The following is a 57,000-nucleotide window of genomic DNA, read 5'->3' as shown; positions in this document are numbered from 1 at the left end:
TTGCGGCGTCGCCCGGTCAGCCGGCTGAGTCCTCGTCGACATCGACTTCTTCCAGCGCCTTGAGCACCTGGAAGATCTCGCGATAGGCGCGCGGCGGCTTGTTCGGCGTGTTTTTCTCGATGCGCGCCTGGCGCACCAGCGAGCGCAGGTGCTGGCGGTCGAGTGTCGGATGCCGTTCGGCCAGCTCGGACAGGGCGACATCGCCCTCGTCGCCGAGCAGGCGTTCGCGCAGCGATTCCATCCGATGCATCGCCGCTGTCTCCTGGCGCTGCTTGTCGCGGTTTTCGCCCAGCGCGGCGCGCACCGCGTCGAAGGTGGATTCGTCGTGACGGCGCATCAGCTTGGCGAGGAAGCCGAGCTGGCGCTTGCGTGCGATGTGCGAGGTGATCTTCCGCACGTTGGCGATCTCGTCGCGCACGTCGTCCGGCAGCTCCAGCTTGGCCAGCCTGGACGGGATCATTTCCACCAGTTGCGTGGCCAGCGTGAGCACCGCCAGCGCGTCGCGCCGCTGCTGGGTGCGGCTGGGGCCGTATTCGTTTTCGTCCAGTTCGTACTGGCTGCGGCTTCGGCTGGGACTCACGGGCTGGTTTCCGGTGGGATGGCGAGAAGGAGAGGATCGCTGTCGTCGGCCTGCTCCAGCGCAAAGCGCGGAATCGGCTCGCCCTCCAGCTCCACCGTTTCGCAGAACATGGCTGCCGGGCGCACCCACAGGCCGCGTTCGCCGTACAGCGCCTGGTAGACCACCAGTGGCTCCATCGTCTCGCTGTGGCGGGCGGTGCCCAGCACGCGATAGCGCTGGCCCTTGTAGTGGCGGTAGATACCGGCGGCTGGTTGCATGGGACTCTCCACAGCGGCCAGACTGGCACGCTCTTTTCATGCCGGCCGGCAGGCCCCATGTCTGGGAGCTGGGCGGCGCGGGTCGTCCATTCTACCCGTCCACCCTGCAGGAATCCCACGTGAGCGACATCACTCCCCATCCCGACCACAGCCGCGAGGAACTGGACCGTCTGGCCGATCTGGCGCAGGACGTGATCCGCCGCGCGCGCGCCGCCGGGGCCAGCCAGGCCGAGGTGGCCGCCAGCATCGACACGGGCCTGAGCGTGAACGTGCGGCTGGGTGAGGTGGAAACGGTCGAGCACACCCGCGACCGCGGTTTCGGCCTCACCGTGTACTTCGGCCAGCGCAAGGGCTCGGCCAGTACCGCCGACCTGAATCCGGACTCGATCCAGGCCACCCTGGACCAGGCCTGCGCGATCGCCCGCTACACCGAGGAGGACCCGGCGGCCGGTCTCGCCGATGCGGCGCTGATGGCCACCGAGTTCCCCGACCTGGACCTGTGGCATCCGTGGTCGATCGACACCGCCGGCGCGATCGCGCTGGGCCAGCGGATCGAGGACGCCGGGCGCGCCCACGCCGGCATCAGCAATTCCGACGGCGCAGGCGTGCAGATGGGCGAGAGCCTGTCGGTGTACGCCAACTCGCACGGTTTCGTCGGTCGCGAGCGCGGCACCCGGCACTCGATCTCGTTGTCGCTGATCGCCGGCGACGAGGCCGGCATGCAGCGCGACTACTGGTACGACAGCGTGCGCGACGCGGCGAAGTTCATGGACGCGAAGGCGCTGGGCGACAAGGCCGCCGAGCGCACCCTGGCCCGCCTGGGTGCGCGCAGCCTGTCCACACGGCAGTGCCCGGTACTGTTCGCGTCGGAGCTGGCGCGCGGACTGGTCGGTCACCTGGTCAGCGCGGTCAGCGGCGGGGCGCTCTACCGGCGTTCCAGTTTCCTCGTCGACCACGCCGGCAAGCCGGTGATGCCGGCGTGGATACAGATCGTCGAGCGGCCGCTGCTGCGCGGCGGTCAGGCTTCCGGCGCGTTCGATGCCGAGGGCGTGGCCACCCGCGACAGCGCACTGGTCGAGGATGGCATCCTGGCGCGCTATGTTCTCGGCAGTTACTCCGCCCGCAAGCTTGGCCTGACCACCACCGGCAATGCCGGCGGCATCCACAATCTGGTCGTCACGCCAGGCAGCAGCGACGGCGAGGCCAGCGACTTCGCCGGCATGCTGGCGCGCCTGGGTACCGGTCTGCTGGTCACCGAGCTGATGGGGCAGGGCGTCAACACCACCACCGGCGATTACTCGCGCGGCGCTTCGGGGTTCTGGGTGGAGAACGGTGCGATCGCGTTCCCGGTCGAGGAAATCACCATTGCGGCCAACCTGCGCGACATGTTCGCCGGCATCGTGGCGGTGGGGTCGGATGTGGATCCGCGTTCGCACATCCTGACCGGCTCTATCCTGCTCGATCGCATGACCGTTGCCGGCGAATAGCCGATCGGTCCCCTGCGCAAAAGTCTGCGCTCGCGGTAGCATCGACAGGACATCGCCGCGTCGCGCGATGCTTTGCCACTACCGAGGGTCAGGCCATGAGCATTCCCCCCGAAGACGTCGTACCTCCTCCGCCCCCGCCGGCCGCGCCGCCGCCGAGCGATCCGCCGCCATCCGAACCGCCGGTTGCCGGTGGACCTTCCGCCGAGCAGCGTCAATGGGCGATGTTCGCCCACCTGTCGGCCTTGCTCGGTCTGGTCACCGCAGGTTGGGCCTGCTTCCTGGGGCCGCTGGTCATCTGGCTGGTGAAGAAGGACACCATGCCCTTCGTCGACGACCAGGCGAAGGAGGCGTTGAATTTCAACATCACGGTGATGATCGCCGGCGCGATCTGCTGGATCCTGGTGTTCGTGCTGATCGGCTTCCTGTTGCTGTGGGCACTCGCGATCGTGTGGATCGTGTTCACCATCATCGCGGCGATCAAGGCCAATGAGGGCGTGGCCTACCGCTATCCGTTCGCGCTGCGTCTTATCAAGTAACCCCGCTGCAAAGCAGCGGCATGAGAGAACCTGCCAGAATCGGCGGTGCGGTGTGCGGGGCCATCAGCGAACGGGTCCGCACACCGATCGGGAGCCAGCGCCACCGGGACTGGCAGACAAATCGAAAAAGGGGAGATAGGGATGGGATTTTTCGACTGGTACGTGTCGTGTATCAAGGATCACTACGTCGATTTCGAAGGCCGTGCGCGGCGCCAGGAGTACTGGATGTTCACCCTGGTGAACATCCTTGCCGCCATCGTGGTGGGCGTCATCGGGGCGATCATCCACCTGCGGATGCTGGGTTCGCTGTATTCGCTGGCGGTGCTGTTGCCAGGCATCGCCGTGACGGTGCGCCGTCTGCATGACACCGATCGATCGGGCTGGTGGATCCTGATTGGCCTGATCCCGCTGATCGGCACGATCTGGCTGCTGGTGCTGATGGTGCTCGAGGGTACCCAGGGCTCCAACCAGTACGGCCCTGATCCGAAGCAGGCGGGCTGAGCCGAAGGGTCTCTCGGAGGGATGGAAAGGGCGGCGCAGGCCGCCCTTTTCAGTGCTGGCGACCGGCCGCGTAGCGCGCCAGCTCGATCAGCAGCTCGCCACGCGACTCCAGCACGGAGACGGCGGCCAGCGCTTCGTCGGTGAGCTGCGCCAGCCGGGTGCGCGAGGCATCCAGGCCCAGGATCGACGGAAAGGTGGGCTTGTCGGCGGCAGCGTCCTTGCCGGCGGTCTTGCCGATCACCGCCGATTCGCCCTCGACGTCGAGGATGTCGTCGCGCACCTGGAAAGCCAGGCCGACGGCGTGGGCGTAACGGTCCAGCGCATCCAGGGTGGCGATGTCCGCGCCGGCGGTCATCGCGCCCAGTTGCACCGAGGCGCGGATCAGCGCGCCGGTCTTGCAGGCGTGCATGTGCTCCAGCTCGTCCAGCGACAGCGTGCGGCCAACGGCGGACAGATCCAGCGCCTGGCCCCCGGCCATGCCCTCGGCGCCGCAGGCGCGGCCGAGGGCGCGCTGCATCGCCATGCCGGTGGCAGGATCCACCGGCGCCTTGGCCAGCAGCTCGAAGGCCAGCGCCTGCAGGGCGTCGCCGGCCAGGATCGCCATCGCCTCGCCGAACACGATATGGCAGGTGGGGCGGCCGCGGCGCAGTGCATCGTCGTCCATGGCCGGCAGGTCGTCGTGCACCAGCGAGTAGGCGTGGATCAATTCCACCGCGCAGGCCGGCGCGTCGAGCGCCGGGTCGTCGCAGCCCAGCGCGTGGCCGGCGGCATAGACCAGCAGCGGACGCAGCCGCTTGCCGCCGCCGAGCACGGCGTAGCGCATGGCGCGATGCAGTTCGGCGGGCGGGGCGTCTTCGGCGGGCAGTGCCGCGGCGAGGGCGCGGTCGGCGCGATCGATCAGCGCCTGCAGCGCCGGGCTCAGCTCAGAGTTCGGGTTCAAACGGTTCGGCGCTCTCGGGGGCGTCGGGGTCGAGCAGCAGGCGCACCCGCAGGTCGGCCTTCTCCAGCGCCTGCTGGCAGTGGCGGTACAGACCGATGCCACGCTCGAAGGAGGCCAGCGAATCGTCCAGGCTGAGGTCGCCACCTTCCATCTTCGCCACGAGCTGTTCGAGCTCGTCGAGCGAATGCTCGAAGTCGGCGGCTGGCGCGGTATCGGCAGGGGCGGGAACGGTCTTTGCCATGGCCGGCAACGCTAACGCAGCGGGGCATGGGAATCAATGGAAAAGGCGTCGCGCACGCCCTGGAAACCGCATGGTATCGGGCTTTTGCGCTAGCGGCCCGGAACCCAGCGCAGCGTTTCGCCGAGCAGCACCCGGCCGCGGTCGCTCAACCAGCGGTCGGCGACGGCCACGAGTGCGTCGCCCTCCCAGACCAGCGGGCAGGCCAGGCGTTGCCACGGGGGCAAGGCGCCGGCCTGGAACAGGTCGCGCAGCTCGCGGGTGTGCGGGTCGCCGGCCGGCTTGAGGCGTTCGCCGCCCCGACGCAGGCGGACCGTGAGCGGAGCGTCCAGCGTGCGGTCGAGGTGCAGCGAGCCGCCATCCGGCAGGGCCAGCACGCCGCCGCGCCAGCACGCCTGCCAGTCCGGGGCGAACGGCGGTGCCGGTGGCAGGGCCCACAGGCGCCCGCGCCAAACGTGCAGTTCGGCACCGGGCCAGCGGATGCAGGGGACGCGGCCGTCACGGGCGTCGATCTGGCGAAGGATCTGCGCGCGCTGGCCGCTGGTGGGCGCGGGCAGGCCACGACCGTGCAGCCAGTGATCGAGCAGCGGCTCGCGCAGGCCGGGGGCGAGGTCGCGCCAGCCGGCGGCGTGCAAGCTGCCGGTGGCGTGGTCGTGCAGCCTGTCGAGAGCGACCACCCAGGCGGTGCGCAGGGCGTCGGCGGCATCCCGGCACAGCGTGGCGCTGCGGGTGATCGAGTCGGCGACGTGCGGCCAGTGCCGGGCCAGACGCGGCAGGATCTCGTGGCGAAGCGCATGCCTGGCGAGTCGCGGATCGAGGTTGGCCGGATCGTCGAGGCAGGTCAGAGCGTGGCTCTGCACATAGGTCTGCAAGGCCTGGCGGGGCAGGTCGAGCAGGGGGCGCCACAGTGTGCCGGCACCCAGTGGCCGCCGCTCGCGCATGCCACCCAGGCCTTCCGGGCCGGCGCCTCGCAGCAGTTTCAGCAACACCGTCTCGACCTGGTCGTCGCGATGATGGGCGGTGAGTAGCTGCTCGCCCGGCTGCAGCGCGGCGGCCAGTGCGGCGTAGCGGGCTTCGCGTGCCGCACCTTCCATCCCGAGGCCGGCATCCAGGTCCACCGAGACGCGCAGCACCGTGCAGGCGACATCGAGCGCCGCACAGAACGCCACGGCGTGTTCGGCCCACCGTGCGCTGTCCGGATGCAGCCCGTGGTCGACATGCAGGGCGCGCAGTGGCCGGCCGCGTGGCAGCGAGGCCAGCGCATGCAGCAACGCCGAGGAGTCCGGGCCACCGCTGAAGGCCACGCACAGGCCATCTGCCGGCGCGTCGGCCAGCCGGGCAAGCAGGTGTTCGGTCAGCGAGTGAGACAAGACGATGCGTTGTGGCCGGGGAGGCGCACAGTCTAGGGCGGCCGCCACGGTCACGCCCGCTGCGCGGCGGCGCGGGGCTATTTGCGCCGCTTGTCGCGCACGTAGAGCGTGCGGGTGGCACCGTCGCCGCGCGGGTCGATCTCGAACAGGCCGATCGCGTCGACCAGCTCGCTCAGCTTGCGGTAGCCGTAGTTGCGCGGGTCGAACTCCGGCGCCTGCTTGGCCACCGACGAGCCGATCGCGCCCAGGTGCGCCCAGCCGCTGTCGTCGGACACCGCGTCGATGGCGTTGCGCAGCAGCCCGACCAGCCGCGCGTCGCCCTTGAGCTGGGCCTGCGACAGGCGCTTGGCCGGCGCCTCGTCCTCCGGCTTCTCCACCAGCAGTTCGGTGTAGATGAACTTGTCGCAGGCGGCGACGAAGGGTTCGGGCGTCTTCTTCTCGCCGAAGCCGTACACGGTGAGCCCGGACTCGCGGATGCGCGCGGCCAGCCGGGTGAAGTCGCTGTCGCTGGAGACGATGCAGAAGCCGTCGAAGCGCCCGGTGTAGAGCAGGTCCATCGCATCGATGATCATCGCCGAGTCGGTGGCGTTCTTGCCGCGGGTGTAGCCGAACTGCTGGATCGGCTGGATCGAGTAGGTCAGCAGCGTTTCCTTCCAGCCCTTCAGGTGCGAGCCGGTCCAGTCGCCGTAGATGCGCTTGGCGTGCGCGGTGCCGTACTTGGCGATCTCCGCCAGCAGGCCCTCGACGATGGCCGGCTGGGCGTTGTCGGCGTCGATCAGGACGGCGAGGCGGTCGGATGGGGTGTTGGCCATGGCGAAGATTCCCTGGGCGAGCCAGTCCCCATCATGGCAGAGCGGCGGAGGGTCCGGGTCAGTAGCTGACGCCGGCGCGCTCCAGTTCGTGGCGCAGCGCGCCCAGCCGCGAGCGTTCGATCGGCGTGTCGCGCAGGTAATGGGCCAGCGCCGCGGGCGTGGTGATCGGCGGCGTGCTTGTGGCCAGGGCGACAGGCGCAAGCAGTGCGAGCGTCGTGGAGAGAGCGATGCGGCGCATGGCGGTCCTCGTCGTGCGGCGATTCCGTTCGCGCCCGACGATAGCAGCCACGCAGCTCGGGGATCAGGCCTCGGCGTAGGCGCCGTAACCGCGCAGGCGCTGGTAGCGACGCGCCAGCAGGTCGGGCACGTTCATCGCCTCGAGCCGGTCCAGCTCGTTCAGCAGCACGGCCTTGAGGCGGATCGCCATCGAGTGCGGGTTGCGGTGCGCGCCGCCCAGTGGCTCGCGCACCACCTTGTCGACCAGGCCCAGCTCGAGCAGGCGCGGGGCGGTCACGCCCATCGCATCTGCCGCGTCGCGGACCTTGTCCTGGCTCTTCCACAGGATCGAGGCGCAGCCTTCCGGCGAGATCACCGAATAGATCGAGTACTGCAGCATGATCACCGCGTCGCCCACGCCGATCGCCAGCGCGCCGCCGGAGCCGCCTTCGCCGATCACCGTGCACACCACCGGGACCTTCAGCTCGGCCATTTCCAGCAGGTTGCGGGCGATTGCCTCGCTCTGGCCGCGCTCCTCGGCACCGACGCCGGGGTAGGCGCCCGGGGTGTCGATGAAGGTGAGGATGGGCAGGCCGAAGCGCTCGGCCATCTTCATCAGGCGCAGCGCCTTGCGGTAACCCTCGGGGCGCGGCATGCCGAAGTTGCGGCGCACCTTGCCCTTGGTATCACGTGCCTTCTGGTGGCCGATGATCATCACCGAGCGGCCGTTGATGCGGCCCAGGCCGCCCACGATGGCCGCGTCGTCGGCGAAGGCACGGTCGCCGGCCAGCTCGTGGAACTCCTCGCAGATGGCGCTGATGTAGTCCAGCGTGTACGGCCGCGCCGGGTGGCGCGACAGCTGGGTCACCTGCCACGAATTGAGGTTGCGGAAGATCTCTGCGGTCTTGACCTTGAGCTTCTCGCGCAGGCGGACGACCTCTTCGTCGATGTCCACCGCCTGGCCATGGCTGGCGTGACGAAGCTCTTCGATCTTCGCTTCCAGCTCGGCAATCGGTTGTTCGAAATCGAGGAAGTTCGGGTTCATTCGGCGCGGTTCAGGACAGTAAGCGGGGCAGTATAGCGGGCCGCGGAAAAACGCGAGAACGCCGCCGTATGGGGTTGGGGCGAGGAGTGAGTGGCGAGGAGTGAGGAGTGAGAGGTCAAGCGTCCGCAGCGGGCATGGCTTTCTCTCGCTTCCAAAGCCTTGCCGCACACGACAGGCCTTTCGCTATGCGTAGCCGGGCTGCCTTGCCCCCACGCAAGGCCGCCACGGCGCGCAAAAGGTCCAGGGAGGAGTGTGTGGTGCAGCGGGCGGAGCGAACGATGCTCTTCTCTCATTTCTCACTCCTCTCCTCTCACTCCTGGCTTTTCACGATGCGCAGACGGGCCGCCTCGACCCCGGGCAGGGCGCGCACGGCGCGCAGCAGGTCCGGGATCGCCTCGACCCGCCAGTCTTCTCCCAGCTCCAGGTCGGCCTGGGCGTCGCGGTTGTGGTAGCCGTGCAGCACCACGCTGGCGCGGCCGCCACGGAAACCGGCCAGGGTGCGCTGCAGCTGCGCCGGGAAGTCCGGCGTGATGCCATTGAGCTTCAGCCGCAGCAGGCGCGCATGGCGGCGGCAGGCGTCGGCCAGGGTGATCGCGCTGCGCGCGCGCACCTGGAAGCCGCCGCCGGAAAACTCGTCGATACGCAGGCCGCCCTCGACGATCAGCATCTCGTCGCGGGTCAGCAGTGGGGCCACCTGCTGGAACAGCTCGCCGAAGAAGCTCACCTCGATCGAACCGGTGCCGTCCTCCAGCCGCACGAAGGCGTCGGAGTCGCCACGCTTGCGCACGGCGGTGACCATGCCAGCCACGGTCCAAGGTGTGTCCGGGCCGCGGCGGAAGCGGTTGTTGTCGCCGTCGTCGTTCTTGCGCGGGCGCGGCGGCTGGTAGCGCTCGGCGATCTCGCCCAGCGGGCAACTGGACAGCTGCGCCAGCTCGTCGCGCCAGGGATCGGTGGGATGGCCGGACAGATAATGGCCGAGCGTGTCGCGCTCGCCCTGCAGTTTCCGCTCCAGCGGCCACTCCGGCACGGTGGGCAGGTCGATCTGCACCACCGGCGTCACCGCTCCCATCGCCGCGCCGAACATGTCGTTCTGGCCGGACTGGCGGTCGCGCAGGTGCTGTTCGGCGGCCTTGATCGCGTCCGGCAACTGCTCCATCAGGCTGGCGCGGGTCGGCGCCAGCGCGTCGAGCGAGCCGGCGTGGATCAGCGCTTCGAGCACGCGGCGGTTGAGCTTGGTCGGGTCGACCCGGCGGCAGAAGTCGGCCAGATCCGTGTAGGGACCGTTGCGCTTGCGCTCCTCGACGATCGCCTCGCAGGCGCCCTGGCCGACGCCCTTGATCGCACCCAGGCCGTAGCGGATTTCCTTCGGCTGGGTCGCCACGAACATGTATTCGGAGGCGTTCGCGTCGGGCGGCAGCACGGTCAGGCCGATCGCCTTCGACTCGTTCAGGAAGGTCACCACCTTGTCGGTGTTGTCCATGTCCGAGGAGATCGTCGCGGCCATGAACTCGGCCGGGTAGTGCGTCTTCAGCCACGCGGTCTGGTAGGACACCAGCGCGTAGGCGGCGGCATGCGACTTGTTGAAGCCGTAGCCGGCGAACTTCTCCATCAGGTCGAAGATCTGGTCGGCCTTTTCCCCGGAGAGCCCGTCCTTGGCCGCACCTTCGCGGAACATGGCGCGGTGCTTGACCATCTCCTCGGGCTTCTTCTTGCCCATCGCGCGGCGCAGCAGGTCGGCGCCGCCGAGCGAGTAGCCGCCGACGATCTGCGCCATCTGCATTACCTGCTCCTGGTAGACCATGATGCCGTAGGTCTCTTTCAGGATCGGCTCGACGCGCGGGTCCGGATATTCCACCTCTTCCTTGCCGTGCTTGCGCGCGACGAAGCTGGGGATCAGGTCCATCGGGCCGGGGCGGTACAGCGCCACCAGCGCGACGATGTCGCCAAAGCGGTCGGGCCGGGCGTCCTTGAGCATGCGCTGCATGCCGGAGGATTCGAGCTGGAACACCGCCACCGTCTGCGCGCGCTTGAGCAGCTCGTAGGTGGGCGCGTCGTCGATCGGCAGCTGGCTGATATCCAGCGGCGCCTCGCCGCTCTGGGCGCGGCGCGCGTTGATCGCCTTCACCGCCCAGTCGATGATCGTGAGCGTGCGCAGGCCGAGGAAGTCGAACTTCACCAGGCCGACCGCTTCGACGTCGTCCTTGTCGTATTGCGTGACTACGCCGCCACCGCCCGGTTCGCAGTACAGCGGGGCGAATTCGGTCAGCGGCCTGGGGCCGATCACCACGCCGCCGGCGTGCTTGCCGGCGTTGCGGGTGAGGTTCTCCAGGCTCAGCGCCAGGTCGATCAGCGGGCGCGCCTCGTCCTCGTCCTGCTCGTAGAGGTCGCAGAATTCCCTGACGACGCGATCCGGCTCCTTCTTCGACTTCTCGCTGCGGCCCAGCGCATCGGACAGGGTCAGGTCGAGTGGACGGGCGGGAATCAGCTTGGCGATGCGGTCGACCGCGTTGTAGCCCATGCCGAGGACGCGGCCGGAGTCGCGCAGCACCGCCTTCGCCGCCATCGAGCCGTAGGTGATGATCTGGCTGACGTGGTCGCGGCCGTACTTGCGTGAGACGTAGTCGATCACCTCGTCGCGGCGATCCATGCAGAAGTCGATGTCGAAGTCGGGCATCGACACGCGTTCGGGGTTGAGGAATCGCTCGAACAGCAGATCGAACTGCAGCGGGTCAAGGTCGGTGATCTTCAGCACCCAGGCGACCAGCGAGCCGGCGCCCGAGCCGCGGCCCGGGCCGACCGGGATGCCGTTCTGCTTACCCCAGTTGATGAAGTCGGCCACGATCAGGAAGTAGCCGGGGAAGCCCATCTCGATGATGACGTCCAGCTCGCGTTCGAGCCGTGTCTCGTAGTCGGCCAGGGTCTTGCCCTCGGCCAGCGGCGCGGCGGCCAGGCGCTCGGCCAGTCCCGCGCGCGCCAGTTCGCGGATATAGCTGGCCAGGTCGTGGCCTTCCGGCACCGGAAAGTCGGGCAGGTAGTAGGTGCCGAAACTGAGCTCGAGGTTGCAGCGCTTGGCCAGCTCGACGGTATTTTCCAGCGCCTCGGGCAGGTCGGCGAACAGCGCCTCCATCTCCTCGGGCGACTTCAGGTACTGCTGGTCGCTGTAGTCGCGCGGGCGCTTGGGATCGGCCAGCACGCGGCCCTGATGGATGCAGACGCGCGCTTCGTGCGATTCGAAGTCGCCCTGCCTGAGGAAGCGCACGTCGTTGCTGGCGATCACCGGCAGGTCCAGCTCGGTCGCCAGCGCCAGCGCGGCGGTATTCCAGGTTTCCTCGCCCTCGCGGCCGCAGCGGGTCAGCTCCAGGTACAGCCGGTCGGGGAACAGCCGCGTGAGCGGGCGCAGCTTCGCCAGCGCGGCTTCGACGCCCTGGTTCACCGCGATGCGGGCGACCTCGCTCTCGCGCCCGAGCAGGGCGATCAGCCCGTGCGACGCGGCCGGGCTCAGCCAGCCGGCGTCGACCGTGGCCTTGCCGCCGGCCTGGCCGTCGCGCCAGGCGCGCGACACCAGCCGCGACAGGTTGAGGTAGCCCTCGCGGTCCTGGCACAGCACGGTGAGGCGCCAGGGACGCGGGTCGTCCGGCGAGCTGATCCACAGGTCGCTGCCACCGATCGGCTTGATGCCGGCCGCGCTGCAGGCCTTGTAGAACTTCACCAGCGCGAACATGTTGCTTTCGTCGGTCAGCGCGACCGCCGGCATGCCCGCGCGCACGCAGCCGTCGACCAGCGCCTTGATGCGGATGGTCGAATCGACCAGCGAGTACTCGCTGTGCAGGTGCAGGTGGACGAAACGGGAGGGCATGGCGACTCGGCGGCTGACCCGGAAAGGTAACCGTGGGTCGGATGGGCCACAAGCTTGACAGTCGCGGCAACGCGTTCACCGCCCGTCGCCCGGTGCCGGCAGTGGCGCGTCGGCCGACCGTCCACGCTGGCGGACAGCCTGCCCGGGCGGGGCGCCACTGCTCAGCGGATCGTGAAGCGCTGGCAGTCCTCCTTGCCGTCGAGGTGGTCCAGCGGCTCGATCAGCAGGCCGCGGCCGTCGTAGTCGCGGTGCACGGCGTGCACCGTCCCGCCTTGGGGCAGCGCCCGGCCGATCGCCTCCTGCAGCGGGGTCGGGGCGGGAACGTCGGGTTGGGTCGAGGGATGGGCGGTGGTCGATGTCATGACACGGCTCCTCGCGGGTTCTCCGCGATCGGGGATGATCCGCCGGAGCGGATCCGGGGCGTCCCTGCGATGGGCGTACGTAAATGCTGGTCGCCGCCTTGTCCTGCCCCCATGGGATGCGCAAGGCGCGGTCCGCGTTGCACGGCCGGAACGATCCGGGGCGGATCGGCGTCTCGGGCGCCATGTGGGGCTACGCGCAACATCCTACGCCGACTGTGCCGGGACGTACCTGCCAGAGGTCAGGTTCTGGCCGGCATGCCGCTTGCGTTGCGACGGCTCAGAACAGCGCCATCTGCTCCAGCGCGCGGCCGACCGGGGCGAAGCTGCGCCGGTGCTGCGCGCACGGACCCAGCCGCTGCAGCGCATCCAGGTGCGCGGGCGTCGGGTAGCCCTTGTGTACGGCGAAGCCGTAGCCCGGATGGACCGCGTCGAGCTGCACCATCAGCCGGTCGCGGGTGACCTTGGCCAGGATCGAAGCGGCGCTGATCGCCGGCTCCAGCGCGTCGCCGCCGACGATGGCACGTCCCGGGCAGGGCAGGTCGCGCGGCAGCTTGTTGCCGTCGACCAGGGCCTCGTCAGCCCGGGGCGAGAGGCCGGCCACCGCGCGGCTCATGCCGGCCATGGTGGCCTGGAAGATGTTCAGCCGGTCGATCTCCTCCGCCTCGACCACCACCACGCAGTGGGCGAGCGCGTGCGCGATCACCTGCGGGTAAAGCGCGTCGCGCTTCTTTTCGCTGAGTCTTTTCGAATCGTCGAGACCGGCGATCGGTCGCGCCGGGTCGAGGATCACCGCGGCAACCACCACCGGGCCGGCCAGCGGTCCGCGGCCGGCCTCGTCCACCCCCGCGATCCTGCGCGACGTCCGGTCAGCCACGCGCGGCCCCCGGTTCGATCAGCTCGGCCACTGCGGCGGCCGCGGCGTCGCCGGCGTGACCGGTCAGGTCGACCTGCAGGGCGCGGTGCAGCTGCTCGAACGTGGCGACGATCGCACCGCGTCGCTCACTGTCGTCGAGCAGTGCCAGCGTGTCGTCGGCCAGGTGCGCCGCGGTGCAGTCGTCCTGCATGCGTTCGGACACCGGCAACGGATCGCCCAGGCCGCTGGCGCGTGCCAGCACGTTGGGCAGGGAATAGATGTCGGTCTTGAGCATGCGCAGCAGCCGGGCGATGCGATAGCTGAGCGGCGACACGCGATAACCGACCACCATCGGCCGCTTCGCGAGCATCGCCTCCAGCGTGGCGGTGCCGGAAGCCAGCAGTACCACGTCGGCGGCCAGCATTGCCTCATGTGCCTGCCCGTCGAGCAGGCGGGGTGGTTCGGGCCAGCGCAGGCCCGGCTGGTTGAGCAGCGTCCGCAGGCGCTCGTGCATGCGGGCGTTGGCCGAGGGAATCACTACCTGCAGCCCCGGCACGGCGGCCGCGACCCGGGCGGCGGCGTCGAGGAAGATCGACCCCAGCCGCTCGATCTCCGAGCCGCGGCTGCCGGGCAGCACCGCGAGCACGGGCCGTTCCTGCGCGAGGTTCAGCGCCTCCCGCGCGCCATGGCGGTCGCCGACCATCGGAAAGCGGTCGGCCAGCGGATGGCCGACGAACCGTGCATCGACGCCATGGCGGGCGTAGATCGGCGGCTCCATGGGGAACAGGCACAGCACGCGGTCCGCGCTGCGGCCGATCTTCTCGGCGCGCTTCTCGCGCCAGGCCCAGACCGAGGGACTGACGTAGTGCACGGTGCGCAACCCGGCTTCGCGCAGGCGCCGTTCCAGGCCGAGGTTGAAGTCCGGCGCATCGATGCCGATCACCACGGCCGGCCGTGCCGCGATCAGGCGCTCCAGTAGTTCCCGGCGCAGCCTGAGCAGGCGCGGCAGATGACCGAGCACCTCGGCCAGGCCGAACAGGGACAGTTCGGCCATGTCGTACCAGGACTGGAAGCCCAGCGCCTGCATGCGCTTGCCGCCGATGCCAGCGAAGCGCGCCTGTGGGTAGCGGCGGCGCAGGGCGGCGATCAGGTCGGCGCCGAGCTGGTCGCCGGAGTCCTCGCCGGCGACGATGGCGATGAGCAGGGCGTCGGAATCGGGGATGCGCGAGTCGGCAGAGGCTGGCGGCTGGTTCATGCGCGCCATTGTAGTGTGTGGCGTCCGGCCGGACGGGGCGCGGCCACGGGCCGGCCCCGATCGTCGTGGTTTCAGCGTGCCAGCGAGCGCTCGCTGCGCTCCAGGAACTCCAGCATCGCTCGGACGTCCTCGCTGTCCTGCGCCTGCGTGGCCAGCTGCTCGCGCGCCTCGGACAGGCTCAGGCCGGCCATGTACAGCGTGCGGTAGGCACGCTTGATCGCCGAGATCCGCGTGCTGTCGAAGCCGCGGCGCTTGAGGCCCTCGCTGTTTATGCCACGCGGGCGACCGCGGGTTTCGTTGGCCATCATGACGAACGGCGGAACGTCGCTGCCGACCAGACAGCCCATGCCGATGAAGGCGTGCGCGCCAACCTTGCAGAACTGGTGCACGCCGGCGTAGCCGGACACGATCACCCAGTCGCCGATCTCCGCGTGCCCGGCCAGCGCCGAGTAGTTGGAGAACACCACGTGGTTTCCGACCTGGCAGTCATGCGCCACGTGCACGTAAGCGAGCAGCCAGTTGTCATTGCCGATGCGCGTGATGCCGCCACCGTCGCCGGTACCTCGATTGACGGTGACGAATTCGCGGATCAGGTTGCGGTCGCCGATCACCAGTTCGGTGCGCTCGCCCTGGAATTTCTTGTCCTGCGGCGCGCCGCCGAGCGAGGCGAACTGGCTGATGCGGTTGTCCCGGCCGATGCGGGTGGGGCCCTCGATCACCACATGCGGGCCGACCACGGTGCCGGCGGCGATCTCCACGTCCGGCCCGATCACCGTGTAAGCGCCGATACTGACGTTGTCGCCCAGCACGACCGACGGATCGATCTGGGCGGTGGGATGGATCGACGCGGCGTGGATCATTTGTCGGACCTCGCTGCGCACATCAGTTCGCAGCTGGCCACTTCCTTGCCGTCGACCAGGGTGCGCGCGATGAACAGGCCCATGCCGCGCATCAGGCGCTTGAGCGAGACTTCCATGCGCAGCTGGTCGCCCGGCACCACCGGGCAGGCGAAACGGGCGTTGTCGATCTTCGCCAGATAGAACAGCGGGCTGCCCTGGTCACCCTTCAGGCGGCTGGATATCTGGGTGAGCAGTCCGGCGCTCTGCGCCATCGCCTCGACGATCAGCACGCCCGGCATCACCGGGTGGCCGGGGAAGTGGCCCTGGAAGAACGGCTCGTTCATCGTGACGTTCTTCAGCGTCACCACGCTGGTGTCCGGAACCAGTTCGATCACCCGGTCCACCAGCAGGAACGGGTAGCGGTGGGGCAGCAACTGCTGGATCTGTTCGACACCGACCGGCAGGCTGAAATCCGCTGCGTAATCACTCATTGTTGCTGTCCTTCTCCAGCGCCGCGAGGCGGCGCGCATAGTCGTCGAGATGCTTGAAACGGGCGGCATTCTTCCGCCACTGCCGGTTTTCCTGGAGCGGCGTCCCCGAGGAGTATTCGCCGGGTTCGCGGATCGAGTGGGTCACCAGGCTCTTGGCGGTGATGGTAACCCGGTCGGCCAGCTCCAGATGGCCGAGTACCCCGGCGTTGCCGCCGATCATGCAATAGCGGCCGATTTTCGCGCTGCCCGCCACGGCGGCGCATCCGGCAAGCGCCGAATGCGCGCCGATGGTCACGTTGTGGGCGATCTGGATCTGGTTGTCCAGGCGCACGTCTTCCTCCAGCACGGTGTCGTCCAGCGCGCCGCGGTCGATGGTGGTGTTGGCCCCGATCTCGCAGTCGTCGCCGATGCGCACGCCGCCAAGCTGGGGCAGCTTGATCCAGTGGTCGGTGTCGAAGGCCAGGCCGAAGCCGTCCGAGCCGATCACCGCACCGGGATGCACCAGCACCCGCTTGCCGAGAGTGACCCGGGTGACCAGGGTCACGCGGGCGACCAGCCGCGACTGTGCACCGACCACGCACCCCTCGCCGATCACGCAGTGCGGGCCCAGCACCACGCCGTCCTCGACCACCGCGCCGGCCTCAACCACGCAGCAGGGGCCGATGCTGGCGCTTGGGCTGACCCGCGCCGTTGGCGCCACCACGGCACTGGGATGGACGCCCGCCGGCGCGGCCGGCAGGTGCTCGAACAGTGCGGCGATCTTCGCGTAGGCGACGTAGGGATCGCGTGCGACCAGGGCGGCACTCGGGCACTGCGACAGATCGGCTTCGCGCAGCACGACCACGCCGGCACGGGTGCCGGTCAGCTGCCCTGCGTACTTGCTGTTGGACAGGAAGGTGAGCTGGCTCGGGCCCGCGCCGGCCAGCGTGCCCACGCCGTCGATTACGCGTGCAGCATCGCCGTGGGCGACGAGGCCGAAGCGATCGGCCAGCTCTGCGACCGAGTAGGAATTCGCGCTCATGGATGCTCCGGGAAAGCGCGCCATTGTAGGCGACCCGGGGACAGGTGTCCGTGCGCCGGCGAAGGGAGTGGGCCTGAAACGCACAAGCGCGGCCGGAGCCGCGCTTGTGCAGGGACGATCCCGCGTACGGGAACGGTCAGAACTGACTGCCGAAGGTGAACTGGATGCGCTCCTCGTACGGACGGTCGGAGGGCTTGGAGCGGATCGGCGTGGCGAAGTTGATGATCAGCGGGCCGATCGGCGCCTGCCAGTGCAGCGAGATGCCTGCCGAGGCACGCAGATCGCCGGCGTTGAAGCTCTGGTAGTTCTTGTATGCGTTGCCGACGTCCATGAACAGCGACACGCGGGCGGTGTTGATGTCCTTCAGGAACGGCAGCGGCAGATACAGCTCGGACGTGCCGAGCACCTTGAAGGCGCCGCCGATCGGCTGGGCGTACTGGTAGTAGCTGCCGGTGCAGTAGCCGTTGGCGCTCGGCTGGACCGCGTGGCCGCTGGCGTCCGTACCGGAGCACACGCGCGGGCCCAGGGTGTTGTCCTGGAAACCGCGCACGTCGCGTACGCCGCCGGAGTAGAAGTTCTGCCAGAACGGGTAGTCCAGCGGCTGCCCGGCCAGGTACTGGCCGAACGAGTTCTTGTACGTCTGGCTGCCGTAGGTGGCGCCGTACTGGGCCTGGCCGTCCAGGTAAAGCACGAAGCCGCCGCCGATCGGCCAGTAGTGGTTGGCTTCCGCGCTGACGCGGAAGTGCTGCACGGTGGAGCCCGGCAGCGCCACGTCCGTGGACACCGACATCAGGCCGCCGCGGGTCGGAGCCCAGTAGCCGTTGCGGGTGTCGTGGTTCCAGCCCAGCGTGCCGGTCCACTCGTGGATGGTCTGGTGGCCGAGCGCGTTCTGGTAGTCCAGCAGCACCTGCGGGCTGTAGCCCGGGTAGAGGTTGATCTTGTTGCTGCTGAGACCGAGCCCGACGCGCAGGCTGTCGAACTCGGTGATCGGAATGCCGAGGAAGGTGGAGAACGACTTGGCGCTGGTAGCGTAGTTGGCGAAATCGGTGTTGCCGTAGTCGGTCTTGGAGTAGCCGACCGTATAGCCGATGCCGATGCCGCTGTCGGTCAGGAACGGGTTGTAGTAGCTGGCATTGACGCGCTTGTAGTAGGTGCTGGTCTCGGCGCCCACGCTGAAGCTGTCGCCGGTGCCGAGGAAGTTGTTCTGCGACACCGAGGCGGACAGGATGACGCCGGAGTACTGCGAGTAGCCCACGCCGAACTGCAGGCTGCCTGCGGACTGCTCCTCAACCTTGACGGTGACGTCGACCTGATCCTGGGTACCCGGGACACGCTGCTTGTCGATGTCCACCTTCTTGAAGTAGCCCAACTGCTGCAGGCGGACCTTCGAGCGGTCGATCATCGTCTGCGAATACCAAGAGCCCTCCAGCTGACGCATCTGGCGACGGAGCACGTCGTCCTCGGTGCGGGTGTTGCCCTGGAAGATCACCCGGCGCACGTACACGCGCTGGCCCGGTTCGATGTAGAAGGTTAGGTCGACGGTGCGCTTTTCCTTGTCCAGCTTCGGTACCGGCGTCACCTTGGCGTAGGCGAAGCCGAGGTTGGCCAGGATGCCCTTGATCGCGTTGGAGGTGCCTTCGACGGCGGCGCGGTTGAACTTGTCGCCAGTCTTCACGAACACCAGCTGGCGCAGGGTTTTCTCCGGCAGGATCAGCTTGCCCAGCAGGTGCACGTCGGAGACGGTGTAGACCTCGCCCTCCTTGATGCTCGCGGCGATGTACATCTCGCGCTTGTCGGGCGAGATGGTGACCTGGGTGGAGTCCACGCCGAAGTCGGCGTAGCCGCGGTTCATGTAGTAGGACTGCAGCTTCTCCAGGTCGCCGGAGAGCTTCTCGCGCGAGTACTGGTCGTTCTTCGAGTACCAGGACATCCAGTTGGTGGTGCCGGACTCGAAATTGTCCTCGATCTGCTTGTCGGTGAACGTGGTGTTGCCGACGACGTTGATCTCCTTGATCTTGGCGACCTTGCCCTCGCGGATCTCGATGTCCAGCGCCACGCGGTTGCGGTCCAGCCGGGTCACGTGCGGGTCGATCGACACGTTGTACTTGCCGCGGTTGTAGTACTGGGTGATCAGTTCCTGCTTCACGCGGTCCAGCGAGAGGCGGTCGAAAGTCTCGCCCTCGGACAGGCCGATTTCCTTCAGGCCCTTGCGCAGGTCCTCTTCCTTGATGTCCTTGTTGCCGCGGATGGTCAGCTTGGCGATGGACGGGCGCTCGATCACCTTGATCACCAGGATGTTGCCCTCCCGGCTCATCTCCACGTCGCTGAAGAAGTGCGTGTCGTAGAGGGCGCGGATGGCGCGCTGGGCCTCGTCCTCGGTGAACTGGTCACCCTTGTTCACCGGCAGGTAGTTGTAGACCGTGCCCGCCGAGATGCGGCTCAGGCCGTCGATGCGGATGTCGGACACGACGAACGGTTCGAAGGCCACCGCGTTGGCGGAGAGAGAGGCAAGCAGGAGCAGGGCGGCGATACGCTTCATCGTCGATTCCGTTGGGTTATTTCGACGGGCCGATCATGGTGATCGTCCCGGGCAAGGCGTGGCGAAGGAGCAAGGCCGATGTGCGATCACGTCCACCAGCTCCGGCGGCGGGTGACGCCGCGTTCAGGAGCGGGCCGTACGAACCGGCATCATGGGCAGGGCGAAGATCCGTCACGACAGCAGGATGCGATGGAGGTCGTTGTAGAACGCCAGACCCATCATCGTGAACAGCAGGGCGAGCCCGACATACTGGCCGGCGATCATGGTTCGCTCGCTGACCGGGCTGCCCTTGACCAACTCGATAAGGTAATACAGCAGATGACCCCCATCCAAGAGCGGGATGGGTAGCAGGTTGAGGATGCACAGGCTGAGCGAGACCATGCCGAGGAAGTTGAGGAACCAGCCCGGGCCCATGCTGGCGGACTGGTTGGCCACCTGGGCGATGCCGATCACGCCGGAGAGATTCTTGGTCGAGGCTTCGCCCACCAGCATCTTGCCGATCATGCGGAAGGTCTGGGCGGCGCTGTCCCGGGTCGTCGCGATCGACTCGCTCAGGGCACGCAACGGCCCGTAGCGCTGGATCGCTGTCTCGGTTTCCGGGGCCAGCACGCCGATCACCCAGTTCGAGGGCTGGCCCTCGAGGGATTCCTGGCGAGCGATGACGGTGAGTGGAACCTGCCGGCCGTCGCGCTTCACCACAAAGGCCAGCGAGGGTGACTTCGGAGCCTGCTCGCGGATGGCTTTCTGCAGGTCGGCATAGTTCGCCACCGGCTGGCCGTCGACGCTGAGAACGAGGTCCCCGGCCTGCATTCCACCCAGTGCGGCGGGCTTGCCGGGCATGACCGAGCCGATCACCGGCGGTGCCGGTGCCAGCGAGAGCCCCAGCCGGTCGAGATACTGACCAACATCCTGGCCGGCGGGCAGGCGGTCGAGCGGCAAGGTCAGGTCACGTTCCCGGCCATCGGTCCCGCGGACGTGCAGGGTGAGCGGATCGCGACCCAGCAGTGCATCGACCAGATCGTCGGTGACACCAGACCAGGTGGTCGTCTTGTGACCATCGATGGACAGGATGCGGTCGCCGTTACGCACACCGGCTTCGGCAGCCATGCTCTGGGGGGCGGCGGCAACGACCGGCACCGCGTCAGGACGGCCGATCATGAACATCACCCAGAACGCAGCCACCGCGAAGATCAGGTTGAAAGCCGGTCCGGCGGCGACGATCGCGATGCGCTTCCACACCGGCTTGCCGGTGAACTCCTCGCCCTGCAGTTGCGGTTCCACGTCGCCCTCGCGGGCGTCGAGCATCTTCACGTAGCCGCCGAGCGGGATCATCGCGACCTGGTACTCGGTGCCGTCCCGGCCGACACGCTTCCAGATCGCCTTGCCGAAGCCGACGGAGAAGCGCAGCACCTTCACGCCACAGCGGCGCGCGACCCAGAAATGGCCGAACTCATGAAAGGTCACCAGCACGCCGAGCGTGACCAGCAGCCAGAACACCGAGCCGAAAAAAGGATTCATCGATAAGAGCTTATCAGCATGCGTGACGGAGGACGCGGCGTGCGGCAGCGCGCGCCACGCGGTCCCGATCCACCAGGGTCTGGACATCGACCACGGCTTCGGCCGGCAGTTCCGCCAGCACGCTCTCCACCACGTTGGCGATGTCGAGGAAACCCAGCGCCCCGCCCAGAAAAGCCTCCACCGCGACCTCGTTGGCTGCGTTGAGAATGGCCGGGGCGTCGCCGCCGGCGCGCAGCGCCTGGAAGGCCAGCGCCAGGCAGCGGAACGTGTCGGTATCCGGCCGTTCGAACTGCAGCGGCGCCAGCGCGGCGAGGTCCAGCGGGGCGACGGCGGTGTCGATCCGTTCCGGCCAGGCCAGCGCGTGGCCGATCGCCGTGCGCATGTCCGGGTTGCCGAGCTGGGCCAGCACCGAGCCGTCCAGGTAGTCCACCATCGAGTGGACCAGGCTCTGCGGGTGCACCAGCACCTCGATGGCGTCGGCCGGGGCGCCGAACAGGTGGTGCGCCTCGATGACCTCCAGCCCCTTGTTCATCAGGGTGGCCGAGTCGACCGAGATCTTGCGGCCCATCACCCAGTTCGGGTGGGCGCAGGCCTGGTTGGGCGTGATCTGGGCCAGTTCGGCGCGGCTGCGGCCGCGAAACGGGCCGCCGGAGGCAGTGAGGATCAGCCGGCGGACACCGCTCGTGGCCAGGTCCGGGCGTCCGCCCGGCAGGCACTGGAAGATCGCGTTGTGCTCGGAGTCGACCGGGATCAGCTCGCCGCCGCCCTCGTCCAGCGCGGCCAGCAGCAGCGGGCCGGCCATCACGATGGATTCCTTGTTGGCCAGCAGCAGGCGCTTGCCGGCCCGCGCGGCAGCGAGGGTGGACTCCAGTCCGGCGGCGCCGACGATGGCGGCCACCACGGTGTCGCAGAGTGGGCCTGCCGCGGCTTCCGCGACGGCTTGCGAACCGCTGGCCACCGCGCAGTGCACGCCGGCGGCGGCGAGACCCTTGGCCAGGGCCGGCTCCAGCGCGGGATCGGCAATCACCGCCAGGTCGGGCCGGTGCGTCACGCACAGCGCCACCAGTGCGTCGACCTGCCGGTGCGCCACCAGCACGCTGGCCCGGAAGCGCTCCGGGTGGCGCGCGATGACGTCGAGGGTGCTGCCGCCGATCGAACCGGTAGCGCCAAGGACTCCGACCTGTCTCATGACAGCTGCACGACGCCGAGCAGCCACAGCCCCAGCGCGAACACCGGCATCGCGGCGAACACGCTGTCCAGCCGGTCGAGCAGGCCGCCGTGGCCGGGGAACAGGTGGCCGGAATCCTTCACCTGGGCGTGGCGCTTCATCAGGCTCTCGACCAGGTCGCCGACGATCGAGACCGCCACCGTGACCGCCGCGAGCACCACCAGTCCGACCAGCCGCGCGTCATGCACGCCCAGCAGCCAGCCGCCGATCGCCACGACCAGACCGGCAGCGACGAAGGCGCCGTAGACGCCGGCCCAGGTCTTGCCGGGGCTGATCTGCGGCGCCAGCTTGCGCTTGCCGAGGAAGCGGCCGGCGAAGTAGGCGCCGATGTCGGCGGCCCAGACGATCGCCAGGCCGAGGAAGGTCCACCAGTGGCCGTGCGGCACGGTGCGGTGGATCAGCACCAGGCCGGCCCAGGCCGGCACCATCACGAACACGCCAGCCAGCAGCTTCAGGCGCCGGTTCTCCGGTGTCGGTGCGGCGCCGAAGGAGAAGTGGCGCAACCAGGCCGATGCGACGCCCCACCAGACCACGCCCAGCAGCGCCATGACCGCCCACAGCCACGGTGCACGGCTCCAGCCGGCGGCGGCGTATACCAGCGCCAGCACCACCAGCATCGCGACGCGGGCGGCCATGTTGTCCAGCCCGCTCAGGCGCATCCACTCCCAGGCGCTGGCGAGGAACGCGATCGCCACGATCACCGCGAACACCGGCGTCTGCGGCCCGAGGATGATGAACAGGGCCAGCGGGAGCAGCAGCAGGGCGGTGAGGATGCGCTGGAGCAGCATGGGAATCCTTGCAGGGGTCAGGGCGGGGGCGCGGCGGCGAGTTGTTCGCTGGTGCGCCCGTAGCGGCGCTCGCGGCGGGCGAAGTCGTCGATGGCCTCGGCCAGGCTGGCCTGGTCGAAGTCCGGCCACAGGGTATCGGTGAAGTACAGCTCGGCGTAGGCCGCCTGCCACAGCAGGAAGTTGCTGATACGTCGCTCGCCGCCGGTGCGGATGAACAGGTCCAGCGGGGGCTGGTCGGCCAGGCAGATCCATCGGCCCAGCGCCGCTTCGTCGAGGGCGTCGGCGGCCAGCTCGCCGCGGGCCACGGCCCGGGCGGCTTGGCGCGCCGCCTGCACGATGTCCCAGCGGCCGCCGTAGTTGACCGCGATGTTCAGGTTCAGCCGGGTGTTGCCGGCGGTGCGCTCCATCGCGCCGCGCATGCGTTGCTGCAGTTCCGCGCCGAAGCCCGACAGTTCGCCGATGAAGCGCACGCGCACGCCCTGGGCATGCAGTTCGTCCACTTCCTTGTCCAGGGCGCGCAGGAACAGCGACATCAGTGCGCTGACCTCATCCTCCGGACGCTGCCAGTTCTCGCTGGAAAAGGCGAACAGCGTCAGCGCCTCCACGCCCTGCCGGACGCAGCCCTCGATCACTTCGCGCACCGCCTTGCGCCCGGCGTTGTGGCCGAAGCTGCGCGGCTGGAAGCGGGCCCTGGCCCAGCGGCCGTTGCCGTCCATCACGATGGCGATATGGCGGGGTACCCGCGCCGGCGCGTTCATGCGCGGCGACGCCGGCCGGGCGGGGCGGGCGAGCGCGGCATCGTCAGACGCTCAGCAGCTCTTCTTCCTTGTGCTTGACCACCGCATCGACTTCCTTGACGAATCGATCGGTGATCTTCTGGATCTCCTCGTCCGCCTTGCGCTCGTCGTCCTCGGTGATCTGCTTGTCCTTGCCGAGGTCCTTGATCTGCTGCAGGGCGTCGCGGCGGATGTTGCGGATGGCGATCTTGGCGTTCTCGCCCTCGTGGCCCACGTGCTTGGCCAGCTCGCGGCGGCGCTCCTCGGTGAGCGGCGGCATGTTGAGGCGGATCACGGTGCCGGCGGTGGTCGGCGTGATGCCGATGTCCGAGGCCATCAGTGCCTTCTCGATGGTCGCCACCAGGCTCTTTTCGAACGGGGTGATGATGATCGAGCGCGAGTCGCCCAGGGCGACCGAGGCGACCTGGTTCAGCGGCATGTCCGAGCCGTAGTAGGACACCTTGATGTTGTCCACCAGTGCGGTGCTGGCGCGGCCCGTGCGCAGGCGCGTCAGGTCGTGCTTGAGCGCGTCGATGGTCTTGCCCATGCGGGTCTGGGCATCGGTCTTGATGTCGTTGATCATGGGACGTCTTCCGGTGGATCAGGCGAGCCGGCAAGTATACCAGCGAGGCGGAGCCGCCCTTGGGGCGGCGCAGCAAGCCCGGGTCAGTGGGTGCCGACGGTGGTGCCGATCGATTCGCCTTGCATCACCCGCATCAGGTTGCCCGGCACGGTCATGTCGTAGATCACCATCGGCAGGCGGTGGTCGCGACACAGCGCGATCGCGGCGGTATCCATCACCGCCAGCTTGCGCTCGATCACCTGGTCGTAGGTGAGGTGGTCGTAGCGGGTGGCGTCGGCGTGCTTGGCCGGGTCGGCGGTGTAGATGCCGTCCACCTTGGTCGCCTTCAGCAGCAGGTCCGCACCCACTTCCACGGCGCGCAGCGCGGCGGCCGAGTCGGTGGTGAAGAACGGATTGCCGATGCCGGCGGCGAACAGCACGATGCGGCCCTTCTCGATGTGGCGGATGGCGCGGCGGCGGATGAAGTCCTCGGCCACGTCGTGGATCGGCAGAGCGCTCATCACGCGTGCGAAGCCGCCACGCTTCTCGATCGCGTCCTGCATCGCCAGCGCGTTCATCACGGTCGCAAGCATGCCCATGTGGTCGCCGGTGACCCGGTCCATCCCGGCCGCGGCCAGGCCGGCACCGCGGAAGATGTTGCCGCCGCCGATCACCACGCCGATCTCGACGCCGGCCTTGCGTACTTCGAGGATTTCGTCGGCGAGGCGGCCGATCACCTTCGGATCGATGCCGTAGTCCTCGTCGCCCATCAGGGCTTCACCGGAGAGTTTGAGCAGGATGCGGCGGTACTTAAGCGGTTCGCTCATGGGGTCTCCGGATTGTGTGGGGCAAACCGCCATATTGTAGCGGGCGGCGGGCCGGCGGTTAAGCTGGAATGCGCCTTGTCGGCCTGATTCAGGCGAAAAAGCGCATCTTGCCGGAGGCTTGGGGCGACAAGGGCATCCATCTCCCCTCGAGTGACGCTGCGCGGGCTTCGCCGGCACGCCCGGGAGTGGCGCCGAATGGGTGTCCGGAAAAGAAAAAGCCGCGGTTTCCCGCGGCTTTTCCGGATCAACGGGCGGGCAGGATCAGACCTGCATCGCCTTCGCCACTTCGGCGGCGTAGTCTTCCTGCACCTTCTCGATGCCTTCGCCGACGGCCAGGCGGGCCACCGCCACCACTTCGGCGCCTTCCTTCTTCAGGGCGTCGCCGACGGTCACGTTGGTGTCCAGCACGTAGGCCTGGCCGAGCAGGGTCACCTCGGACACGATCTTGTTGATCTTGCCGGAGATGATCTTCTCGAGGATCTCGGCCGGCTTGGCCTTGTCCTTGTCGGACATCTGGCTCAGCGCGATGTCCTTTTCCTTCTGCACGAAGTCGGCCGGGACGTCCTCGGCCTTCACGTACTGCGGGTTCATCGCGGCCACGTGCATGGCCACGCCCTTGGCCAGCTCCTCGGAGCCGCCCTTCAGGGCCACCAGCACGCCGATGCGGCCGCCGTGGATGTAGCTGCCGATCACGCCGTCGGTTTCGACGCGGGCGATGCGGCGCACCTCGATCTTCTCGCCGATGGTGGCGATCAGCGCCTTGGCGCCTTCCTCGACGTTGCTCGCACCCGGGAAGGCGGCCGCCTTCAGGGCGTCGATGTCGGCCGCGCCGGATTCCAGCGCCACCGTGGCGACGGTATCGCTGAACTTCACGAAGTCGGGGTTCTTGGTGACGAAGTCGGTCTCGCAGTTGACCTCGACCAGCACCGCCTTGCCGGCGGCCTGGGCGGCCACGATGCGGCCTTCGGCGGCGACGCGGTCGGCCTTCTTGTCGGCCTTGGCCAGGCCGTTCTTGCGCAGCCACTCGATGGCGACTTCGATGTCGCCGTTGTTCTCGACCAGGGCCTTCTTGCATTCCATCATGCCGGCGCCGGACCGCTCGCGCAGTTCCTTCACCAGCTGGGCGGAGATGTTGCTCATGTCAATTCCTCGAATGCTTTGAAGCCCGACGGCCGTCGTGGCCGTCGGGCGGATGGAGCGGCAGGCTTACTCGGCGTCGCCCGATTCGCGGCGGCCACGGCCACCGTCACGGCGCGGCGCACCCTTCTTGGCCGGGGCGCGGCGCGGAGCGGCCTTGCGCTCCTCGTCCTTGGCGACCGGATTGCCTTCCTCGTCCAGCTCGACGAACTCGTCGGCGTCGCCCTGGGCGGCGTTCGGCGCGGCGGCCTTGCCTTCCAGGATCGCGTCGGCGGCGGCGCGGGCGTACAGCTGGATCGCGCGGATCGCGTCGTCGTTGCCCGGGATGGCGTAGTCGACCAGCTCCGGGTTGTAGTTGGTGTCGACCACGGCGATCACCGGGATGCCGAGCTTCTTGGCTTCCTGCACGGCGATGTCTTCGTGGCCGATGTCGATGATGAACAGCGCGTCGGGCAGGCGGTTCATGTTCTTGATGCCGCCCAGCGAGTTCTCCAGCTTCTCGCGCTCGCGGCGCAGCGACAGCACCTCGTGCTTGACCAGCTTGTCGAACGAGCCGTCGGTCTCGGCCGCTTCCAGCTCCTTCAGGCGGGCGACCGACTGCTTCACGGTGCGGAAGTTGGTCAGCATGCCGCCGAGCCAGCGGGCGGTCACGAAGGGCATGCCGGCGCGGGCGGCCTCTTCGGCCAGCGGCTCACGGGCGGAGCGTTTGGTGCCGACGAAGAGGATGGTGCCGCGCTTCTGCGCCAGACCCGACAGGAAGTTCATCGCGTCGGTGAACAGCGGCAGGGTCTTCTCGAGGTTGATGATGTGGATCTTGCCGCGCGCGCCGAAGATGTACGGCGCCATCTTGGGGTTCCAGTAACGGGTCTGGTGACCGAAATGGACGCCCGCTTCGAGCATCTGGCGCATGGTGACTTGGGCCATGGGTGTAACTCCGAATTGTCGGTTCCGCGAACGGAACCTGGGGGTTGGGACCTCCACGCATCCCCGGCTTCGACCGCGGCGTTTCCTGGGATTGGCGGAAACGGACGCAGCACCCCGAAGACGGTGCCGATGCGTGTGTGGCGTTGGTTTGGGCTTGTTCCGCTGGATGGTTACAATGCCCGCTCGCATTGCAGGGGAGTGGGCTGAAAACGCCTGTTGCGCCCCGCAAAACTCACGAATTATAGCCGGTGAGCCGGCAAGGCGGCAAGTTGGGCCCGGGTGTTGATCCACGGGCATGCCGCCGCCATCTGGGTGGAACCATGGCCATTACCCTCAAGACCCCCGAAGACCTGGCCGCGATGCGCGTGGCCGGCCAGCTCGCCGCCGAAGTGCTTGCCCTGCTCAAGGAGCACGTCAAGCCCGGCGTGACCACCGAGGACCTGGACCGCATCGCCTACGAGCACATCGTCAACGTGCAGAAGGCGATCCCGGCCAACGTCGGCTACCACGGCTTCCCCAAGACGTTGTGCACTTCGGTCAACCACGTGATCTGCCACGGCATCCCGAACGAGAGCAAGGTGCTCAAGGACGGCGACATCATCAATCTCGACGTCACCGTCATCAAGGACGGCTGGCACGGCGACACCAGCCGCATGTACTTCGTCGGCACCCCGTCGGTGCTGGCGAAACGCCTGGTGGACACCACCCACGAGGCGATGATGCGCGGCATCCAGGCGGTGCGCCCGGGCGCCACGCTGGGCGACGTCGGTGCCGCCATCCAGAAGCACGCCGAGGCGGCCGGTTTCAGCGTGGTGCGCGAGTACTGCGGCCACGGCATCGGCAAGGTCTACCACGACGAGCCGCAGGTCCTGCATTACGGCAAGCCCGGCACCGGCATCGAGCTCAAGAAGGGCATGACCTTCACCGTCGAGCCGATGATCAACGCCGGCAAGCCGCACACCAAGCAGCTGCCCGACGGCTGGACCGTGGTCACCAAGGACCACTCGCTCTCGGCCCAGTGGGAGCACACCATCGCCGTGACCGACGACGGCTTCGAGATCCTCACGCCCTGGCCTGACGCGGTGTGAGCCGATCAGTCCCCCGCAGAACGCGCCTCACTGAGACCGGGGTGCGGTGCTGTCGGGGGTAGTAGCGCCATCAATCTTGCTGCAGCTTCCTGCGGCCATTGTTGGCGTCGCGAACGGATCGATGCTGCGATGGCCGGCGCAGGGCGGTTGTTCCAGCGGGTTGCCGTCGGCACTCACCAGCAGGCGCACGGCGGTGGATTTGCCCGGCGCCGTCCGCTGCATCTGCAGGCGTGGATCCAGCGCCAGCGCAAAGCCGTTCACGCCGGCATAACCCCAGGTCACGTTCTGGGTGGCCGTGCCGGTGGCGCCGCCCAGACTGGGCGGTGCCGCGCTGGCGGTGATGCTGCCCAGGCCGCTGGCCGAGCTCGGCAGCAGGTAGTTGCTGAGCAGGGTGCCGGCGTTGGCGCTGAAGTCGCCCGCGCCCAGCGCAGCGCTGACGGCGATGCCGCTGCCGATGGCCGAACTGGCGTACTCGCCCTTCGTCTGCGTGACGCTGGCGCCCTGACCGGCGACGAAGCCGCTGAGCTGGAAGTTGCCCGCGCCCAGCGTGGTCGTGGCGGTGCCGTCGTACGGCTTGCTGATCATGCCGATCAGGCTCGCCGTGAGCGGACGCGAGGTGATGTCGGCGCGGGTGGTCTGCGTGCCGAGCAGGGTGTAGTTGCCTGCCGCGCTCCCGCTCAGGGCGAGACCGCCGACGGTGACGGTCTTGCCGGTCCCCGCATTGGCGTCGGCGAAGTTGGCTGTGGTGGTGCTGGTCGCGAGGCTTACCGCGTCGCTGCCGACCACGCCGGTGAGGCTGCCCCAGTGGATGATGCTGGCGGTGGTGCTGCCGTCGTAGACCTTGTTGCTGGCGCTGAGGCCGCTCAGGGTCAGCGCCTTGGGCGTGATGTTGGCGCGGGTGGTCTGCGCGCCGAGCAGGGTGTAGTTGCCTGCCGCGCTGCCACCCAGGGCGAGGCCGCCGACGGTGACGGTCTTGCCGGTACCCGCGTTGGCGTCGCTGAAGTTGGCCGTGGTGCTGCTGGCAACGAGGCTGACCGCATCGCTGCCGACGATGCCGGTGAGGCTGCCCCAACTGGTCACGCTGGTGGCGGTCGTGCCGTCGTAGACCTTGCTGGCAGCAGTCAGCCCGCTCAAGGTCAGCGCCTTGGGCGTGATGTCGGCGGTGGTGGTCTGCGCGCCGAGCAGGGTGTAGTTGCCTGCCGCGCTGCCGCCCAGGGCGAGGCCGCCGACGGTGACGGTCTTGCCGGTGCCCGCGTTGGCGTCGGCGAAGGCCGCGCTGGCGCCGCTGTCGACCAAACTGACCGCGTCGCTGCCGACGATGCCGGTGAGGCTGCCCCAAGTGGTCACGCTGGTGGTGGTCGTGCCGTCATACACCTTGCTGGCCGCGGTCAGCCCGCTCAGGGTCAGCGCCTTGGGCGTGATGTCGGCGCGGGTGGTCTGCGTGCCGAGCAGGGTGTAGTTACCTGCCGCGCTCCCGCTCAGAGAGAGGCCGCCGACGGTGACGGTCTTGCCGGTACCCGCGTTGGCGTCGCCGAAGTTGGCCGTGGTGCTGCTGGCAACGAGGCTGACCGCATCGCTGCCGACGATGCCGATGAGGTTGCCCCAACTGGTCACGCTGGTGGCGGTCGTGCCGTCGTAGACCTTGCTGGCAGCAGTCAGCCCGCTCAAGGTCAGTGCCTTGGGGGCGATGGTCAGCGTTCCACCGATATCGGTGATGCGGTAGCCCTGCTGGTCGGACCACAGATCGGGGCTGTAGGTGCCGACGTTGATCGCGCCATCGTACGAATTGCCAAGGCCGAACAGATGACCGGAGGTATCCGCGCCACTCACCGAGTAGGTCGGGTTGAGCAGGCCGAAGCCGCCGCCGTTGTAGGTCTGGGTCTGATCGGTCGCGGTGACCGTCAGCGGGGTCAGGAAGGCGTTGAGCAGCGGCGCGGTGTGGCCGTTGTAGATCACCCACACCGGCGAGCTGAAGTCGAAGCCGGTGAAATTGGCCTGCTGCATCATCTGCGCGCTGGTCAGGCCGGTGGTGCCACCGGTGGTGGCGCCCGAATAGGCGGCGCCGATGCCGGCGGTAGTGCCGGAGGTGTCGGTGTTCCAGTAGCTGGTGCTGACCGTGCCGGAATTCTGTCCCACCAGCGCGCCGACGTCGCCCGCTCCGCTGACGCTGCCGGTGGCATAGCTGTTGCTGATGGTGCTGCCGGTCAGCATCGAGCCGACCAGCCCACCGATGGCGGTGGAGGCGACGCCGCTGTTCAGCCCGGCCACGCTGTCGGTGGCGTAGCTGTTCTTGATACTGCCGCTGCTTTGTCCAACCAGTCCGCCAGCGCCGTGTTGGGCCACGGTCACGCTGCCGCCAATGGCATAGTCATATTCCACGGTGCCGTCACTGCGCCCGACCAGTGCACCGGCCAGACCCTGCCCGCTGATGCTGCTGTTCAGCAGACCGACATCCCGCAGGGTGCCGCTGGAGTAGCCGAACAGACCCACGTAGTAGGTGCCTGGCCGGTTGACAGTGAGGCTGGAGATGGAGTGCCCCAACCCGTCGAACACGCCTGTGAATTGGTTCGCGTTGCTACCGATAGGGTTGAAGCCCGCACCACCATTCCAGATGGACGTGGCAGAGGCATCGATGTCGTTGCCCAGCACATAGTTGCCGGCAAGCTTGCCATCCATCGCCTGCAACTGATCGACGTTGGTCACGACGTCAAAGTAGGTCGGTGTCGCCGAACTATTGCTGCCCAGGATCACATGTCCACCAACCGGCGCCCAGCCGAAGCTGGTGAGATAGGGCGTGGTCTGGTTATCGCCATTGGCCCATGCGGCAGCATCGAACCCGGTGGGGAGTCCGCCCGCCAGCTGCGCCGTGGTCAGGCCGGAAACGCCAGTGCCTGCGTAGCTGCCCGCCCCGGTGCTCAAACCGGAAATCTGGGTATCCCAGTAGGAATCGGTGATCGTCGCTGAACCGGCATAGCCGACCAGCCCACCCACATTGCTGCCAGTACCCGTCACCTTGCCGGTGGCATAGGTTCGCTCGATCGTGGCGAAGAAGCCATCCCCGACCAAGCCGCCGATTCTGTCGCTCGTGCCCGATATATCGCCGGTGGCGTAGGAATCGCTGATCGTCGATCCAAAACCATAGCCCATCAGGCCGCCCACACCCTGCACCCCGGTGACAGATTCGGTCGCGTAGGATTTCTCGATTGTCGTGAAATACCCGCCACCGATCAGCCCGCCAGCATATTGGTCATTGCCTGTTACATCGCCGGTCGCGAAGACATTGCTGATTGCTGCAGAGTTTGCGGCTCCCGCCAGCCCGCCGACCGCGTAAGAGCCGGTTATGGAATTATCGATCAGGCCGAGGTTGCGCACGGTATTACCGACCCCGGCAAAAAGACCGACGTAATCTTCCGTTGGACGATTGATCGTCAGTCCGGTGATGGTGTGATACAGCCCATCGAAGACGCCCTTGTAACTGCCACTTGCGTCGCTCGAAGCAAATCCAACCGGATTGAAGCCCGCGCCGCCGTTCCAGCCAGCCGTGGTGCTGGCATCAATGTCGTTGCCCAGCACAAAATTGGTGGTCAGATTGCCATCCATCGCCTGCAATTGATCGATATTGGTGGCGACTTCGAAATAGGTCGGCGTTGCCGAACTGTCGCTGCCCAGGACCACGTGTCCACTGACCGACGCCCAACCGAAGCTGGTGAGATAGGGCGTGGTCTGGTTATCGCCATTGGCCCACGTGCCGCTGCTAAAGCCTGCAGGCAGGGCCGCGGCCAGCTGCGCGGTGGTCAGTCCACCGCCGCCCGTCACCGTGCCATAGAGGTATCCAAAGCCGGCATTGGTGCCCTTGCCGGTGGTGGTGGTGTCCCAGTAGCCGTTGGTGATGGTGCCGGCAAGAGCGTCCTTTCCTCCGACCAGCCCGCCGACGTCGCTGCTGCCGCTGACCTTGCCGGTAGCGTAGACATTGCTCACCGTGCTGGCATACATGTATCCCAGCAGCCCGCCGACGATGGATCCGCCGCTGACGTCGCCCGTGGCGTAGGCGTTGCTGATCGACCCATTGCTGCTGTATCCGATCAGGCCACCGATTCGGATGCCGTTGCCGCTGACGTTGCCGCTGGCGTAGACGTTGCTGATCTTGGCGCTGGATCCAAGGTTGAGTCCGATCAGGCCGCCGACTTCAGAGTCGCCAACGACGTTGCCGGTGGCATAGGCATTGCTGATCGTGCCGGTGTTCTGGCCGACCAGCCCGCCGGTGTTGGTCGTGCCGTTGACGTTGCCGGTGGCGTAAGCGTTGCTGATGGTGCCGCTGTTGACGCCGACCAGTCCGCCGGCGCTGTCGTTGGTGGACGTTGTGCTCACCGTGCCGGTGGCGTAGGCGTTGTCGATGGTGCCGCCGATGGCGTACCCGACCAGTCCGCCGGCATAACGGATGCCGGTGACGCTGCCGCCGACCATGCCGATGTTGCGGATCGAGCTGTTGCTCGTGTAGCCGAACAGGCTCGCCGCGAACGCCAGATGGGCACGGGTGGTCAGGTTGCTGATGGTGTGGCCCAGGCCATCGAACCTGCCGGTGAAGGTGGCGCCGCCACTACCGTCGCCGATGGGGTCGAAGCCGTAGTAGCCGCCAAAGCCATCGGGATTCCAGGTGGCCGTGGCCGAGGCATCGATATTGGCACCCAGCACATAGTTGCCGCTGAGGCTGCTGGCCGCCACGCCTTGCAGCGTCAGCGTGCTGGGCGCGCTGCTGGCATCGCCCGCCGAGCCCAGGCTGGTGATGATCGTGTAGTTGATGACACTGCCACTGCTGCCCAGCTGGGTGCTGAAGCTGACGGTGCTGGCGAGGTTGACCGGCGCGTTGACGGTGTAGTCGGAGGTGACGCCGCCAATGACGCCGTTGGTCGAGCCCTGACCGTACTGCAGCGCCAGCCCGGCCGTGCCCGAGCCATTCATGGCCGTGTTGATGATGATGTTGCGGTAGGCGTTCAGCGTGAGCGTGTTGGTGCTCCAGCTGACCGTGTCGTTGACGAAGATGTCGCCGTTGCCGGCAGTGCCGCCGCTGCTGGACTGGATGGTGACATTGCCGCTGCCCAGTTGCGTGGACAGGGTGGCGCCGCTGATGTCGCCGCCACTGGCGGCGATGGTGAAGTCCTGCGGGTCGATCAGCCAGTTGCCGTTTGCGCCGCTGGCGGACTTGGTGGTGATCGTGGCGCCGTCGGCCACCTTCAGATGCGCGCCGGAGGTCTCGATGTGTCCGCCGTCGCCGCCGTTCGGCGCGCTGGCATCCAGCGTCCCGGCGACCTTCACCGTGCCGCTGTCGCCGCCCAGCAGTTCAATGGTGCCGTGATGGTTGGCGACGGTCTGTGCCTGGATCTGTCCGCTGTTGTTCACCACCGTCTGCAGCAGCGCATCCCTGGCCTGCGCCGACAGGATCACCGCGCCGCCATCGGTGGTGATCACACCGCCGTTCTGCGCCAGCGCGCCCAGCGCACTGCTGCTGACCCTGAAGTTCAGCAGCGAATTTCCGGCCAGGGTCAGGTCGACGCTGCCGCCCGCACCCAGCGCGGTGGTGCCAACGGGTGTAGCGATGCTGCCGCCGTTGCTGACGTCGGCAGCGACAAAGGCGACGTAGCCACCCTTGGTCGCGTTGATGCTGCCATCGTTGCGTACACCCGCCGCGCTGTTGCCAGCGAAGTGGTAGCTACCCGAGAGGAAGTCCCGGTCGCTGATGTCGAGCGTGGAGGCGACAATGCCGCCCACATCCACCTGCGCACCGCGTGCGAAATAGATGCCGTTGGGATTGACCAGGAACACCTGGCCGTTGGCATCGAGGTGTCCGTAGATCGCCGAGGGGTCCGAACCCAGCACCCGGTTCAGCGCCACGCTGGCGCTGTTGGGCTGGTTGAAGGTGACGGTCTGGTCCGCACCGATGTCGAAGGACTGCCAGTTGAGGATCGCGTTCTGGCTGCCTTGGTTGATCGTCAGCGTATTGCCGCTCTGGCCGATCGTGGCCTGGCCGCTGATCACCTGACCACCCGTGGGCAGCGGATGTACCGGAGGCGCGAGCGCGACCTGCGTCGCGCCCTGCTCCAGCGTGCTGCCGCCCTGCACCGTACTCAGGGCGGCTGCCGCCAGCGCAGAGCCTGGAGCCGCCAGTCCCAACGCCAGCAGCATCGCACCGCTCAGCGGCGCGAGGCGATAGCGGGGCCGGCTGCGCCGGGCGGGGCCGGCCCCGCCTTTGGCGCGGGTGATCTCGGCGACGGGCACGAGTGCGCCAAGCGCTTGGTTCCAGATGAGTCGGTAGATGTGATTCATGACGGCCCTTTCCCGTAGGCGCTTACAGATCGATGGCGAGTCGGGCCCACCATTCGCCGCTGTGGCCGGAATTTCCCGCGGTCTGCGAACTGCCGACCGGATGCACATACGCGAGGGCGGCGTTGACGCGCTGCGCGTATTGGTAATCCAGGCCCAGGCCGGCGCCGCCCAGGTGCAGGCTGCTTGGGCCACTGGCCACGGTGCGGCGTTGCCACACCTTGCCTTGCTGCAGCAACAACGCACCCTGCAATTGACCGGTGTGGATCCAGGGCAGGGCATGCATCAGACGCGCGTCTAGCAGGCCCCCGGCCTCGCCGCCGGCCTCGTTGACCGGGCCGCTCATCACGCCATAGGGGCCGCCCAGGTAGAACTTTTCGCTGCCATCGAGGGTGTGCGAGGCGAGCTGGCCGTTGAAGGTCAGTCGCAACAGCCACTGACGTGGCAGCGGTTGGTCGCGCTGCACGCGCAACTGGCCCACCCAGAACGTTCCGGCGGCTTGCGGACCGGCGATGTCGGCGGCGCGTGCAGCGGTGCTGTCCGTGCCCAGCACGCCGCGGCTGATGCTGATGCCGCCGGACGTGAATCCGCCGAGCGCATCGGCCCAAGCGCCGTCGAGACTCAGCCGGGCCAGGCGGACGTGCGAGCGGCTGTCGCTTCCCACCGTGGTGCTGCGCTGGACGAAGCCGTTGCGCAGGGCATCGAGGCGGATGTCGAGCAGGCGGCCGGGTTCCAGCACCAGCGGGTAGCTCAGATCCACGCCGCCCTGGTTGACGTGGCCACGTTGCTCCAGTGCGGCAAACGCACCGCCCAGCCGGTAGAGGGTGCGCGAGCCGTAAGCACCCGCACGCAGGCCGTGCCAGAGGTCGGGCGAGACGAAGCTGAAGCCTCCCGTGCGCAGCAACTTGCCGGTGGTGGTCAGTGTGGTCAGGGCGGCCTGGGCACCGTGGCCGAAGGGGTTGTCGAGCGTGACATCCACGCCGCCGCGGACCCGTCCGGTGTAGTCGCTGCCGTAGTTGTCCGCGTGCAGTCGGGTGTGCAGCAGGGGCGTGTCGCTGAGGGCGAGCTGCAGGCTGCTGCTGGCCGGCTGGGCACCGGGCACCAGGGTGCCGGCCACGCGGACGCCAGGTGTGCGGTTGAGCAGCAGGAGTCCGCGGTCCAGTGCCTGTTGCGCCACCGGCTCCCCCGCCTCGACGCCGAGCGTGCGCCTGGCTTGCACCGGCACAAGGCGGGAATGTCCGTCGAGGGTGATGCGGTCGTAGCGCGGCTCCACCACCTGCAGCCGAACCACGCCATCGTGGAGGGTCTGTGCGGGGATGAAGGCGTTCGCCAGCGGATAGCCTTGCGCGTGATAGCGGTCAGCGATGCGCTGCGCCGCCTGCTGCAGCTCGCCGAGGGTCACGGTGTGCCCCTGCAGGCCACGCACCAGCGGGTCGAGCTCCGAAGACGGGAGCAGGGTATTGCCCTCGATGCGGATGCTGGTGATTGGAATGGGAGTGCTCGACCGGCTTGCTTGCTGCGCGGGCGGTGGTAGGTTCAGCGCGCTGGATGGAGCCTCGGGCAGCGCAGGCGGGGGGGCGGATTGCCGGAGGATGGTGCCCGCGGTCGGCGGTGTCGTCTGCGCATGGATGGACGATGCAAGGCCGAGCGTCAGAAGCGAGGGCACGAGCACGACGCGCGAAGTGCGGGTGTAGTTCATCGCGGATGTGTTGCCTTTGGTTTCCCCTGCCAGTTGGCGAGGATAGGCAACTGTGGCGGCCATCACAAACGCGTTGTGCGGCGAGCTCTGCCGTAGGTCGTGTTTCAGTGAAGCTCGAGCGAAGGGAAATGCAGCCCCAACGCTGCCCACGCGTTCGCTACTGTTTGCACCGCGTGGTCGCCACGAGCCAGCCATTCGGCATGCTGTCGCGACTTGTCGTGGATGAGCACGGACTCCGGCGGTGATGCGTTCCTTCCATCCCGCGCGCGGTAGTCGCGCACGACCTGCTCGAGCGACTCCTTGCCGTAGGGCACGATGCGTACCTCGTCACGACTGCCCAGGAACAGGCCGGAGGTGGCCATGTTGAGATGGAACTGCGTCCAGCCCGTCACGACCGCCTCGAAGTAGCTCATCTTCGCCAGCTCCTGCGCGCTGTAGCCCAGGTGCATGAGGTCGTTGGTGATCCAACGCTCGATGGCGCTGCGCGGTGTGGCGACGGGGAAACGGCCGTCCCGGGGCAGGCCGCCGCATTTCTCGTATATCGAAATGCATGCCGGCACCGGGTGGCGCACCGTTGCCAGGTAATCGGCACGCCCCTGGCCCAGCAGCATCTTGAAGCTGCCGGCCCAGGCGAGGATCTTGTGCATCTTCTTCGGCGCCAGCCAGAAGCCGTCCTTCTGCCGCTCCGTGTTGCGCTGGTAGTAGAGCTGCGCGAGCACGAGGAATTCGGCGACTTGGAACATGGCCTCCTGCAGATGGTAGTACGGGCGGTTGCCGGCCCAGTCGTACCAGGTCTCACGCAGGTCGGGGAAGCCGTCGTGTGCCAGCGCCTCGGACACCCGCGTGTGATCCAGCCCGACCGTGCGCAGCAGCTCCTTGGTGAGGTAACTGCCGCCACTGCGCGGATAGCCGATGACGAAGGCAAAACGCGTGTTCTTCAGATAGTCGCGTACGAGCGGGTAGTTGCCCGCCAGCAGGGCGACCGCCACGTGCAGGGTGTCGTTGAGTGCACGCTGGCTCAGCGGGGTGCGGAACATGGCCTCGTCGAACTTCGGCAACGGCGTGGGCGCAGCGAGGAAGTCCACCGTCTGGTTGGCCCAGTCGTACGAACCGTCCGTCCAGTCCGGGAACTGCTCGTTCATCTCGGCGAGGATGCCGAAAAAAGCGAGTGACGGCGTGAAGCGGAGATGGATGTCGAAGTTCATGCGTCCGGAGTCGGCGGCGTGTCGGTTCGATGGGAGCGTGAACCGCGGCAACTCTAGCCCATCCCCTGGGCGTACGCCGCTGCTCATGCCTTCGGGTTCTTTGACAATTCCGTTGTTCGACCGGACTCTGCCGGCATGTCGACTTCATCTATCCCGCTCCCGCCGCTGCCTCGACTGCCGATCGCGGTGCCGCGCTCCGGCGTCTCGACCGAGGCGCGCAAGGCGCTGCGCCAGCTGCTGGGCGACATGGACCGGGCGCTGGCCACCGCGTTCCGCGACGGTGCCGACGCCAGCGCGCTGGCCGCGCGACGTGGCGAGTCGGTGGGGCGCATCGTGGTGCACGTGTGGAACGCCTGCCTGGGCGAGGTCGCGGACACCGCGCTGTTCGCGGTGGGCGGTTTCGGCCGCGGCCTGCTGTTCCCGCAGTCGGACGTCGACCTGCTGGTGCTGACCACCCGTGACGACCCGACCCTGCGGCGCGCGCTGGAACAGTGCTTCGCCACCTTCTGGGACATCGGCCTGAAGGTCGGTCACGCGGTGCGCGAGCCGGCCCAGTGCAAGGCGCTGGCGGCGGAAGAGGCCAGCGTGTTCACCAGCCTGCTGGACGCGCGCCGGCTGGCCGGCGACCCGGCCCTGGACGCGGTGCTGCGCGACATCGTCGACGATCCCGCGCTGTGGCCGCCGCGTGCCTACCTGGCGGCCCGGCTGGCCGAGCGCGATGCCCGCCACGCCCGCTTCGACGACACCGCCTACAACCTCGAACCCAACCTCAAGGACGGCCCCGGCGGACTGCGCACGCTCGACTCGCTGCGCTGGCTCGGCCTGCGCCTCGCGCATGCTGCCGGTTTCGACGGGATGGTCGCCGAGGGCCTGCTCGACCCGGCCGAGCGCGCCACCCTGGCCGAGGCCGAGGCCACGTTGCGGCGCTATCGCTTCGCCCTGCACCTGGAGGCCGGGCGGCCGGAGGAGCGTCTGCTGTTCGACTACCAACGCGGGCTGGCCGCGCGCATGGGCTTCGTCGACCAGCACGAGAAGAACCTCGGCGTCGAACAGTTCATGCAGGGCTACTACCGTGCCGCCAGCCAGGTCGAGCGGCTGGGCGTGCAGATCGTCGAGCGCTTCGAGGAAATGCTCGAACCGGACAGCCCGATGACCCCGATCGGTGACGGCTTCGTGCAGCACGGCCGGCGCATCGCCGCAGCCGATCCGGAGCTGTTCATGACGCGGCCGGCGGCGCTGGTGGAGATTTTCCTGGCGCGACTGGACCACCCCGAGCTGATCGGCTTCAGTGCCGAGACCATGCGCCGTATCCACCAGGCCACCGCCCGGCACGGGACGGCGCTGACCGACGACCCGGCCGCGCTGGCCGCGTTCCTGAAGTTGCTGCAGCGCGGCGCGCCGGCGGTGGACGCGCTGTGGCGGATGAACCGGCACGGGCTGCTGGCGGCGATCCTGCCGGCGTTCGGCAAGGTGTTCGGGCGCATGCAGTACGACCTGTTCCACGTTTACACAGTGGACGAACACACGCTGCGCGTGCTGCGCAACCTGGCGCGCTTCGCCGATCCGGCGGCGGTGAAGGAGTTCCCGCTCGGCTGCCAGATCTGGGCCTCGCTGGAAAAGCCCGAACTGCTCCTGCTGGCCGGCCTGTTCCACGACATCGCCAAGGGCCGCGGCGGCGACCACTCGGTGCTGGGCGAGGACGACGCACGCGTGTTCTGCACCCGGCTGGGGCTGGCGCCCGAGCACGTGGACACGGTGGCCTGGCTGGTGCGCTGGCACCTGCTGATGAGCACCACCGCCCAGCGCCAGGACATCACCGATCCGGAAGTGGTGAACCGTTTCGCCGAGGCGGTCGGCGATCGGCTGCGGCTCGACCGGCTCTACCTGCTCACCATCGCCGACATCATCGGCACCAGTCCGCGACTGTGGAACGCGTGGAAGGATCGCCTGCTGGCGGACCTGTACACCGCCACCCGCTACGCGCTGCGCAGCGACGCCGAGCTGCCGCGCGACGCCAGCGCCAGCATTGCCGAATGCCGCGCCAGCGCGCTGGCGCTGCTGGCTTCGGAGGGCTTCGCCGCGGAGGCGGTGGAGCGGGTGTGGGGCGATTTCCCCGAGCGCAGCTTCCTCCGTCACCGGCCCGAGCAGGTGGCGTGGCAGACCGCCGCCATCCTGCGTGCGGACAAGGCCTTGCCGCTGGTGGAGGTGCACCCGTTCTCGGTGCGCGGCAGCACCGAGCTGTTCGTCTATGCGCCGGACCGCGACGGCCTGTTCGCCAGCGTCACGGCGATGCTCGACCGCATGCATTTCTCGGTGATGGAGGCGCGCGTGCTCAGCTCGCCCAGCGGCCTGGCGATGGACACCTTCCTGCTGCTGGAGGCCGACAGCCAGATGCCGGCCACGCCGCAGCGCGCCGACGAGCTGCGCCAGCGCCTGCTGCGCGCGCTGGCCGAGACCAAGCCGGTGCTGCCGGCGCGGCGCGGGCTGCACCGGCACCTGAAGCACTTCCAGATGGCGCCGCGGATCGCCTTCACGGCCACCGGTGGGCGCACCCAGATGGCGCTGGTGTGCAGCGACCGCCCGGGCCTGCTCGCCGCCGTCGCGCAGGTGATGCTGGAGGTGGGCGTGCGTGTGCACGATGCGCGCATCGCCACCTTCGGCGAGCGGGTGGAGGACTTCTTCCAGCTCACCGATCGCCACGACGCGCCACTGGACGGCGGGCTGCAGGAGCGCCTGCGGCAGGCGCTGCTGGAGCGGCTGGCCCCGGCCCAGGGGTGAGTGGCCGGCACGCCTCCAGCCGGTGGGTGCGGGTGTATCGTCCCGTCTTCCGCCCGTGCGGCAGCTGAAGGAGGAAGCAGGGATGAAGATCGGGCATGCGCGTCGTTCGGCCCTGGCGGCCCTCGCGTTCTGTGTCGCGACGGTGTCGGCTTCCGCGGCCTCCGCCGATGCCGCGGCGGCGCCGCAGCAGGGCGCCGCCGGGGTCACCTGGGTCCACCCGGTCATCGCGAAGTTCGGAGGGGTGCATCCGCGCCCCGATGTGGACATGCAGCTGGATCCGAAGGCCGACTACAAGGTGTTCGTCGACGTGGTGTCCGCCGATCTCGACTCGGACGAGCCGCTCCATTCGCTGCAGCGCCTGGCTCGCCTGGTCAACCTGATGGGCTACGGCAAGGTGCCGCCATCGCACGTGCACATCGTGGCGCTGCTGGATGGCCAGGCCGGCGCCGCCGCGCTGACCGACGAGGCCTACCGGCGGATGAGCAAGAAGCGCACCGCCAACCCCAATACCGCATTGCTGCATGCGCTCAGGCAGGCCGGGGTGAAGCTGATGGTGTGCAGCCAGGCGATGGCGGGGCTGGGCCTGAAGGACAGCGACATCGATCCCGACGTCACCATCACCCTGTCCGGTCTCACCGACCCGATCCTCTACGGCCAGCGCGGCTACAGCTACATGCAGCTCTAGCTGGTCGCGCGACGGGCGTCTGGACGGCCGTCCGGTTGTCCATTCCGTCCCGGAAGCGGGTGCTGGCGGGGCCCATGCGTGTACTCTTGGCGGCTTGTCACGAGCACGCCGGAAGCCTACGCATGTCCTCCATCCAGACCCTTATCGAAGACGCCTTCGAGCGCCGCGCCTCGCTCACCCAGGGCGAGATAGAAACCCATCTGCGCCCGGCCATCGGTCAGGTGCTGGACCTGCTCGAATCCGGCGAGCTGCGTGTCGCCGCACCGGACGGCCAGGGTGGCTGGACCGTGCACCAGTGGGTGAAGAAGGCGGTGCTGCTGTACTTCCGCATCAACGACAACCGCGTGGTCGACGGCGGCCCGGCCGGCGCCTTCGACAAGGTGCCACTGCGGTTCCCGCACGGCGATGACGCCTCGCTGCAGCAGCTCGGCGCGCGCGTGGTGCCCGGCGCGCTGGTGCGCCGTGGCGCGCACATCGCGAAGGACGTGGTGCTGATGCCCAGCTACGTGAACATCGGTGCGCATGTCGGCAGCGGCACCATGGTCGACACCTGGGCCACGGTCGGCTCGTGCGCGCAGATCGGCGCGCGCGTGCACTTGTCCGGCGGCGTCGGCATCGGCGGCGTGCTCGAGCCGCTGCAGGCCAACCCGACGATCATCGAGGACGACTGCTTCATCGGCGCACGCTCGGAGGTGGTCGAGGGCGTGGTGGTGGAGAAGGGCAGCGTGATCGGCATGGGCGTGTTCCTCGGCCAGTCCACCCGCATCTACAACCGCATGACCGGGGAGATCAGCTACGGACGCATCCCTTCGGGCAGCGTGGTCGTATCCGGAAGCCTGCCTGCCAGGGACGGATCGCACAGCCTGTACGCCGCGGTGATCGTCAAGCAGGTGGACGAGAAGACCCGGTCCAAGACCGGCATCAACGACCTGCTGAGGAGTTTCGAATGAGCGTCGATCTGTATGGCCTGGCCAAGTGCGGCACCTGCGACAAGGCGCGCGCCTGGCTGGATGCGCACAAGGTCAAGCACAGCTTCACCGACTACCGCGACGAGCCGATCGCCCCGGCCACGCTGAAGGCGTGGGCGAAGGAGCTGACCTGGGAGAAGCTGGTCAATCGCGCCAGCTACACCTGGCGCGACCTGAGCGAGCAGCAGAAGGCGGCCTCCACCGATGCGCAGTGGCTCGCCCTGATCAAGGAATACCCCGCGCTGGTGAAGCGTCCGGTGGTGGTGAAGGACGGCGCGGTGAGCGTCGGTTTCACCGAGAAGAAGTTCAAGGAGCTGTTCGGTGGCTGAAGCCGCCGTGCTCTACGGACTGGCCGGCACCGAGGCGTGCCGCAAGGCCTGCGCGTGGCTGGACCGCTTCGGTCACGCGTACCGCTTCGTCGACACCCAGCGCGAACGGCCCGCGCCCGAGGCGCTGAAAGCCTGGGCGCAGGCCGCTGGCGGCTGGGACGCGCTGGCCGACCGCGGCGGCCGCGCCTGGAAGCACCTGCTGCCGCAGCGGCGCAACCCGGAGAGCGATCCGGAATGGACGCTGCTGATCCGCGAGCATCCCGGCGTGCTGCGCCAGCCGCTGGCGGTGCTCGCCGATGGCCGTGTCGCCGTCGGCTTCACCGGCGGCAGCTACGAGAAACTTTTCGGCAAGACCGCCAAGGCAAACGCATGAGCGATGTGCTCGACCTCACCTGCGATCTGATCCGCCGCCATTCGGTGACCCCCGACGACGCCGGCTGCCAGGCGGCGATCGCCGACCGCCTGATGCGCGCGGGCTTCACCGTGCGCCACCTGCGCTTCGGTGAGGTCGACAACCTGTGGGCCACGCACGGCGGCAGCGGCCCCACGCTGGCCTTCCTCGGCCACACCGACGTGGTGCCGACGGGCCCGGTGGACGCGTGGCGCTTCGATCCGTTCGAACCCACCGTGGTCGACGGCGTGCTGTACGGCCGCGGCGCGGCCGACATGAAGGGTTCGGTGGCCGCGATGGTGGTGGCGCTGGAGGCCTTCGTCGCCGCGCATCCGGGCCACGCCGGTCGCGTCGGCCTGCTGCTGACCAGCGATGAAGAGGGCCCGGCCAACCTCGACGGCGTGCGCCGTGTAGCCGAGGTGTTCCGCACCGAAGGTGAGCGCATCGACTGGTGCGTGGTCGGCGAGCCGTCATCCACCACGCGCCTCGGCGACCTGATCCGCGTGGGCCGGCGCGGCTCGCTCAGCGGCACGCTGACCGTGCGCGGCGTGCAGGGACACGTGGCGTATCCGGAGAAGGCGAAGAACCCGATCCACGCCTTCGCCCCCGCGCTGGCCGAACTGGCCGCCGAGCGCTGGGACGAGGGCAACGCCGATTTCCCGCCGACCTCGTTCCAGGTGTCCAACCTCAACGCGGGCACCGGCGCCACCAATGTCATCCCGGGCACGCTCACCGCGCTGTTCAACTTCCGCTACAGCACAGCCAGCACGGCCGAGGGGCTGAAGGCCCGCGCCGAGGCGATCCTCGCGCGCCACGGGCTGGACTGCACGCTGGACTGGAACCTTTCCGGCGAGCCGTTCCTCACCCCGCCGGGCGGACGCCTGCGCGAGGTGGTGGCGTCGGTCTGCCGCGAGCGGGCGGGCGTGTCGCCGGTGGAGAGCACCGGCGGCGGCACCTCCGACGGCCGCTTCATCGCCCCGCTGGGGGCCGAGGTGGTGGAGCTGGGGCCGGTGAACGCCACCATCCACAAGGTGGACGAGTGCATGGTCGTGGCCGATCTGGAACGGTTGCCCGACCTTTACGGGGTGATCTGCGAGCGATTGTTGCCCTGATCGGCCTAAAAATGTGATGCGCATCACATTTTCTTGCGATTCGGAGTAGCCTGCGGGGCCTTCGCCTTTTGGCGGAGCCCTTCGCGCGTCGCGAAGAGAGTTCGGGGCCCTATTCCACATCTGTGCAGGGCGATCCGCCCTGAGGGAGACTCTCATGAAGCGCATCATCGTGTGGCTGGTCCTGGCGGCCGGCCTGTCCTGTGTTCCGGGTAGCCAGGCGGCCGAGAAGGACGGCCCCAGCGTCATACGCAGCTACACCGACTGGGTGGCGCCCGCCGACCAGCAGGCCTACGAGGCCGGCATCAAGACCTACAACCGGTGCCTGGGCGAGCATGGATTCAAGTACGCATGGATGGCGCTGAACCACGAGACTGGCGACGTCTACACGTATTCCTACGTCACCGAGCCGCTCACCTGGGCGGATTTCGATGCGATGCGGGACAGCAGCAAGGCCTGCGACGGGACGTTCCGGGAGAGCGTGAATCCCCATCTCAAGCATGAGACCAGCGGTTTCATGAAGGTCATGCCGGAGATGAGCCACATGCCCAAAGGGAGCAACATGGGACAGGGCTACGTCGATGTCGTGCTGTTCACCGTCAAGCCCGGCCACGAGGCCGACGAAAGCTTCAGGGACACCGTGAAGCAGCTCACCGCAGCTGCCGCCAAGGCGAAGTGGCCCGGTCGTTACCAGGTCATGCGCGTGGTCGATAGCGGGGACGACGCGCCGGACTACATCCTGGTCAGTCCGTCCAGGGACTGGGCCGACTTCGGTGCCGAGCCCGATCCTGCGTTCTGGAAGATGGTGGCCAACGTCTATGGCGAGTCACAGGCCAAGTCCCTGCGCAAGGCAATGAACGATGCGGTCAAGCACGTGTCCGCGCATGTGGACCGCTACAACGCCGAGCTCACCTATCGTCCGTCCGGCAAGTAACCCATGTTTCGCGTGTTTCCCCGCGGCCCGCACTCGCGGGCCTTTTTTTGGGACAGGCAGGTCCTGCGATGCCCCCGATCGGCGTGGCCTGCGCCAGGTCATGTCCACGCACCCTCGCACTTCCGCGGCAGCTGAGCGGGCTCAGGCGAAAGCGACAAGATCGCATGCGCTTCGTCGCCAGCGCTTGTCATGACCGTTGCTTTGTCGACATCCTGTAGCCACGCAAACAATGCAAGGAGGCCCCAACGTGTCTGCAGGGAGGGCTGGACTGCTGTTGCTGTGCTGCTTCTGCGCCTTCGCGGTTCCGGCGGGGGAGATCGCTCCGCCTTCGACAACGCTGGCGGAGACGGCCGGTGTGACCACGCGCATCCGCGTGGTGACGGACAACAACTACCCGCCCTTCGTGTTCCTCGACGCCGACGGCAAGCCCCGCGGCTATGAAATCGACCGGTGGCGCCTGTTCGAGCAGCACACCGGCATCCACGTCGACCTGGAACCGATGGACTGGGCATCCGCCCAGCGGGAGTTGCTGGCCGGCAGGGCGGACGTGATCGACATGATCTTCCGCACACCCGCCCGTGACTCGCTGTACGACTTCTCCGCGCCCTACGCCACGCTACCGGTGTCCATCTTCGTGGACCGCCGCATCCGCGGTGTGGTGGATGTGCAGTCCTTGCGAGGCTTTCCGGTCGGTGTCGAACGTGGCGATGCCTGCGTGGAGCGGCTGCATGCCGCGGGCATCACGGACCTGAAGGAGTTTGCCGGCTACAGCGACATGATCCAGGCCGCCACCCATGGCGACACGCGCATCCTGTGCATGGACGAGTATCCGGCCGATTTCTACCTGTATCGCCACGACGCGCTCGACCACTTCTACAAGGCTTTCGTGCTCTACACCGGACAGTTCCACTGGGCGGTACGCAAGGGCAACGGCGCGATGCTTGCCCGGGTGGAACAGGGCATGGCGAAGATCACGCCGGCCGAACTGACCGCGCTGCGCCACCGCTGGCTCGAGCATCCCTTCGTGCTCAGGTCCTACCTCGAGCCGGCCGCGATCGCGGCATCGGTGATCCTGTTGGCGCTCGCGCTGCTGGCATGCTGGGTGTGGGTTCTGCGGCGGGCGGTGGCGGCGCGCACGCGTGCCGTGCTGGCCAGTCGGCAGCAGATGCAGGCCGTGTTCGATGCCAGCCCCGACGCGATGTGGGTCAAGGACCTCGCCGGGGTCTACCGCGAGTGCAATGGTCGGGTGGACGAGCTGTTTCGCGGCGGGCGGCAGGAGCTCATCGGCAAGACCGACCGCGAGCTGTTCGACGCTGCATTCGCCGACCGGGTGCAGGCGATGGACCGCGAGGTGCTGCGGCTGGGGCGCCAACACACGTACACCTTCGGGCTGCAGGTGAACGACGGCAGCGAGCGCCAGCTCGAGGTGATCAAGGTGCCGGTGCCGGGAGCGGACGGTTCCGCCACCGGCGTGCTGAGCGTGGCGCGCGACATCACCCTGCGACTGCAGGCGGAATCCCAGCTGCGCCTGTGGGGCAAGGCATTCGAGCACGCCGCGTTCGGGGTGAAGATCTACGACGTGCGCACGCAGCGGATCACCGCGGTCAATCCCGTGTTCGCCCGGGAGCGGGGCTACACGCCCGGGGAGCTGGAGGGGATGCCGGTCGACATGCTGTATCCGGCGGACCTGACCGAAGCGCAGCGCGCCGAGCGCCGCGCCGCCGAGCAGCAGGACCATTCCCTGCTGGAGAGCGAGCACGTGACGCGTGACGGACGGCGCTTCCCGGTGCTGCTGGATCGCTCGGTGGTGCGTGATGCCGATGGCAGGCCGCAGTTTGCGGTGGTCTATGCGCAGGACATCAGCGAACGGCGCCGGGCGGAATCCGAACTGCGCCTGGCGGCCGTGGCGTTCCAGACCCAGGAGGCGCTGATGGTGACCGATGCCAGCGGCACGATCCAGCGGATCAACGATGCGTTCAGCGCCTTGACCGCCTACCGGCCGGAGGAGGTGCTGGGCAAGCGCCCCTCGATCCTCGGCACGGCGCATCACGACCACGACTATTACGGTCGCATGTGGCAGCAGATTCACGAGAAGGGCTTCTGGCAGGGCGAGCAATGGATCGCGGGCAAGGATGGCGTGCCGCGGGTGGTGCGCATGGCGGTCTCGTCGGTACACGATGCGCGAAGCCAGGTGAGCCACTACGTCTGCACCATGACCGACCTCACCAACGAGCGCGAGGCGATGGCCCAGGCCGAGCGCATGACCTTTTTCGATCCGCTCACCGACCTGCCGAACCGGCGCTTCCTGCACGGCCAGATCCAGCATCTGCTGGAGGAGAACCGGGGTGGCGCCCTGATGATGATCGACCTGGATCATTTCAAGCGCGTCAACGATCTGCGTAGCCACGGCACCGGCGACCGCCTGCTGTGGCTGGTGGCCATGCGCCTGCGTCCGTTGCTGGAGGAAGGCTGCATGCTGAGCCGCTTCAGCGGCGATACCTTTGCGGTGCTCCTGGAGTACCCCGGCGACGATGGCGACCGCATGCAGCACGCCATGGCCTGTGCCGAGCGCGTGCGCCAGTCGATACTCCCGCCGTTCCAGCTCGACGACGACACGCGCATCACCGTGACCTGCAGCATCGGCGTCACCGAACTGGAGCCCGGCAGGGGCTCGGCGGAGTCCGTGCTGCGCGAGGCGGAACTGGCCATGTACGCCGCCAAGGCGGCGGGGCGCGACCAGGCCGTGGCGTTTGCTCCGGCCATGCAGGCTGACATCGAGCGCAACGAGGAGCTGGCGGCCGAGCTCAAGCAGGCGATCGATCTCGACGCACTGGAGCTGCACCTGCAGGTGCTCGTGGATCGACGCGGCCAGCCGGTGGGTGCCGAGGCATTGCTGCGCTGGCAGCGGCGCAACGGCGAGCATGTATCGCCCGCACTGTTCGTGCCGTTGGCCGAGGAGCGCGGGCTGATTCTGCCGCTGGGCGACTGGGTGCTGCGCAAGGCCTGCGCGCAACTGGCGGCCTGGGCCGCTCACCCGCGCACGCACCACCTGACGCTGTCGGTGAACGTGAGCGCCCGTCAGTTCGGACATGCCGGCTTCGTCGAGAACGTGCTGACGATGCTCGCCGAGGCGGGCGCGGATCCGACGCGGCTGAAACTCGAGATCACCGAGACCGCCGTGCTCGACGATCTGGCCTGGGCGGCGAGCAAACTGGCCAGCCTGCGCGCGCAGGGCGTGCAGGCCTCGCTGGATGACTTCGGTACCGGCTATTCGTCGCTGGCCTACCTCTCGCGCCTGCCGCTGGACCAGCTCAAGATCGACCGCTCGTTCGTCAGCCGCCTGCCCAATGTGGCCGGCGATGCGATGGTGGTGCAGACCATTATCGCGATGGGGCACGGGCTGGGCATGGACGTGGTGGCCGAAGGCGTGGAGACGGAAACCCAGTGGGCGTTCCTGATGGAGCAGGAGTGCGATGTGTTCCAGGGCTATCTGTTCGGGCGGCCCCTGCCGCCGAAGCAGTTCGAGGCCCTGTTGGCCACGCTGGAGACGGCGGACTGAGTGCTCAGCCCGCCGGGGCATCCAGTGCAGCGGCCCGCGCCAGCAGCACCGCGCGCTCGCCTGCATTGGCGGTCAGTTCCGCCGCTCGACGGAACTCCGCGCGTGCGTCGTCTTGCCTGCCCAGCTGTTCCAGCAGGTCGCCACGCACCGCTGGCAGGGGAGCGTAGCGGGCCAGGGCGGGCGCGTCGGCGATGGCGTCGACCAGTGCCAGGCCTGCCGCCGGTCCCTCCGCGCGCGATACGGCGACCGCGCGGTTGAGTTCGACCACCGGCGAGGGAGCGACCTGCAGCAACAGCGCATAGAGGGCGGCGATGCGAGGCCAGTCGGTGGCCGCGGCCGTCGGTGCACCGGCGTGGCAGGCGGCGATCGCCGCCTGCAGCGTGTACGGGCCGGCGCCGTCGGGATGGCGGATGGCGCGGGCGAGCAGTGCCTGGCCGCGGGCGATCGCCAGCCGGTCCCAGCGCGCGCGGTCCTGCCGATCCAGCAGGACCGGCCGCCCGGTCGCGTCGATCCGCGCGTGGGTGCGCGACGCCTGCAGCTCCATCAGCGCCAGCAGGCCGAGCACCTCCGGCTCGTCCGGTTCCAGCGCGGCGAGCATGCGGCCAAGTCGCAGGGCTTCTTCGCACAGTGCGGGGCGCATCCAGTCCTCGCCGGCGGTGGCGGCATAGCCTTCGTTGAAGATCAGGTAGACCACGCCGAGCACGCTTGCCAGCCGTTCGCCCCGCTCCTCGCCCCGTGGCATGTCGTAGGGCACCCGTTTCTCGGCGAGCGTCCGCTTGGCGCGCACGATGCGCTGCGCCACGGTGGGCTCGGGCTGCAGGAAGGCACGCGCGATCTCGGCGGTGGTGAGGCCGCCGAGCAGGCGCAGGGTCAGCGCAATGCGCGCCTCGTGCGGCAGCACCGGATGGCAGGCGGTGAAGATCAGCCGCAGGCGGTCGTCGCCGATGTCGTCGTCGAGGGCGTCGAAGTCGGGCATCACGTGCGGCTCAAAGTCCGGATCGCCGCCGAGCATCGCGTGCTTGCGCTCGGCGAGCTGGCGGTGGCGCAGCAGGTCGATGCCGCGATTGCGCGCGGTGGTCATCAGCCAGGCGCCGGGGTTGTCGGGAATGCCGCTTTCCGGCCAGCGCTCGAGCGCGCTGACCAGGGCGTCCTGGGCCAGCTCTTCGGCCAGGTCGATGTCCCGCACCACGCGGACCAGGGCGCCGATCAGTTTCGGTGCCTCCAGTCGCCATACGGCATCGATGCGGCGATGCAGTTCGGCCGTTTCCATGCGACCGATCACAGCACTGCCAGGCGTTCGCGGCAAGCATGCCGATGGCATCAGCGCGTCCGTTCGGCGATCTGCCCGCGCAGCCGGGCCTCGGACTCGCGCAGTTCGGGCGACATGATGTCGGCGAAGTCGGCCTCCTCGTACAGCGGCCGGATCTCGATCTCGCACTCGCCCACGAACGGGGCCGGGCAGCGACGCGCCCACTCCAGCGCCTCGTCCATCGAACGCACCTGCCACAGCCAGAATCCGGCGATCAGTTCCCGGGTCTCGGCAAACGGACCGTCGATCACCTGCTGCCCGCCGCCCGCGAAACGCACGCGCCTGCCATCGCGGCTGGGCTTGAGCCCTTCACCGGCCAGCATCACGCCGGCCTGCACCAGTTCCTCGTTGAAGCGGTTCATCGCCGCCATGATCTCGGCGTTCGGCATCGCCTGGGTCTCGCTTTCGGACTCGTCGGTGGCTCGCACCATCACCATGCATCGCATCGCTGTTCTCCTTCCCCGAGGCATCGGGCCGGCACATGCCGGTCTCGTCCTGACGACGAACCGTCCGGCGCGGATTCGACATGCTTCGCTTCCGTCGCCGGCGGTATCGCGGGTCGTCGGCGCGCGCCGGGCCTCGCCGCATGTGCCGATGCGGCCTGTGCTTGAATGCGCGCAGGGCAGGGCCGGCGATGCTGGCGCGCTGTCGGGGTCAGGGCATGAGCGAGGGCGGCACAGATGCAGGCAAACGGCACATTCGAGGTCACGCGGGAGTCGCAGCCACTGGCGGCGGTCAGCGCACCGGCCAACCTGGGGCGGCATACGCTCGACAAGCGCTTCGAGGGCGATCTGCAGGCCCACAGCGTGGGTGAGATGCTTTCCGCTGGCGGCGACGTCGCCGGCTCGGCGGGCTATGTCGCGCTGGAGCGTGTGACCGGGCGGCTCGATGGTCGCGAAGGCAGCTTCGTGCTGCAGCACAGCGGCACGATGGATCGCGGTACCGCCGCGCTCACCGTGCACGTGGTGCCTGACACCGGTACCGGCGAGCTGGCCGGCCTGGCCGGCAGCATGACGATCCGCATCGCCTCGGGGCGGCACGAGTACACGTTCGACTACACCCTCGGCTGACCGCGCCGACGCCTCACCCGGCCGTCGGTTCCAGCGTCAGCGTGTGCTGCGCCGGGCCCGGCAGCAGCGGGGACGGCCGTCCGTGTACCCAGTCCTCGTGGCCGGCGCCGAAGAACGGCGACAGCGGGTTGTCGCTCTGTCCGCCGGGCATGTGGAAGATGCCGCGGTCTTCGTGTCCGGGCGAGACGTCCAGCCGCTCGGAGGCACCGAAGCCGGGGGCGGCCACCCGCGGCATGTTGCTGTCGCCGGGCACCGGCTGGTCGGGCATGTCGATGAAACGGGCCAGCCAGCCGGGAAGGGCGCGTGCCAGCGGATGGTTCACCGCCGCGCGGTTGCGCTCGCCCCAGGTGCGCGCGGCGAGGCCGCCGGGTGGCTTGCCGAGCGTGTCGACCACCTGCGTCGCCGAAGCGAGCAGCAGGGCGTGCCAGTCGGCGTAGCGCGGGTCGAGCAGGTGCTTCGGCTGCTGCCGTACCAGTGCCCACACGGCCGCTTCCGGATCGCCGAGGCCCGGCCAGGTGAAGTCGGGGAAACGCGCCTGCACGCGGGCGGCGAACGGCGCCAGCACGGCCTGGTGCACCTGCTGGCGGAACGCGCGCACCAGCCGGTAGGCGACGCTGTCCACGTCGGCCCGGCCATTCCATGGACGGGTCAGCTCGCGCAGCTGCACCAGCGACGGGTCGGTGGCGCCGGCCAGGGTCTGCTGCAGCAGGTGCTGCCAGCGGCCCAGCAGCACGCTGCGGTCGTCGAGCTGGATGTCCAGCAGGTCGCCGGGCGAGAACGCCGCGTGGGCGCGCAGGTCATCGCGGATCGCCTGCGCACGGGCGCCGAGGTCGTGGCCGCCGTTGCCGAGCAGGGCCAGCCAGTCGCCGCCCACCGTGCGGTTGTTGGCAGTCCACAGCCGGCCGCCGGGCGGATTCTCGATCCGGGGGTACTGCGACGGCGCGGCCCAGCCGGTCCAGCCGGTGCCGGGCTGCGACCAGTCGGCGGGCACCTGCGGGTCGAAGCCGTGGCGCAGCGGGATGCTGTTGCTGGCGATGGTCCAGCCGATGTGGCCCTGGTTGTCGGCGGCGAGCAGGTTCTGCGCGGGCATGCCCAGGGTGGGCGCGAGGTCGAGTGCCTGGTCCACGCCGGTGGCGCGCTCGAGCTGCATCAGCGCGAGGTTGTAGCCGTGCGGACGATCGCCGGTCCAGGCCAGCGCCAGCGGCGTGCCGTCGGTGTCGGTCGCGGTGATCGGACCCCAGCGGGTGTCCTCCACCGTGATCACCCGGTCGGGCGCACCCTTCACGTGGATGGTCTCGCGGTGGGTGGCGATCGTGGCCCAGCCGTCGGGCGTGCGGTAGCGCGTGGGATCGGCCGGGTCGCGCTGCACGCGCACCCAGTCCTCCCAGTCGCCGTAGCTGTTGGTGAAGCCCCAGGCGACCTGCCCGTTGGAGCCGACGACCAGCGCCGGCGTGCCCGGCAGGGTCACGCCACTGGCGTCGCGGGTGCCGTTCGGTGCGGTCGGGTCGGGGTAGCGCAGGCGCGCGCGGAACCACAGGTTGGGCACGCGCAGGCCCAGGTGCATGTCGTTGGCCAGCATCGCCGCGCCGGTGCCGGTGAGCGCGCCGGCCACGGCGAAGTTGTTGCTGCCGGGGCGGGCGTCGTCCAGCGCGGGGGCGAGCACGGCGGCGAGGTCGTGGCCACCGGCCGGCGCGTTGGCGCGCAGGTCGAAAGTAGCCGCATCCGGCACGACCGGTGCGGGCGAGAGCGGGCCGGCCAGCGGCGCTTCCCAGGTCGGGTCCGGCGCGAGCAGGAAATCGACCAGCGGTGCCGGCAGCACGGCGCGCATCTGCGCAATGCGCAGCTCGCGGGTGTTGCGACCGTCGCTGTTGAGGTCCAGGTACATCGCGGCGATCACCAGCAGACTGTCTTCCGAACGCCAGGGCTTCGGCTTCGTACCGAGCAGGAAGTATTCCCAGGGACGTGCCTTCATCGCGGCCAGCCCGGCGTTCACGCCGTCGCGGTAGCGGTCCAGCGTGTGCCGCTGGTCCGGCGGCAGCTGCGCGTAGGCCTGTTCGGCCACCGCGCGCAGGCGCAGGCGGCGGTGGGCTTCGTCGGTCTTGATCGCTGCGGGACCGACCAGCGCCGACAGCTCGCCGGCCGGCAGCCGGCGCATCAGGTCCATGTCGAAGTAGCGCTCCTGTGCGTGGACATAGCCCATCGCATAGCTGATGTCGTCGCGGCTCCGGCCGTCGAAGGTGGCGGTGCCCAGCGCGTCGCGCGTCACCGTGACCGGGGCGGTCAGTCCGCTTGCGGCGACCTGGCCGTCCAGTCGGGCGCGGCCCGATGCCAGCAGGCTCCAGGCGGCGACGAGGGCGACGAGCAGCAGCAGGGCGAGTGCGATCAGGCTGCGGCGCAGCCAGCGCCGGCGGGGAGGAGTCGTCATGGGTTGTCGAATACCGCGAAGATGCCCGCATAGGGCTTGAGCATGAAGGCCGGCGCGCCGCTGTAGCCCTCACCGTCCACGTACATCTGCGAGATGGTGCCGTCCAGGTACAGCGCGTCGCGGCAGCCGAGGCCGTCGCGGAACAGGCGTGCGAAGGTGTGGAAGTTCACCGGCGTCTCGCTGACCGCGAACACCACCTTGTGCGGCGTCACCGCGCACACGCCGCTGCGCCATTTCACGCTGGCCGACTCATCCTCGAACTGCGGGTTGAGCCGGCCGTCGATCACCAGCATCGGGCCGGACTGGGTGGCCAGCGTCACCGGCTTGCCCTCGGCCTTGAACGCCTCGCTGGTGCGTACCGCGGCATGGCCGTCCGGATACACCGCGAACACCCCGTTGGGGCGCAGCGAGAAATTGCCGGCGGCCGGATTGCCGTGCGCCATGTTCAGCGGCACGCGGACGTGGCCGTCCTCGACGAACAGCCCCAGTGGCGCGTTGCGGCGGTCGTAGATGCCGGCGTTGGCGGCGAACAGCAGCCGCCGGCCGTGCCGCTCGCCCCAGTGCTGCAGGTTCTCGATGCTGCCGAAGGCGACGCCGTTGTCCGGATCGCGCCAGTGCAGCGAGAGCGTCTGGCGGGCGAGGTCGATGGTCACCACGTGGAAGCGCTGGCCGTCGAACTCGCGCTCGGCGCTGTCCACGGCGCGCGCGCGGGAGGCGCAGGCGGCGAGCAGCGGCAGCAGCACGGCGGCACCCAGCAGGGCGGGCCAGCGGCGGGAGCGGGGAAGGGAGGAAAAAAGGCGCGGCATCCCCCCGATGGTCGCCGCCCCGCGGCCCACGGTGCAAGCACGGCCGGCGGCGCGGTTCAGCCGGCCCGCGCCGGGACGCTACACTGCGCTTTTTGCCGGCCGCGCCATGCCTTACTGCCCCATTGTCGCCACGCTCGGATACGTGCTGTCGCCCGACCGCCGCCGGGTGCTGATGATCCACCGCAACGCCCGCCCCGACGACCAGCACCTGGGCAAGTACAACGGCCTGGGCGGCAAGATGGAGCCGGGCGAGGACATCGCTGCCTGCATGCGTCGCGAGATCCGCGAGGAGGCAGGCATCGAGTGCACCTCGATGCAGCTGCGCGGCACGCTCAACTGGCCCGGCTTCGGCAAGCAGGGCGAGGACTGGCTGGGTTTCATCTTCATCATCGACGGCTACACCGGCACGCCGCTGGAGCGCAATCCGGAAGGCACGCTGGAGTGGGTCGAGCGCGCGCGCCTGATGGACCTGCCGATGTGGGAGGGCGATCGCCACTTCCTGCCGCTGGTGTTCGACGACGACCCGCGGCCGTTCCACGGCGTGATGCCGTACAAGGACGGGCGCATGCAGTCGTGGTCGTACAGCCGGCTGTGAGCGACTTGCGAAAGCTGATCCGCATCGTCGTGGCGGTGATCCGTGACGAGGCGGGCCGCGTGCTGCTGGTGCGCAAGCGCGGCGCCACGGTGTTCCAGCAACCCGGCGGCAAGCGCGATCCGGGCGATGCCGATGATCTCGCCACGCTGGCGCGCGAGCTGCGTGAGGAACTGGGCGTGGCGCTGGTGTCCGGGTCCGCGCGCCACCTGTGGCGGGCCAGCGCGCCGGCGGCGAACGAGCCGGGGCATGTGGTGGAGGGCGAGGTGTACGCGGTGGCGATCGAGGGTGTCCCCACCGCCTGCTCCGAGATCGAGACGCTGCGCTGGGTCGATCCGGCCGAGCCCGGCGACCTGCCGATCGCCCGGCTGAGTCGCGAGCACATCCTCCCCCGGCTCTGAACGGCTGTGCCCGGCCGGCTTGACGCCGTCACCGGACAGCACGGACGATCCGCTCGCCCGCCGGCCGTGGTGGCCGGTGCCCAATCCTTCAAGGACAACGTGTCATGGATCGATGCTCGACCCGGATCATCGGCCTGGTGCTGGCCGCTGTCGTCTCCACCGCCGCAATCGCCGCCGCGCCGCACTGGCTGGACTTTCCCGCCGGAGCGCCGCTGCGCGCCACCGTCACCCTGCTGCCGAAGCAGGGCGATGTGGGGCGCGAGACGCCGATCTACACCGGCTACGCGCCGCAGCTGGCGTTCCATCCGGGCACGGCCGAGGTGACCTGCCGGCTCGACCTGGGCGACTCGGACGACGGGCTGGCACCCGGTGCCACGCGGACGGTGGGGGTCAAGTGCGACGATGTGCTGAAAGTGCGCGAGGACAAACTGTCGTTCTCCCTGTTCGAGGGCGGCCGCAAGGTCGGCGAGGGCGTACTGCTGCGCTGAAGCGTGGTCATGGCAGTGGCGTGAGTCGACGCGGATACCGGAGGGTCGATCGATGATCCAGATGCTTCCCGCCGCGCTGGCGCTTTCCACTGCCCTGGCCGGCGTCGTCGCGGTTGTGCTGCAGCTGCGCGGCAGATATGTCTCGGCTGCATGGTGCAACCTGCTCACGCCGGCCAGCCTGGGCACCGTCGCCCTGCTGTCCCTGCTGGCTCCCGATCCACGCCCCAATCCAGGGGCGCTGACGCTGCTCGGTGCGCTGATCGTCTGGGTGCTGCTGCTGGTTGCTGGCGCGCGCCGTCCCAGGCCGCCTCCGGCGTTGTTCTGGCCCGCCTGGGTAATCCACCTTGGCCTGAGTGCAGGGCTGGCCTGGCTGGCGCTGCGGTTCCGGATCTTCTGAAGCGGGGTGCCCGGCCGCACGTTCGATTTTCCGCGTGGCCGCAACGCCTGGCACTACCATGTGCCGCATCGAAAGGTGACATCCACATGGTTGACGAGAGATCCGACATCGACACGGAAGGCGGCCATCCGCCGCGCGGCCCGTTGGCCCTGGCCCTGCTGGCGCTGCTTGGCGTGGTGCTGTTCGCCGGCTTCATCTCGCTCGGCACCTGGCAGGTGCACCGGCTGGCATGGAAGCGGGCGCTGATCGCACACGTGCACGCCCGCGCGCATGCGCCGCCGGTGGACGCGCCCGGCCCGGCGCAGTGGCCGGGTGTTACTGCCGCAAGCGATGAATACCGGCACGTGCGGCTGCACGGCAGCTTCCTGTACGACCGTTCGACCTACGTGTGGGCGGCGACAGCCGAGGGCAGCGGCCTCTGGGTGGTGACGCCGCTGCGTCGCGACGATGGCTCGCTGGTGCTGGTCAACCGCGGCTTCGTGACGCCGGAATGGTGTGGCCGCCGCGGCACCTGCGCGCCCGGCGCCGCCGGCGCGGTGACCGTGACCGGTCTGCTGCGGATCAGCGAACCGCCGGGTTTCCTGCGCCACAACGATCCGGCGAAGGACGACTGGTACACCCGCGACGTGGCCGCCATCGCAGCCCGCCGGGGACTGAAAGACGTGGCGCCGTATTTCGTCGACGAGGATGCGGCCTCCGAGGCCGGGGTGGCGCATGCGCCCAGGGGCGGGCTGACCGTCATCCACTTTCCCAACAACCACCTCAGCTACCTGATCACCTGGTATGCGATGGCGCTGATGGTGCTGGTGGCGGGGTTCTTCGTCGGCCGCTCGGAGCTGCGCCGTCGTCGCGGGATGCGGTCGGCCTGAGGTTTCCGGCTGGTCGTGGATTGCGCGGCCGCGGCTTCAGCGACCGAAGCGGTGGTCGTTGAAATGCCCCTGGCCGCCGCTGATCGTGAAACTCATGCCGCCGGTCGGGTGGTCGCAGTCACCGAACGCCCTGCTGACGCTCACCGTGCCGGTCTGATAGTTGCCGCTGAGGTGGTTGCCGGCCACCACGCCCATGCCCACGCTGCCATGCACCTGGGGCTGGTTGTAGGTGGCGTCGTCGCAGGTATCGGCCGGCGCGTTGGCCGCCAGGCTGGCGTCGGTGGTGCCGCTGGTGTCGCCGTAGTAGACGCCCGGCGCCGTGCTGCTGCTGGCGGGCCTGGCGGCGCTGCTGCTGGCGGCGGGAACGGCGCCCGGCGGGAGCTTGAGGTTGAGTGGCGGGCTTGCACTCTGTGCTGCGGCAGAGCTTGCAAGCGCACTGGCAAGGAGCAGGCCGAGGGGTCGTTGGATGGTCATGTGCGCTCCGCGGGTAGGGCTGTGTCAACGCGCGGGGACGCGTGACGTGCACAGCCATGCTTTGGGTGCCGCGGTGGTCGGAAGTTCCTGCCGTCGCGACAACGTGGCCAATCCGTTCAACTGTCCGTAGGAGCCCGCTCCCGGGGGG

At 68.6% G+C, this 57,000-nt stretch carries 50 protein-coding genes; 18 read left to right on the top strand and 32 right to left on the bottom strand.

Going from position 1 to position 57,000, the window contains the following annotated elements:
* Positions 1–16: 16 nt before the first annotated feature.
* Positions 17–580, bottom strand: a complete 564-nt coding sequence (gene yjgA / locus C693_RS0108475) for a ribosome biogenesis factor YjgA (RefSeq protein ID WP_017461834.1) — start codon at positions 578–580, stop codon at positions 17–19.
* Positions 577–837 carry a DUF1653 domain-containing protein gene (locus tag C693_RS21415; RefSeq protein WP_017461833.1) on the bottom strand — a complete coding sequence of 87 codons (261 nt, stop codon included), beginning with the start codon at positions 835–837 and terminating at the stop codon, positions 577–579. Before C693_RS21415 ends, yjgA begins: the two co-directional genes overlap by 4 nt.
* 119 nt (positions 838–956) lie before the next feature.
* On the opposite strand from C693_RS21415, the gene pmbA reads away from it, so the two are divergent.
* From pmbA to C693_RS0108455, 3 genes are all read left to right on the top strand, one after another.
* A complete protein-coding gene (gene pmbA, locus C693_RS0108465) occupies positions 957–2,324 on the top strand; it encodes a metalloprotease PmbA (protein ID WP_017461832.1) in 1,368 nt (455 codons plus the stop codon).
* Positions 2,325–2,419: 95 nt separating this feature from the next.
* Positions 2,420–2,860 carry a DUF4870 domain-containing protein gene (locus tag C693_RS21410; protein ID WP_043598573.1) on the top strand — a complete coding sequence of 147 codons (441 nt, stop codon included), beginning with the start codon at positions 2,420–2,422 and terminating at the stop codon, positions 2,858–2,860.
* Positions 2,861–3,001: 141 nt separating this feature from the next.
* Positions 3,002–3,361: a DUF805 domain-containing protein gene (locus C693_RS0108455; protein ID WP_017461830.1), complete on the top strand. Its 360-nt coding sequence runs from the start codon at positions 3,002–3,004 to the stop codon at positions 3,359–3,361.
* A 49-nt stretch (positions 3,362–3,410) separates the two neighbouring features.
* Here the strand turns inward: C693_RS0108455 and C693_RS0108450 are convergent, their stop codons facing one another.
* The 22 genes from C693_RS0108450 to rpsB all read right to left on the bottom strand — a co-directional run bounded on the left by C693_RS0108450 (position 3,411) and on the right by rpsB (position 26,958).
* Positions 3,411–4,283: a polyprenyl synthetase family protein gene (locus C693_RS0108450; protein WP_430536801.1), complete on the bottom strand. Its 873-nt coding sequence runs from the start codon at positions 4,281–4,283 to the stop codon at positions 3,411–3,413.
* Position 4,284: 1 nt separating this feature from the next.
* Complete coding sequence (locus tag C693_RS0108445) at positions 4,285–4,542, bottom strand: exodeoxyribonuclease VII small subunit (protein WP_017461828.1); 258 nt, start codon at positions 4,540–4,542, stop codon at positions 4,285–4,287.
* A gap of 89 nt (positions 4,543–4,631) precedes the next feature.
* A complete protein-coding gene (gene tilS, locus C693_RS0108440; RefSeq protein WP_017461827.1) occupies positions 4,632–5,909 on the bottom strand; it encodes a tRNA lysidine(34) synthetase TilS in 1,278 nt (425 codons plus the stop codon).
* Between the two features lie 77 nt (positions 5,910–5,986).
* A complete protein-coding gene (locus tag C693_RS0108435) occupies positions 5,987–6,721 on the bottom strand; it encodes an NYN domain-containing protein (RefSeq protein WP_017461826.1) in 735 nt (244 codons plus the stop codon).
* A 58-nt stretch (positions 6,722–6,779) separates the two neighbouring features.
* Entirely contained in the window at positions 6,780–6,959 is a 180-nt protein-coding gene (locus C693_RS0108430; RefSeq protein ID WP_017461825.1) for a hypothetical protein, read from the bottom strand.
* Between the two features lie 63 nt (positions 6,960–7,022).
* Complete coding sequence (locus C693_RS0108425) at positions 7,023–7,982, bottom strand: acetyl-CoA carboxylase carboxyltransferase subunit alpha (protein ID WP_017461824.1); 960 nt, start codon at positions 7,980–7,982, stop codon at positions 7,023–7,025.
* A 310-nt stretch (positions 7,983–8,292) separates the two neighbouring features.
* Positions 8,293–11,838: a DNA polymerase III subunit alpha gene (dnaE, locus tag C693_RS0108420; protein WP_017461823.1), complete on the bottom strand. Its 3,546-nt coding sequence runs from the start codon at positions 11,836–11,838 to the stop codon at positions 8,293–8,295.
* A 161-nt stretch (positions 11,839–11,999) separates the two neighbouring features.
* Entirely contained in the window at positions 12,000–12,200 is a 201-nt protein-coding gene (locus tag C693_RS0108415; RefSeq protein ID WP_017461822.1) for a hypothetical protein, read from the bottom strand.
* Positions 12,201–12,477: 277 nt separating this feature from the next.
* Positions 12,478–13,074: a ribonuclease HII gene (gene rnhB, locus C693_RS21405; RefSeq protein WP_052329373.1), complete on the bottom strand. Its 597-nt coding sequence runs from the start codon at positions 13,072–13,074 to the stop codon at positions 12,478–12,480.
* Positions 13,067–14,383, bottom strand: a complete 1,317-nt coding sequence (gene lpxB / locus C693_RS0108405; protein ID WP_430536800.1) for a lipid-A-disaccharide synthase — start codon at positions 14,381–14,383, stop codon at positions 13,067–13,069. The genes rnhB and lpxB overlap by 8 nt, the downstream gene beginning before the upstream one ends.
* Positions 14,380–15,168, bottom strand: coding sequence for an acyl-ACP--UDP-N-acetylglucosamine O-acyltransferase (gene lpxA / locus C693_RS0108400; protein ID WP_017461819.1), 789 nt, complete (start codon positions 15,166–15,168; stop codon positions 14,380–14,382). The genes lpxB and lpxA overlap by 4 nt, the downstream gene beginning before the upstream one ends.
* Positions 15,165–15,638 (bottom strand): 3-hydroxyacyl-ACP dehydratase FabZ, encoded by a 474-nt coding sequence (gene fabZ / locus C693_RS0108395; protein WP_017461818.1) that lies wholly within the window; start codon positions 15,636–15,638, stop codon positions 15,165–15,167. Before fabZ ends, lpxA begins: the two co-directional genes overlap by 4 nt.
* Complete coding sequence (lpxD, locus tag C693_RS0108390) at positions 15,631–16,659, bottom strand: UDP-3-O-(3-hydroxymyristoyl)glucosamine N-acyltransferase (protein ID WP_017461817.1); 1,029 nt, start codon at positions 16,657–16,659, stop codon at positions 15,631–15,633. The genes fabZ and lpxD overlap by 8 nt, the downstream gene beginning before the upstream one ends.
* 136 nt (positions 16,660–16,795) lie before the next feature.
* Positions 16,796–19,198 (bottom strand): outer membrane protein assembly factor BamA, encoded by a 2,403-nt coding sequence (bamA, locus tag C693_RS0108385; protein WP_017461816.1) that lies wholly within the window; start codon positions 19,196–19,198, stop codon positions 16,796–16,798.
* A gap of 171 nt (positions 19,199–19,369) precedes the next feature.
* Positions 19,370–20,716 (bottom strand): RIP metalloprotease RseP, encoded by a 1,347-nt coding sequence (gene rseP, locus C693_RS0108380; protein WP_017461815.1) that lies wholly within the window; start codon positions 20,714–20,716, stop codon positions 19,370–19,372.
* Positions 20,717–20,729: 13 nt separating this feature from the next.
* Positions 20,730–21,905 carry a 1-deoxy-D-xylulose-5-phosphate reductoisomerase gene (locus tag C693_RS0108375; protein ID WP_017461814.1) on the bottom strand — a complete coding sequence of 392 codons (1,176 nt, stop codon included), beginning with the start codon at positions 21,903–21,905 and terminating at the stop codon, positions 20,730–20,732.
* Positions 21,902–22,732, bottom strand: a complete 831-nt coding sequence (locus tag C693_RS0108370; RefSeq protein ID WP_017461813.1) for a phosphatidate cytidylyltransferase — start codon at positions 22,730–22,732, stop codon at positions 21,902–21,904. The genes C693_RS0108375 and C693_RS0108370 overlap by 4 nt, the downstream gene beginning before the upstream one ends.
* Positions 22,733–22,749: 17 nt before the next feature.
* A complete protein-coding gene (gene uppS / locus C693_RS0108365; RefSeq protein WP_017461812.1) occupies positions 22,750–23,490 on the bottom strand; it encodes a polyprenyl diphosphate synthase in 741 nt (246 codons plus the stop codon).
* 43 nt (positions 23,491–23,533) lie between these two features.
* The gene (gene frr, locus C693_RS0108360) at positions 23,534–24,091 is read right to left on the bottom strand and encodes a ribosome recycling factor (protein WP_017461811.1); all 558 of its coding nucleotides are present in this window, start codon (positions 24,089–24,091) and stop codon (positions 23,534–23,536) included.
* An 83-nt stretch (positions 24,092–24,174) separates the two neighbouring features.
* Positions 24,175–24,897 carry a UMP kinase gene (pyrH, locus tag C693_RS0108355; protein ID WP_017461810.1) on the bottom strand — a complete coding sequence of 241 codons (723 nt, stop codon included), beginning with the start codon at positions 24,895–24,897 and terminating at the stop codon, positions 24,175–24,177.
* 261 nt (positions 24,898–25,158) lie between these two features.
* Positions 25,159–26,037 (bottom strand): translation elongation factor Ts, encoded by an 879-nt coding sequence (gene tsf / locus C693_RS0108350; RefSeq protein WP_017461809.1) that lies wholly within the window; start codon positions 26,035–26,037, stop codon positions 25,159–25,161.
* Positions 26,038–26,103: 66 nt separating this feature from the next.
* Complete coding sequence (rpsB, locus tag C693_RS0108345) at positions 26,104–26,958, bottom strand: 30S ribosomal protein S2 (RefSeq protein ID WP_017461808.1); 855 nt, start codon at positions 26,956–26,958, stop codon at positions 26,104–26,106.
* 320 nt (positions 26,959–27,278) lie between these two features.
* On the opposite strand from rpsB, the gene map reads away from it, so the two are divergent.
* Positions 27,279–28,046: a type I methionyl aminopeptidase gene (gene map / locus C693_RS0108340; protein ID WP_017461807.1), complete on the top strand. Its 768-nt coding sequence runs from the start codon at positions 27,279–27,281 to the stop codon at positions 28,044–28,046.
* A 27-nt stretch (positions 28,047–28,073) separates the two neighbouring features.
* Here map and C693_RS21400 read toward each other — a convergent pair whose 3' ends face one another.
* The 3 genes from C693_RS21400 to C693_RS23620 form a co-directional block, all read right to left on the bottom strand.
* Positions 28,074–34,367: a YDG domain-containing protein gene (locus tag C693_RS21400; RefSeq protein ID WP_017461806.1), complete on the bottom strand. Its 6,294-nt coding sequence runs from the start codon at positions 34,365–34,367 to the stop codon at positions 28,074–28,076.
* Between the two features lie 22 nt (positions 34,368–34,389).
* Positions 34,390–36,063 (bottom strand): ShlB/FhaC/HecB family hemolysin secretion/activation protein, encoded by a 1,674-nt coding sequence (locus C693_RS0108330; RefSeq protein ID WP_017461805.1) that lies wholly within the window; start codon positions 36,061–36,063, stop codon positions 34,390–34,392.
* 104 nt (positions 36,064–36,167) lie between these two features.
* A complete protein-coding gene (locus C693_RS23620; RefSeq protein WP_017461804.1) occupies positions 36,168–37,268 on the bottom strand; it encodes a hypothetical protein in 1,101 nt (366 codons plus the stop codon).
* A 135-nt stretch (positions 37,269–37,403) separates the two neighbouring features.
* Here C693_RS23620 and glnD point away from each other — a divergent pair, with 135 nt between their 5' ends.
* The 8 genes from glnD (at position 37,404) to C693_RS22600 (ending at position 48,021) form a co-directional block, all read left to right on the top strand.
* Complete coding sequence (gene glnD, locus C693_RS0108320; RefSeq protein ID WP_017461803.1) at positions 37,404–40,046, top strand: [protein-PII] uridylyltransferase; 2,643 nt, start codon at positions 37,404–37,406, stop codon at positions 40,044–40,046.
* A gap of 82 nt (positions 40,047–40,128) precedes the next feature.
* Complete coding sequence (locus C693_RS0108315; protein ID WP_017461802.1) at positions 40,129–40,731, top strand: DsrE family protein; 603 nt, start codon at positions 40,129–40,131, stop codon at positions 40,729–40,731.
* Between the two features lie 122 nt (positions 40,732–40,853).
* On the top strand, positions 40,854–41,681 hold the full coding sequence (dapD, locus tag C693_RS0108310; protein WP_017461801.1) for a 2,3,4,5-tetrahydropyridine-2,6-dicarboxylate N-succinyltransferase: 828 nt from the start codon (positions 40,854–40,856) through the stop codon (positions 41,679–41,681).
* The gene (locus C693_RS0108305) at positions 41,678–42,028 is read left to right on the top strand and encodes a Spx/MgsR family RNA polymerase-binding regulatory protein (RefSeq protein ID WP_017461800.1); all 351 of its coding nucleotides are present in this window, start codon (positions 41,678–41,680) and stop codon (positions 42,026–42,028) included. Before dapD ends, C693_RS0108305 begins: the two co-directional genes overlap by 4 nt.
* The gene (locus C693_RS0108300; RefSeq protein ID WP_017461799.1) at positions 42,021–42,401 is read left to right on the top strand and encodes an ArsC/Spx/MgsR family protein; all 381 of its coding nucleotides are present in this window, start codon (positions 42,021–42,023) and stop codon (positions 42,399–42,401) included. Before C693_RS0108305 ends, C693_RS0108300 begins: the two co-directional genes overlap by 8 nt.
* Positions 42,398–43,531: a succinyl-diaminopimelate desuccinylase gene (dapE, locus tag C693_RS0108295; protein ID WP_017461798.1), complete on the top strand. Its 1,134-nt coding sequence runs from the start codon at positions 42,398–42,400 to the stop codon at positions 43,529–43,531. The genes C693_RS0108300 and dapE overlap by 4 nt, the downstream gene beginning before the upstream one ends.
* Positions 43,532–43,685: 154 nt before the next feature.
* A complete protein-coding gene (locus tag C693_RS0108290; protein WP_017461797.1) occupies positions 43,686–44,462 on the top strand; it encodes a hypothetical protein in 777 nt (258 codons plus the stop codon).
* 355 nt (positions 44,463–44,817) lie between these two features.
* On the top strand, positions 44,818–48,021 hold the full coding sequence (locus C693_RS22600) for an EAL domain-containing protein (protein WP_017461796.1): 3,204 nt from the start codon (positions 44,818–44,820) through the stop codon (positions 48,019–48,021).
* A gap of 4 nt (positions 48,022–48,025) precedes the next feature.
* Here C693_RS22600 and C693_RS0108275 read toward each other — a convergent pair whose 3' ends face one another.
* Both C693_RS0108275 and C693_RS0108270 read right to left on the bottom strand, forming a co-directional pair.
* Positions 48,026–49,291 carry an RNA polymerase sigma factor gene (locus C693_RS0108275; protein WP_017461795.1) on the bottom strand — a complete coding sequence of 422 codons (1,266 nt, stop codon included), beginning with the start codon at positions 49,289–49,291 and terminating at the stop codon, positions 48,026–48,028.
* 50 nt (positions 49,292–49,341) lie between these two features.
* Positions 49,342–49,776, bottom strand: a complete 435-nt coding sequence (locus C693_RS0108270) for a YciI family protein (RefSeq protein WP_017461794.1) — start codon at positions 49,774–49,776, stop codon at positions 49,342–49,344.
* A gap of 234 nt (positions 49,777–50,010) precedes the next feature.
* Between C693_RS0108270 and C693_RS0108265 the strand changes: the two genes are divergently transcribed.
* Positions 50,011–50,400 (top strand): DUF3224 domain-containing protein, encoded by a 390-nt coding sequence (locus C693_RS0108265; protein WP_017461793.1) that lies wholly within the window; start codon positions 50,011–50,013, stop codon positions 50,398–50,400.
* Positions 50,401–50,413: 13 nt separating this feature from the next.
* On the opposite strand, the gene C693_RS0108260 is transcribed toward C693_RS0108265, so the two are convergent.
* Entirely contained in the window at positions 50,414–52,825 is a 2,412-nt protein-coding gene (locus C693_RS0108260; protein ID WP_017461792.1) for a penicillin acylase family protein, read from the bottom strand.
* Complete coding sequence (locus tag C693_RS0108255) at positions 52,822–53,631, bottom strand: phosphodiester glycosidase family protein (RefSeq protein WP_017461791.1); 810 nt, start codon at positions 53,629–53,631, stop codon at positions 52,822–52,824. Before C693_RS0108255 ends, C693_RS0108260 begins: the two co-directional genes overlap by 4 nt.
* Before the next feature lie 106 nt (positions 53,632–53,737).
* On the opposite strand from C693_RS0108255, the gene C693_RS0108250 reads away from it, so the two are divergent.
* The 5 genes from C693_RS0108250 to C693_RS0108230 all read left to right on the top strand — a co-directional run bounded on the left by C693_RS0108250 (position 53,738) and on the right by C693_RS0108230 (position 56,378).
* Positions 53,738–54,226 (top strand): NUDIX hydrolase, encoded by a 489-nt coding sequence (locus C693_RS0108250; protein WP_026107275.1) that lies wholly within the window; start codon positions 53,738–53,740, stop codon positions 54,224–54,226.
* On the top strand, positions 54,223–54,624 hold the full coding sequence (locus tag C693_RS0108245) for an NUDIX hydrolase (RefSeq protein WP_017461789.1): 402 nt from the start codon (positions 54,223–54,225) through the stop codon (positions 54,622–54,624). Before C693_RS0108250 ends, C693_RS0108245 begins: the two co-directional genes overlap by 4 nt.
* 104 nt (positions 54,625–54,728) lie before the next feature.
* A complete protein-coding gene (locus tag C693_RS0108240; RefSeq protein ID WP_017461788.1) occupies positions 54,729–55,112 on the top strand; it encodes a hypothetical protein in 384 nt (127 codons plus the stop codon).
* A gap of 52 nt (positions 55,113–55,164) precedes the next feature.
* Positions 55,165–55,509 (top strand): hypothetical protein, encoded by a 345-nt coding sequence (locus C693_RS0108235; protein WP_017461787.1) that lies wholly within the window; start codon positions 55,165–55,167, stop codon positions 55,507–55,509.
* Positions 55,510–55,595: 86 nt separating this feature from the next.
* Positions 55,596–56,378 carry an SURF1 family protein gene (locus C693_RS0108230; RefSeq protein WP_017461786.1) on the top strand — a complete coding sequence of 261 codons (783 nt, stop codon included), beginning with the start codon at positions 55,596–55,598 and terminating at the stop codon, positions 56,376–56,378.
* Between the two features lie 36 nt (positions 56,379–56,414).
* Here C693_RS0108230 and C693_RS0108225 read toward each other — a convergent pair whose 3' ends face one another.
* The gene (locus C693_RS0108225; RefSeq protein WP_017461785.1) at positions 56,415–56,852 is read right to left on the bottom strand and encodes a hypothetical protein; all 438 of its coding nucleotides are present in this window, start codon (positions 56,850–56,852) and stop codon (positions 56,415–56,417) included.
* Positions 56,853–57,000 lie beyond the last annotated feature (148 nt).

The sequence above is a fragment of the Dyella ginsengisoli LA-4 genome, assembly GCF_000334915.1.
Lineage (GTDB): Bacteria > Pseudomonadota > Gammaproteobacteria > Xanthomonadales > Rhodanobacteraceae > Dyella_A > Dyella_A ginsengisoli_A.
This window is presented reverse-complemented; position numbering and strand designations above follow the sequence as displayed.

What these genes read in the sequence shown, in the direction of transcription:
- C693_RS0108225 (WP_017461785.1), bottom strand. Translation starts at nt 56,852, where the DNA reads ATGACCATCCAACGACCCCTCGGCCTGCTCCTTGCCAGTGCGCTTGCA.
- C693_RS0108270 (WP_017461794.1), bottom strand. Translation starts at nt 49,776, where the DNA reads ATGCGATGCATGGTGATGGTGCGAGCCACCGACGAGTCCGAAAGCGAG.
- uppS (WP_017461812.1), bottom strand. Translation starts at nt 23,490, where the DNA reads ATGAACGCGCCGGCGCGGGTACCCCGCCATATCGCCATCGTGATGGAC.
- C693_RS0108330 (WP_017461805.1), bottom strand. Translation starts at nt 36,063, where the DNA reads ATGAACTACACCCGCACTTCGCGCGTCGTGCTCGTGCCCTCGCTTCTG.
- dapE (WP_017461798.1), top strand. Translation starts at nt 42,398, where the DNA reads ATGAGCGATGTGCTCGACCTCACCTGCGATCTGATCCGCCGCCATTCG.
- lpxA (WP_017461819.1), bottom strand. Translation starts at nt 15,168, where the DNA reads ATGATCCACGCCGCGTCGATCCATCCCACCGCCCAGATCGATCCGTCG.
- fabZ (WP_017461818.1), bottom strand. Translation starts at nt 15,638, where the DNA reads ATGAGTGATTACGCAGCGGATTTCAGCCTGCCGGTCGGTGTCGAACAG.
- C693_RS0108375 (WP_017461814.1), bottom strand. Translation starts at nt 21,905, where the DNA reads ATGAGACAGGTCGGAGTCCTTGGCGCTACCGGTTCGATCGGCGGCAGC.
- C693_RS0108240 (WP_017461788.1), top strand. Translation starts at nt 54,729, where the DNA reads ATGGATCGATGCTCGACCCGGATCATCGGCCTGGTGCTGGCCGCTGTC.
- C693_RS0108305 (WP_017461800.1), top strand. Translation starts at nt 41,678, where the DNA reads ATGAGCGTCGATCTGTATGGCCTGGCCAAGTGCGGCACCTGCGACAAG.
- dapD (WP_017461801.1), top strand. Translation starts at nt 40,854, where the DNA reads ATGTCCTCCATCCAGACCCTTATCGAAGACGCCTTCGAGCGCCGCGCC.
- C693_RS23620 (WP_017461804.1), bottom strand. Translation starts at nt 37,268, where the DNA reads ATGAACTTCGACATCCATCTCCGCTTCACGCCGTCACTCGCTTTTTTC.
- C693_RS21410 (WP_043598573.1), top strand. Translation starts at nt 2,420, where the DNA reads ATGAGCATTCCCCCCGAAGACGTCGTACCTCCTCCGCCCCCGCCGGCC.
- lpxD (WP_017461817.1), bottom strand. Translation starts at nt 16,659, where the DNA reads ATGAGCGCGAATTCCTACTCGGTCGCAGAGCTGGCCGATCGCTTCGGC.
- C693_RS0108260 (WP_017461792.1), bottom strand. Translation starts at nt 52,825, where the DNA reads ATGACGACTCCTCCCCGCCGGCGCTGGCTGCGCCGCAGCCTGATCGCA.
- pyrH (WP_017461810.1), bottom strand. Translation starts at nt 24,897, where the DNA reads ATGAGCGAACCGCTTAAGTACCGCCGCATCCTGCTCAAACTCTCCGGT.
- C693_RS21400 (WP_017461806.1), bottom strand. Translation starts at nt 34,367, where the DNA reads ATGAATCACATCTACCGACTCATCTGGAACCAAGCGCTTGGCGCACTC.
- tsf (WP_017461809.1), bottom strand. Translation starts at nt 26,037, where the DNA reads ATGAGCAACATCTCCGCCCAGCTGGTGAAGGAACTGCGCGAGCGGTCC.
- C693_RS0108415 (WP_017461822.1), bottom strand. Translation starts at nt 12,200, where the DNA reads ATGACATCGACCACCGCCCATCCCTCGACCCAACCCGACGTTCCCGCC.
- C693_RS0108275 (WP_017461795.1), bottom strand. Translation starts at nt 49,291, where the DNA reads ATGGAAACGGCCGAACTGCATCGCCGCATCGATGCCGTATGGCGACTG.
- C693_RS0108315 (WP_017461802.1), top strand. Translation starts at nt 40,129, where the DNA reads ATGAAGATCGGGCATGCGCGTCGTTCGGCCCTGGCGGCCCTCGCGTTC.
- glnD (WP_017461803.1), top strand. Translation starts at nt 37,404, where the DNA reads ATGTCGACTTCATCTATCCCGCTCCCGCCGCTGCCTCGACTGCCGATC.
- frr (WP_017461811.1), bottom strand. Translation starts at nt 24,091, where the DNA reads ATGATCAACGACATCAAGACCGATGCCCAGACCCGCATGGGCAAGACC.
- C693_RS0108250 (WP_026107275.1), top strand. Translation starts at nt 53,738, where the DNA reads ATGCCTTACTGCCCCATTGTCGCCACGCTCGGATACGTGCTGTCGCCC.
- rpsB (WP_017461808.1), bottom strand. Translation starts at nt 26,958, where the DNA reads ATGGCCCAAGTCACCATGCGCCAGATGCTCGAAGCGGGCGTCCATTTC.
- C693_RS0108425 (WP_017461824.1), bottom strand. Translation starts at nt 7,982, where the DNA reads ATGAACCCGAACTTCCTCGATTTCGAACAACCGATTGCCGAGCTGGAA.
- C693_RS0108445 (WP_017461828.1), bottom strand. Translation starts at nt 4,542, where the DNA reads ATGGCAAAGACCGTTCCCGCCCCTGCCGATACCGCGCCAGCCGCCGAC.
- C693_RS0108430 (WP_017461825.1), bottom strand. Translation starts at nt 6,959, where the DNA reads ATGCGCCGCATCGCTCTCTCCACGACGCTCGCACTGCTTGCGCCTGTC.
- C693_RS0108235 (WP_017461787.1), top strand. Translation starts at nt 55,165, where the DNA reads ATGATCCAGATGCTTCCCGCCGCGCTGGCGCTTTCCACTGCCCTGGCC.
- C693_RS21415 (WP_017461833.1), bottom strand. Translation starts at nt 837, where the DNA reads ATGCAACCAGCCGCCGGTATCTACCGCCACTACAAGGGCCAGCGCTAT.
- map (WP_017461807.1), top strand. Translation starts at nt 27,279, where the DNA reads ATGGCCATTACCCTCAAGACCCCCGAAGACCTGGCCGCGATGCGCGTG.
- bamA (WP_017461816.1), bottom strand. Translation starts at nt 19,198, where the DNA reads ATGAAGCGTATCGCCGCCCTGCTCCTGCTTGCCTCTCTCTCCGCCAAC.
- dnaE (WP_017461823.1), bottom strand. Translation starts at nt 11,838, where the DNA reads ATGCCCTCCCGTTTCGTCCACCTGCACCTGCACAGCGAGTACTCGCTG.
- C693_RS0108265 (WP_017461793.1), top strand. Translation starts at nt 50,011, where the DNA reads ATGCAGGCAAACGGCACATTCGAGGTCACGCGGGAGTCGCAGCCACTG.
- C693_RS0108370 (WP_017461813.1), bottom strand. Translation starts at nt 22,732, where the DNA reads ATGCTGCTCCAGCGCATCCTCACCGCCCTGCTGCTGCTCCCGCTGGCC.
- C693_RS0108230 (WP_017461786.1), top strand. Translation starts at nt 55,596, where the DNA reads ATGGTTGACGAGAGATCCGACATCGACACGGAAGGCGGCCATCCGCCG.
- C693_RS0108435 (WP_017461826.1), bottom strand. Translation starts at nt 6,721, where the DNA reads ATGGCCAACACCCCATCCGACCGCCTCGCCGTCCTGATCGACGCCGAC.
- C693_RS0108255 (WP_017461791.1), bottom strand. Translation starts at nt 53,631, where the DNA reads ATGCCGCGCCTTTTTTCCTCCCTTCCCCGCTCCCGCCGCTGGCCCGCC.
- C693_RS0108290 (WP_017461797.1), top strand. Translation starts at nt 43,686, where the DNA reads ATGAAGCGCATCATCGTGTGGCTGGTCCTGGCGGCCGGCCTGTCCTGT.
- rseP (WP_017461815.1), bottom strand. Translation starts at nt 20,716, where the DNA reads ATGAATCCTTTTTTCGGCTCGGTGTTCTGGCTGCTGGTCACGCTCGGC.
- C693_RS0108455 (WP_017461830.1), top strand. Translation starts at nt 3,002, where the DNA reads ATGGGATTTTTCGACTGGTACGTGTCGTGTATCAAGGATCACTACGTC.